This is a genomic window from Corynebacterium sp. HMSC076C10 (assembly GCF_001812455.1).
Classification (GTDB): Bacteria; Actinomycetota; Actinomycetes; order Mycobacteriales; family Mycobacteriaceae; genus Corynebacterium; species Corynebacterium jeikeium_D.
The window spans coordinates 1-57671 of record NZ_KV809097.1 but is presented as its reverse complement, the minus strand read 5'-3'; the positions used below and the strand labels follow the sequence as shown (position 1 = coordinate 57671).

The following is a 57671-nucleotide window of genomic DNA, read 5'->3' as shown; positions in this document are numbered from 1 at the left end:
GGCGAAGGTCTGAGCAATGTGACCCGACCAAATCCAACCGGACGCGCCCTTATTAAAGCCCCACAGACCGTCGAGCATGTACAGGGACGCATCGCCGCCACCAGTAGCCGCCTTAATCTGAACCGGAATATTGCGGTTCATAGCCGGCGAGAAGACCTGGCAGTACTGAACCCACCAGTTGTATGGATCCCACTCACAGCCTGGACGCAGTCGATCACGGTTTGGATCAGCACTCGCATCCTTCGCGGATGCGAGCATGATGCCACCAAACACCATTGCAACAGCCACAAGGGCAGCTACGACCTTCACCGTGAAGTTACGACTCACTGCAGTAAAGCTCATCGTTCTCCTCTTTACTTTCGGACTTACCTCCGCGCCAGACTTTTCGGAGGCAGTCGCTTACGCGAGCTTTCGCTTTTCTGCTTCCAGTTGTGACGCGACAACTGGAGACCCCACAAAAGAATCTCGAGTATGTAACGATACTCAATCGTTTCCCTACATCCAAGTTTAAATCGTAATCATTCCGTAATATTTCTCACATTTCCCCTCAAAACTATCCACCACAAGGAGAAACAATGTTTACCAGCATGGAATTACAAAATTGTAATTCCGCCCCGACTAATCCGTAGGACTGACTGAGAAACCTAAAACACGCCTACAAGAACCCCAAACACAACGTAAGTATTAGCTAGGCACAAAAAAGCCCATGCACCCCTCGGTGCATGGGCTTTCAGCTACCAACCGAACCCGACTAGAACCCGACGAGAACCCGACGGAAATCGCAGTTCGCTTAAAGGGATAAGAACTGGGAACTACCCCAGAGTCGGGACAGCGTAGACAGCGATGGCAATGGACAGCAGCCACAGGACGGCCAGTGCCTGCAGCGGTCGGTCCTTGAGCGCAATCTCATCCGGGCTTCCCGCATCACCACGGTCAACGTCGGCGGCGAAGCGCAGGATGGCCACAGTGAATGGAACCATCGAGATCTCGTACCAAATAGCCGAAGTCGATGAAGTGCCCGGCGCGCGGCCCATCTCAAAGCCCCACAGCGCGTAGCTCAGCACCACGGCGGTCGCAGCGAGGGTCCACACAAAGCGCAGGTAAGTCGCGGTGTAACCCTGCAACGACTTTCGAATCTTCTTACCCGTGCGCTCTGCCAACAGCAGCTCAGCGTAACGCTTACCGGCTGCCATGAACAGCGAACCAAAGGCGGCAACCAGCAAGAACCACTGGGACAGGTTGATGTTGGCAGCAACACCGCCGGCCATTGCACGCAGCATGAAACCCGAGGACACCAGCGCAATATCAATCACCGGCTGGTGCTTCAGGCCAAAGCAGTAACCGAGCTGCAGTGCAATGTATACAGCCACAACAATTGCTAGCCCCGGCCCCTCAGAGGCAAACCAGGACACCGCAATCGAACCAATAATCAGTGCGACCGCCATAATGTACGCCATGCTCACCGGCAGTACGCCAGCGGCAATTGGGCGGAAGCGCTTGGTTGGGTGCGCCCGGTCAGCTTCAACATCGCGGGCATCATTAATCAGGTAAATCGACGATGCGGCCAAACAGAAGGCCACAAACGCCACCAGGATGTCGACGGTCAGCGTACCGATCGAACGTCCCGAGTCCATGATCTCGTTGCCGGCTGCCAGTGGAGCCGCAATGACCAGGACATTCTTCACCCACTGCTTCGGGCGAAGCGCCTTGATCATGCCGTCCAACAGATTCTTCGGCGGATGCCCCTGCGGGTGCGCAGGCTCATCGATACCGGAAGTGTGCGGCTCGGACCCAATCCTTGATTGAGAAGCTTGCCGCTGGTTGGCCGACACATTGGCCAAGTTGTCGTTCTCCGCCTGTGTCACTGTGCATTCCTTTCCGCAATGGAGGGCTGTCCACCCTGGTTATGCTGCGCCTTTTTCGGCTCGATGACCTTATCACCTATCTTGTCCACCGCAAGAGCAGTGGCTGTACCCAGCGCTGCTCCGAGAGCGACATCGGTTGGGTAATGAACTCCCAGCACCAGGCGGGAGAGCATAATCGCCGGCACGCCCACGGCCGGTGCTGCCGGGTAACCCAACTTTGCAATCCCCACCAGCGCCGCCGTCGTCGACGTCGCGTGCGAGGACGGGAAACTCAGCTTGCTTGGCGTACCAACGCCGATTGCTATACGACGGTCATGGGGACGCGGGCGACGGACAATGCGCTTAAGCACCACCGATGCCGCATGCGAGGTAAAGGCGGCCACACCGACCTTTGCCCAGCTAATGCGTCGCTCCTTATCCACCGCCGCCCCGAGGGCAGCGAGCCCCATCCACCCAAGGGCGTGCTCACCGAAATAGCTCATGGCACGCGCGGTGGGCAGCACACCCGGGACGTCGTTAAGCGTGTGCTGAATATTAACGAGAACGTCGGACTCGCCGAACGGATCGCCTTTAATTTTCGAAGACATTCGCCCAGGCCTTCCTACTGGTCAGATCGTCATAGGCTGCGCGGTAGCGTGCCTGCATTTGCTCGAACCGCTCCTCAACCTGCTTTTGCAGCTCCCAGGATTCTTCCAGCAGAGCCTTGGCCTTGTCGCGGTCACGCTGGCGATACACCACGCCACGGCCATCAGCGGTGGTGACCGTTGCGCCATCCAGACGCGACAGGGAGAACCAACGAGCCTCCAGCGGCGCCAGGTTTGCCTGCGGCACCGCATGGTGCTCGGAGTTTTCCGGGCGCACGCTGTGCAGCAGACCCTTGGCCAGCCAACCGACCTTCTTCAGCTTGCCCAGACGACCACCGACATCCTTTGTCGGAACCCCCGGAATACCGGAGGGCTTTGGCAGATCGCCTGCGCTCGGCAGCACAACCGCGTCGGGGAAGCTCTTGCGCAGGGCATTGATGCGCGGCAGCGAGGACTCGAGAATATCGAACAGGTGCTCCGGGCCTGCCAGGAAGTCCTTCATGGCTTCGTTCTGGATGGCAACAGTGGAGTACTCCAGGCACAGAAGGTGCTTGAAAGTGGCCTTGCGCATGGAACGCACGATACCGGCAGCATCGCCCTCGTGCTGAAGAGCCGCGACAATCAAGCGGTTGCGCAGGTGGAAGTACGCCTGCCAATCAATCGCATCGTCTTTGTCCGACCAGGCCATATGCCAAATTGCGACGCCCGGCCACGTGGCCGTCGGAAAGCCTGCCTTACCTGCGCGCAAACCGTATTCGGCATCGTCCCACTTAATAAACAGCGGCAGTGGCTGACCGATTGTCTCAGCGGCGACGCGCGGAATCAGGCACATCCACCAGCCGTTGAACTCAACATCGATGCGACGGTGAAGATCCTTCGAATCGACAACCTCACCGGTTGCGTTAGTGCCGTGCTCCCCGCGATCGCGCAGTGGGTGCGCATAAAAGTCGTGGTCATAGTGGACGTGCGGAGCGGAAGTCCACATGAAGTCATGGCGGCCGATGACTTCACCCATCGAGTGCAAGTGGCTGCGCTCCTGCAGGTTCAGCATCTGACCGCCGACCAGCATCGGGGACTTCGCGAACCGGCCGACAGCGACCGCACGCAGAATGGAATCCGGTTCGATGGCGATGTCGTCATCCATGTAGAGGATGAACGGGCTATCGGTCGCACGCTTCGAATCCGAATCCGGACCGCCCAGGGCCTCATACATAATGCGGGAGTACCCGCCGGAACCCCCGAGATTTCCCTGCGGGAAAATACGCAGGCGGTCACCAAAGTGCTCGGCGACAGCATCAAAGCCCGGCTCGTCTGCCGGGTGCTTGGTGCCCTGGTCAGGCATCAAAACAGCATCGATGATGGCATCGACCTCAGGATCCGAGGACAGCGCCTCAAGAGCAGCAACTGCGTCGGTCGGGCGATTGAACGTCGGGATACCGATAGTGACGCGCCCCTCCGGCGCCGGATGCTCCGTGCCGTCCGGGTACGTCTGGCTCGGCGCCTCGATATCGGAGTACCAACCTGCGGAGTGGATTACCACGTCCGTCTCACAGGTGAGGTCAAACCAAATCCAGCCGCCGTCTTCAAATTGCGTCAGCGGTACTGGGATTTCGCAGACGTGCACATCCTTGCCGTCCACCTTGGCTTCTGCACCTTCAGCCGCCGCACCCAGATCACCGACAACTTCGCCGGTCACGGCGATACGCGCACCGTCAATCTTCGAACGGTAAATGTCCACGCGCGCAGTACCGGACAGTTCCAGGCGCAGGACAACATTGTCCAGATTCGTCCACCGGCGCCAGTAGCTGGCCGGAAAAGCATTGAAGTAGGTTTCAAAACTAACTTCATCACCCGCCGGAATGGTGGCTGACGTGCGCGAATGCGCTTGCACACGACCGGCATTAGTCTCCGGCTCAACCAAGTAGAGCGAGCGGACATCACGGGGCTCACCCAACTTTGGCAGCAAAATCCGCTGCAGGCGTTCAACGGCAAGGCTTGACGACGTTGTCGGGGTATGTGTCCGCTTTTGTTCAGGCTGTGATGCCATGAGACGTATCAACCACTTTCCGAAAGGTCTACCGGGGATGTTGCCGCCGATAAGTTACCGACGTTTCTATCTCATAGCATCCTAGTGCCCGTGGCGGATTGCCTCTTGTTGCCACGCTAGCGACAGCCCAGAATGTGAAAGCCCCTACGCGCTGCGGACTATCTGCTGCGCATAGGGGCTTTTTCGTTCAGGCTCTAGTTTTAAGCTCCGAGGAAACCTTCGATGCGGGCCTTGGAGTTCTGGAGGTTGCGATCCCAGGTTGGCCAATCGTGGATACCGGTCTGCTCGTATTCAAACGTGGCATCCAGACCGGAGGTACGAGCACGCAACTCAAACTCGCGGGTGGACAAGCGGGACAGCGACTCCAGCGCAACGCCACCGGCCTTCGGGACGACACGATAGAGGTTCTTCGGGTCACGAACCTCATCCGGAACACCATTTGCCGAGGTAATAACCAGATCCAGCCCCTTCATCTTCTCGACGTTCAGGTACGGATCATTGCGGACACGCTCCGCTGACATAGGCGCACCCCACATGTCGAACGAGCTGTAGCCAGCCGACAGCTGAGCAGCCTCAATTGCAGTAGTCATACCCGGCGCAGTGGTGTGCAGGTAACCGGAGAAGGCAAGAGCCTGACCGAACTGGTCTCGGTGGTTGTATGCCAGCGACAGTGCAGCAGATGCACCCATGGACAGACCTGCAATGGAGTTACCAGTGCGAGAAATGCCGAACTCACGCTCAAGGTAAACCGGCAATTCCTGAGTCAGGAAAGTCTCCCACATGTTTACAAACGGACCGTGCACACTAACCGACGGACGCTTCCAGTCGGTGTAGAAGCTACCGCCGCCACCACCTGGAATAACCAGGTTGACGTTGGATCCCTCAAAAGTACGTGGGGCGTTACCGTGCTCCACCCAGTCAGAGGCATCAGCCGGGCTACGCAGGCCATCTAGCAGATAGAGAGCCTTGTTACCGCCATTGGCAGAGGCCACAATCTGAACCGGAATATTACGATCCATGGCCGGCGAATAAACCTGGCACTTCTGGGTGAAGTACTGGTACGAATCCCACTCACAACCCGGACGCAGCGAGCCTCGGTCACCCGCCGCGCTCGCGGCCGGCGCCATGGTCAATGCAGACGCAGCCACAGCTACTACGGACGCAACGGCTGCAACCTTTCGGCGCCAACCACGGAAAGTAGAGGTGATTTTCACGTGTGCATTCTCCTCACAATGTGCGATTCCCCACGGCCGGTGGGAACTATCAGGCGTGTTTCCGCTTCAGGGAATTACCTTAAGAAACAGTAAATCTTCGACAAACTTACCCGCATTCACTGTCGTTTTCCAGCAGAACACGTCGAGACCCCACTTTTCGGCGGGTTCTGGTATCCGCATTTTTACTGCGCAAGCCCCCGCAGCTCGCGCGACTCCCGCGCCCCGCGCCAGGTAATAATCGCGCCAGCCGCCGCGATTAGCACGATGCCCAGCGCCATGGACCAAGTCACTCGGTCACCGGAAAACGCCCAGCCCAGGATTGCACCGATGACCGGGTCCAGCGCGAAGAGCGTGCCGACGACCGCCGCTGAGACAATCCCCGCAGCGATGGTGTCCATCATGTAGGGAATAACAGCACCAATGAACCCAGAAACAACGATGGTGACCCACATCGAACCGTCGACAAGCGGTGCAGCGGAAACAGAAAATGGCGCGAGCACGATTGCTGCGACGACCACTGACAGCGCCAGATCCGGCATGCCGCCGCCCTCGGAACTGCCCATTCGGGCGGAGAAGAGCGTGTAAGCGCCGAAGAAGATCGCGCCGATTGCGGCGTAACCAATGCCGATAGGGTCCAGGTCATTGGAGGGCTGGGCAATCAGTGCAACGCCGATGAAAGCGACGATGGCCCACAGGCGGGAACGCCACATTTTCAGTCCCAGGAAAGACACGACGCAGGGGCCGAGGAAGTCGATGGTGACGGCGACACCCTGTGGGAGGCGGGCGATGGCGGCGTATATCATCATGCTCATCATGCCCATGGCGATGCCGTAGACCACGATGTTGATGGCGCGAACGCGGGTCATTCCGGACAGTTTTGGTCGGAACAGAACCACCATAATGATGGCGGCGGCGGTCATGCGCAGGCCTGATATGCCCGGCGCACCGACCGTGGAAAGCATGCCAGTGACCAGCACGGCTGCAGCCTGGGTACCAAGAGAACCGATAAGAACCAGAATGACAGGCGCCACCGGCAGGGTGAGAAACTTGTTCACACGCTGCAGCAATAACCCCTGGTGGGGAACTTCGGTTTGGCTTTTCTCACGCGACACTCGCGCAATACTAGCGCGGGAGCCGCAAGCGGCAAATTAGTGCCCGCGCTCCTGCTCGATTGCTTCGCCGTCGTTGAAGAACGGCGCAATCTTGTTGTCGAACATCGACAGTGCGGAGCCGATGGCCATGTGCATGTCCAGGTACTGGTAGGTGCCCAGACGACCACCGAAGAGAACCTTGTTCTCCTGCGCTTCTGCGGCGGCGAGCTTGCGGTATGCCTCCAGCATCTCGCGGTCTTCCGGGGTGTTGATCGGGTAGTAGACCTCGTCGCCATCGTCGGCGAAGCGGGAGTATTCCTTAACAATTACCGTCTTGTCCTTGACGTAATCGCGCTCCGGGTGGAAGTGGCGGAACTCGTGGATACGGGTGTACGGCACATCCGCGTCGTTGTAATTCATCACTGGAGTGCCCTGGAAGTCGCCGGTGTTGACAACCTCCATCTCGAAGTCCAGCGTGCGCCAACCCAGCTTGCCCTCTGCGTAGTCGAAGTAGCGGTCCAGCGGGCCGGTGTAGACGACCGGGGCGTCTGGGGAGACAGCGCGGAGTTCGTCGCGCACCTCAAACCAGTCGGCATCGACAACGACGTCAATCTTGTCGGAGGTCACCATGTTTTCCAGCCAGGCGGTGTAGCCGTCGACAGGCAGACCTTCGTAGGTGTCGTTGAAGTAGCGGTTATTAAAGGTGTAGCGAACAGGCAGGCGGGTGATGTTGCCGGCCGGCAGGTTCTTCGGGTCGGTCTGCCACTGCTTGGCGGTGTAGTGCTTGACAAATGCCTCGTACAGCGGGCGACCAATCAGGGAGATTGCCTTTTCCTCAAGGTTCTTCGCGTCACGCGGATCCAGACCATCGGTCTGGTCCTTAATCAGCTGGCGCGCCTCGTCCGGGCTGTAGTACTTGCCGAAGAACTGGTTGATCAGCCCCAGCCCCATCGGGAACTGGTATGCGGTGCCCTTGTACATAGCGAACACGCGGTGCTGGTAGTCGGTGAAGTCAGTGAACTGGTTGACGTAGTCCCACACCCTCTTATTAGAGGTATGGAACAGGTGCGCACCGTACTTGTGCACCTCGATGCCAGTCTCCGGCTCTGCCTCCGAGTAGGCGTTGCCGCCGATGTGGTTGCGGCGTTCGACAACGAGCACGCGCTTACCCAGCTCAGTGGCGGTCCGCTCAGCAACGGTCAAACCGAAGAAACCCGAACCGACCACGATGAGGTCGTAGGTGTTGTCCTTGATGTCCTGTAGGGACTTCGGAGCAAATTCATTGGCAGTGGTGTTCTTTTCGCTACTCACGCCTTAAAACCTATTGCATTTCCATCCGGTTTGCGGGTGTACACGCGGGCTTTACGACGTCCACGTGAGCCCAGCCCAACGTTCGTTTGGTCACATTATTTGATAATTTTCCCAAAATTAACGAGGAAACACAGATGTCTCACTAGATTTTTTTAGTCACACTGGTAACATCCTCCTCAGAATTTTCTGTTGCTTTGCAACTTTCCTTCCTTTCGACCCCGGGTAGACCTCGGGTCGATAACCCTGTACCCCATTTTTTTGGAGCTTTTACCGTGCCAACTCGCCGTCGCATCAATGCCCCGTCGATGGGCCGTCGCACCTTCCTCTATGGACTGGCAGCTACTACTGCCGCAGCTCCGCTAGCAACATGGGGTATTCGCCAGGCCCCTACCCTGGTTGAAAGCCCAGGCGTAGGCCCCATCGCGGCCAAGATCTCGACATCGCCGCTGGTTGACGCTGTCACGATGATGATTGACGACGCAGCCGTCGGCACGCATGCCATTACCGATGCCCTGCACCCGCTTCGCGGATTCGTAAAGGACATCACCCGCGACGAACCGTTCTCCCAGTTCGCCCTGACCTGGCCGGGCGATGACAATCTGCAGCTCTACGTTCGCGCCGAGCGCGAAGACGGCAGCTTTGGCCCGTGGTTCCACGCTGATTCACACGGTCCGATGAATAACTCCGGGCAGTCCGGCACCGAGCTGCTGTTCGTTGAGCCCACCCGTCGCGTGCAGGTGTCGACTGTCGGCCTGAACCTCCTCGAAGGCCTGGATCCCCGCAACATCATTGGTATCGACAACCTTGACCCCGCCACTATCGGCGGTTCCCTGCAGGACCTCGTCAGCGCTACGGCCGCGTTGTCCCTCAACGCCGTCCAGGCAGTTTTCATCGACGGCGTAGAGCAGGCCGGCGAGGTTATTCAGCCAGTTGCATACGAGTCGTCGATTTCCGGTGCGCCAAATGTAATCAGCCGTGCAGCGTGGGGCGCAGATGAGTCCATCCGCAGCGGTTCGAGCTCCTACAGCACTTTCAAGGGCGCGTGCATCCACCACACCGCGGGTTCCAATAACTACTCAGAGTCCCAGGGGCCAGCCATTGTCCGTGGCATTTATGCTTACCACGCAAATACGCTGGGCTGGGGCGATATTGGCTACAACGCGTTGGTCGATAAGTACGGCAACATCTACGAGGGCCGCTACGGCGGCCTGGACAAGAACATCGAGGGCGCACACGCAGGTGGCTTCAACAACGGCACCTTCGGTATCTCGGTGATGGGCAATCACGACCAGCTGGAGATTCCGGATGCGGCCGTCACCGCACTCGGCGAGATGGTCGGCTGGCGCATGAAGGTCGGCGGCGTCGATCCGATGTCCACCGCCGCACTGACCAGCGCCGGCTACTCGAAGGCACGCTACAGCTCCGGCCAGACCGTGAACCTCCCGGCCATCTTCGGTCACCGCGACACCGGCTACACCTCCTGCCCGGGCAACTTCGGCTACCAGCAGATGGATGCCATCCGCGCTGCAGCCAAAGCCAAGTTTGATGGTGCCGGTGGAGCGGATATTGCCGACCGCTCGACGGATCCGAACAACCAGGACGGAGAGGCCGCCAGCATTCCGCCGATTCCGGGCGCCGGCGAGTCGGGCGACAACGGCGGTTCCCTCGGAAACGTGGAAACGCCCACGCCAGGCGAGGTTGTTGGTGAGTTTCTAACTGAATCCCTGCCAACCAACCCTGCCGAAGCTACGCAGGCCTGGTTCGCACCTCAGAACTAAGTCCCCCGCTTATCCAATCCAGGCATAACCACATCACATTTGTGGTGTAACACCAGATTTTCGTAATCACCCAGGAGTTATTACCGTGTTTAGTCGCCGCCGCATCAATCGCCGCGCAGGTGCCAAGCAATCCTTGGTACTCGCTGCCGTGGCGACCCTTGCCCTGACACCCGTTGCCGTTGTCGGCGCAGGTGCCGCTTATGACCTCATCGAGGAAAACGGCGCCGGCCCCATCGACCCGGTTGTCCAGAGCAAGTCGCTTGCAGACAGCGTCTCCGTTCTCGTCGAAGATGCAGCAATCGCAACGCAGTCGCTTGCCGACGAAGCTCATCCCAACCGCGGTGTCGTCAAGGAAATTACCTCCGATACTGAGTTTTCCCAGTTTGCGCTGACGTGGGCCGGTGACCCTGATATCGCCAGCTTCGTCCGCGCCGAGCGAGCAGACGGCTCCTGGTCCGACTGGTTCAGCGTTGACCCGGACTACCCCGCTGAAGGCAATGGCAACGGCCTGAACGGAACGGAGCTCATCTACATCGAGCCAACCAAGCGCGTTCAGGTTTCCACCCACGGACTTAACATCTTCGGTCCGGGTTCCGGCGTGGATCTGAAGGACATCAAGGGCGCTGAGAAGCTGGATCTATCCAAGCTCAACCTCGACGAGATTAATGCCGAGGGCGCCAAGAAGGCCGTGGAGGATGCAAAGGATTCCGCTACGGATGCGGCCAAGGATGTCGCCGAGGCCGCTTCCGACTACCAGCAGACTCCGGATGCAGCTCCTGGGGACGCACTCGATGACCCGACTGCTCCGAGCGCTAACGACGCTGCAGATCTGGACTCGCCGAACCTCCCAGTGAAGTGGACGGACATCGAACCGGTCGCCGATGAACTGCCGATCGACCAGGTCGACGCAGTGCTAATCGACGGCCAGGCTGCTGCATCCGGCATCGACCCAATTGTCGATGCCAAGAATGTCACGGGCATGCCGAAGGTCATTACCCGTGCCGGCTGGGGAGCCAACGAAAATAGCCGCTGTAAGGGCGCGGACTACGACAGCAAGCTTGTCGGTGCCACCGTGCACCACACTGCCGGTTCAAACAACTACACCGAGGGCCAGTCCGCTGGTATCGTCCGCGGCATTTACCAGTACCACGCACAGACTCTGGGCTGGTGCGACATCGGATACAACGCCCTTGTCGACAAGTACGGCAACATCTACGAGGGCCGCTACGGTGGGCTAGATAAGAATGTCCAGGGCGCACACGCAGGTGGCTTCAACACCGGTACTTTCGGCATCTCCATGATGGGTAACTACTCTTCGGTTGCTCCCAGTGAGGCTGCACTGAACTCGGTGGGCAATATGATTGGTTGGCGCCTGAAGGTCGCCGGCATTAAGCCGACCGGCCAGATCCAGATGACCTCGGGTGGCACCAGCTACTCCAAGTACGGATACGGTCAGCAGGTCACTCTGCCGACAATCTTCGCGCACCGCGACGTTGGTAACACCACCTGCCCAGGTGATGCTGGCTACGCCCAGATGAGCAAGATCCGCTCGATTGCCGAGAAGAAGTACAACACACTCACCAGCGGAAAGATTGATAATGAGGGGCCTGACGGCTTGATTGATCTCCTCGTTCCGCAGGATGAAAAGGACGATAAGACCGCCGAGGACACAGACTCGCAGTCGAGCGAATCGACCGAGTCGAGCACGTCGACCTCGACCACTTCGACCACCTCGGCATCCACGGGTACGTCCACGACCTCGTCCTCCGAGAAGTCCTCGAGCGCATCGAGCACCACTTCGTCGACAACGTCGAGCTCCGACTCGACCACCTCGGGTACTTCGAATACCTCGGAGCCAACCGACGCCACGAACACCAGTGACACTGCTACGGCTGACTCCTCCGCACCGTCGGCAAGCGAGCAGAGCAACTCCTCCTCGCCGAGCGCATCCGACGAGCAGCAGAAGGCACAGGCTCTGGAGACAGTCTCGGGTGCACGTTCGATGCTGGCCTCGGCGCTGGGCATGCTCGGCGCACCGGGGCTCGGACAGACCGCCGATGCGATTCTGGGTGCCGTTGGACGCTCCATTGAAAACGGCCCATCGATTGCTGACCTGCCGGTACTGATTGACAAGATCATCACTATCAATGAGCAGAACGACCTGGCTGCCGAATGGCGCCAAGTTTCCGAGGAAATGGGCTCCGTTCTCGGTTACGCAATGTCCGGCATCCAGAGCGGTTCTACCGTAGCGAACAATGCTGGCCAGGCCGATGCCCTGCGCTACGTGAAGTTCTCCAACGGCGTAATCACCGACTCCGACACCACCGGCGCGCACGCTATCTGGGGCAAGATTGCTGATGAGTGGGCCCGCCAGGGCTTCGAGGTCGGCAAGCTGGGTGCCCCGACGAAGACCCAGGTGGTCGATGGAAACATCGAGCGCGCTGAGTTCCAGAACGGTTCAATCACCTTCGACCGCACCACCGGCGAAGTCAAGACCGAGCTGAAGTAAACGCTGTCGAGCGCTGGGTGAGCTAGCTGGCGCGAGGAAACCCTCGAGGCTAGCTAGAACCAGCGCTCCAGCACACGAGCAACACCGTCATCATCATTGGTGGCGGTGATTTCGTCTGCAATCTCCTTGACGTTGTCAGCCGCATTGCCCATGGCCACACCCGTGCCCGCCCACGACAGCATCTCGATATCGTTCGGCATGTCACCGAAGCAGACCACATCTTTCGCGGTCGCTCCGACCAGTTCAGACACGTATTCCAGCCCGGCGCGCTTAGTCACGCCCGGCGCGGACACCTCCAACAGCCCGTCCGGCATGGAGTAGGTCACGTGCGCCAAGCTCGCGTCAATTGCGGGAGTGACCAGCTCATATAGCTGGGCACTGTTCACATCTGAGTTTCGCAGCAAGAGTTTCGTCGCGGGTTCTGACAACACGGCCTCTTCAGCAAGCTCACCGTGCTCATCCGATTCCCACGCATGGTCATAGGACGGCGCCACCACAAAAAGCTCATCGATGGCATCATTCGCCGACGTCCCAGCGCGCTCTGCCGCAATGCCGATTCCACCGATGGATCGCGCCGCTTCGCGCGCATGCTTGACGACGTATCGCAGCGTCTCCGGCTTCAGTGTGTTGGCGGCAACCACTTCATCACGGCCGGAGTCGTAAATCACGGCGCCATTGGCACACACGCACAACGGCTGAACCGGCAGCTGCTCGAGCACTGGTTGCAACCACCGAGCCGGCCTTCCCGTGGCCAGCACCAACGGGGTTCCGCGGCGTAGCATTCGCGTGACGGCCTGTCGCAGGCGGGGAGTTACCCGCTCCCGCGAGTCGATGAACGTCCCGTCAATATCCGAAGCTACGAGTAGTGGATGTAGTCTCTCGGTCACTTCGAACTACTTGCCGTCCTCACTGTTGTCATCTTCACCGTCATCGCAGAACCGGTCGTGCAACAACTGCAGCGTTGCGGCTACTCCCCCATGCTCGACCGTGTCGATTACCCAATCCGCGTTCTTCAGCAGGGACCAGTCCGCATCGGCCATAACTACCGGCATGCCGACACGCTGTGTGGCTTCCTCAAAGTTCGAGCGACCGGCAAAAAGAATCGCGGTTTCTTCCTTGCGAGCCTGCTTGCGCAGCGTGCTAACCACCGCATTTGTGACGTCCAGTTTGCTGGCGCCCTCCGGGAGTTCCACGACCTGCAGGTCAACCGACTCCAAAGCCGATAGATTCGGCTTATCTCCCGGTTCGTGCAGAACAACGATTGTGGCTCCGGCATCGCCGAGCTGCTGCAAGGCCTTCATGTTTTCTTCGCTGATATTGCCCGCGTCGTCGGCAAGCGATGCGGGGTAATCGAAGATAAACGTCTCCGGCTGAGCGGTGATGAGCCTGTTCAAGCGCTGCGGAAGCTTGTCGCGAATCATCATCGACTGGCCGATAAGACGGTAAACGGTCTGCTGCGTCTGCTCGACACCGGAGGCGGAGGCCTTCTCTAGCTGCACGTACGCTTCGCGGAACGTCACGCGCATCGAATCCGTGGCCGTACGCACGGACTCCTTGCTCTCCTTAGCACCGGCGACAACATCATCAGCCATCTGTTCCACAGACTGACGGAACTGCGCCAACAAGGCGGTCGTCTGTTCCCTTCGGCGAGCAGACTCCGCGCTCATCGTTTGCGAGGCATCGAGGAACTGCTGCCTGGTCTGATCGCCGAACTCACGCGCACTATCGCCGAACTCACGTGCCGACTCGGCTAGCTTTTCCTTGAATGCGGCCAGATCACCGCGCAAATGACGGATACGCTGACGCTCTTCTTCGACTTTCAGGTCCTCTGCCTGGGCCTCTTCGAAAGTCGGTGCGCCGCCGCCAAGGCGAGCCGGTACCCAGTAGGCGCCCTTCGGCAGGGGACCTTCTTCAGCTGCGTACTCGTCCCAGAGCTGACGGACACCCTGATCCATGATTTCGTGTAGCTTTTCGGTGGCTTCTGCCGGATCGCCCTCCGGGGTCCACGGCGGCAAAACCGTAATATGAATCGGAGTATTGCTGCGGCCGAGATGCTTGGGGTGCCCCTTCGTCCACACGCGCTGGGATCCCACAATCAGCACTGGGATGATGGGCTTGCCGGTGCGCTGCGCCATACGCACCGCACCGGACTTCAGATTCTTGACTTCAAAGCTGCGAGAGATAGTCGACTCCGGGAAGATGCCTACCAACTCGTCGTTTTCCAGCTTTGCGCAGGCCTCTTCGAAAGACTTGGAGCCGTCGGTGCGATCGACCGGAATGTGTTTACAAGCACGCATGATTGGTCCTGCGATCGAATGGTCGAAGACTTCCTTCTTCGCCATAAAACGGACAAAACGGCGGTGCTTGCGGAATGGAAGACCGACATAGGTGAAGTCCATGTATCCGGTGTGGTTAGTAACGAGAACGGCGCCAGAGTCTTTCGGCACGTTTTCCCAGCCCTTAACGGTGAACTTCAAACCTTGGGCAAAGAAGACGGTGCGCGCCAATCCGATAATCGTTAAGTACACAGGATCCTTGAACATGGCCTTTACTCTACAATCTTTCGCACCCCTTAGCGGGGCGATATGTACTGGTATCTGAGACCCATGAATAAATGTCGTTACAGGCCCATGTCTTTGTGTAAAACCAGGTACATCCCCCTTGCACGTACTGCGCACCTGTCATACAGTCCCGGTACACCCCATAGTCGCTTTTACCACCCCCGTTATGAGGTGGGCTCCGCTGGTGGGTATTCATTCTAAAAGTAGTAAACCTCTATTAACATACCTATCTACCTGCGGAAAACCAGACAACATTTTGGGGCGGGTTTCCTTGGCTTTTTGACCCATTGTTTATATCTACGTAACCGTAAGTTACCGCTTACAAGTAAGCCGAGTTTTGGTAACCTGAGCCGTGAGCCGAGAAATTCTCTTCGACGAAAAATCAACGCCCCCACCGGGAAGGATTGGAAAATGTCGTCCTCTTCATCTCTCGCCCCATCTGCAGTTCTAAATAAGGAACAGCATGAAAAGACCTGGGAGAAATTCGGTACCGAGCAATACGACGTCGTCATTATCGGCGGCGGTTCTGTAGGCGCTGGCGCTGCACTCGATGCCGCAACCCGTGGTTTGAAGACTGCGGTCATTGAAACTCGTGACTTCGCAGGCGGTACCTCCAGCCGCTCCTCCAAGATGTTCCACGGCGGTCTGCGCTACCTGCAGATGTTGGACTTCCGCCTGGTAGCTGAATCCCTGCGCGAGCGCGAACTGTCCATGTCGCACCTGGCACCGCACCTGGTTAAGCCACTGCGCTTCGTCTTCCCGCTGACCCACCGCGTGTGGGAGCGCCCGTTCATGGCATCGGGCTTCTTCCTTTACGACGTCATGGGTGGCGCCAAGCAGGTTCCAATGCAGAAGCACTACTCCCGCAAGGGAACCCTGAAGCAGGCTCCGGGCCTGAAGGAAGATGCCGTGGTCGGCGGCGTTCGCTACTACGACACTCTGGTTGACGATGCCCGTCACACCATGACTGTCCTGCGCACCGCTGCTCACTTCGGCGCTGATGTCCGCACCTCCACTCAGGTTGTCGACTTCGTGAAGGAAGGCGAGCGCATCGTCGGCGCGAAGCTCCTTGACACCGACACCGGCGCCACCACCACCATCCGCGGCAGCGTTTTCGTCAATGCCACCGGTATTTGGTCCGATGAGATTGAGAAGCTGGCTGGCGTCACGGGCAAGTTCCGCGTCCACACCTCCAAGGGTGTCCACATTGTTATTCCGAAGTCCGCTCTTGAGGGCTCGGTGGCAATGACCTTCGTGACCGAGAAATCCGTCCTGTTCGTGATCCCGTGGGGTGAATACTGGATTATCGGTACCACCGACACCGATTGGACCATGAACCTGGCCAACCCGGCAGCTACCCGCGCTGACATCGACTACATCCTCGATCACGTCAACGCCAAGGTTCGCCGTCCAATTACTTACGACGACATCGTCGGCGTCTACTCGGGTCTGCGTCCACTGGTGGAAGGCGACTCCGACTCCACCACCAACCTCTCCCGCAACCACGCTGTTGCCCACGTTGCCCCGGGCATGGTTTCCGTCGCAGGCGGTAAGTACACCACCTACCGCGTCATCGGCGCTGACACCATCGACGCTGCAGTCCAGGACGTCCCCCGCAAGGTACCGGAGTCCGTCACTGCAGATGTCCCGCTGCTCGGCGCTGACGGCTACCACGCACTGAACAACCAGAAGCCAGCACTGGCCAAGCAGTTCGGTATCACCGAGAAGCAGGTCGAGCACCTGCTCAACCGTTACGGCTCCCTCATCTACGAAGTGCTGGCTCCTGCAGCCGAGGATAAGTCTCTGCTCGAGCCGCTAGAGGCTGCCGAACAGTACATGCGCGCTGAGGTTCTCTACGCAGTGACTCACGAAGGCGCAATGCACCTCGACGACATCCTGGAGCGCCGCCTGCGTGTCTCCATGGAGTACGCACACCGCGGTGTCGACAGCGCCCGGGCCACCGCTGAACTGGTTGCCCCAGCTCTGGGTTGGGACAAGGACACGATGGAGAAGGAGATCAAGGTCTTCATCGAGCGTGTCGAAGCAACCCTGGCAGCTGAACGTGAGCTGACTGACAAGGCCGCTAACGAGATTGCTGCTCATGCAGTGGAAACTCGCGCGGATGTCGACGTCAGCCTCGACCGCTAGTTCGCCCCTCCCCTCCGCCGGTGGCCGTACGAGTTAGTGCTCAAATGGCCACCAACGCTGTAGCCACAACGAAATAGGTTTCCCTCTTGGGAAAACGGCTTCGCACTTCAAGGGACTGATGGGGTCGAAATAAAAGTGCCGGCGAAAAATCCGTTCTCGCCGGCATTTCTTATACCCAAAGAATTTACGTTGCAAGATTCATCGTGACCTCGCCCGGTCACGACTCACAGAGAGTTTCTACATCTCATGGAGACAATCACAGGATCCCAGGCATTCCTCTGGGAGTTTTTCGGAACCGCCATTCTAATCCTCCTCGGTAACGGAGTCTGTGCTTCTATCAACCTCCGGACAACCCGCGCTGCAAATGCAGGCTGGTTGGGCATTGCCTTCGGCTGGGGTATGGCTGTTTTCGCTGGTGCATCTATTGCCGACGTATCCGGTGGGCACTTGAACCCTGCGGTAACCGTTGCCCTGGCCATCAAGGGCAGCCTGGGATGGGACCTGGTTCCGTACTATGTTGCAGGTCAGCTGTTGGGCGCATTCGTAGGTGCAATCCTGGCTTGGGCCGCTTTTAAGCAGCTGTTCGACGCCAATGGTGTCGACGAAAACGGCAACCCAACCAATGCGAATGCCGAAACTGGCGGCAACTTCTTCACCGCGCCGGTTCACCCAAATAACTTTTGGAATGCCGTCACCGAGTTCATCGCGACGTTCGTTCTGCTCGCATTCATCCTGTTCGGCCCAGCCGGCGGCGAGCTTGGTCCGCTGACCTACTTCGGTGTCTCGTTCATCATTGTGTCGATTGGACTTTCCCTTGGTTCCCCGACCGGATACGCCATCAACCCTGTCCGTGACCTCGGCCCCCGTTTGGCCTACGCTTTCGTGCTCCCGATTAAGGGCAAGGGCGATGCGAACTGGGCATACGCATGGGTTCCGATTGTCGCACCGATGCTGGCAGCCGTGGCTGCAGGCGCTCTTGCCTTTGCCATCGGATAACGGGAATATGAGAGTTATCGCACAATAAAATATCGCAAGCCTGAACACTCACATTCACACACAATTTCTCTAGGAGTATCCCCATGATGCACAGCAAATACGTCCTCGCCATTGACCAGGGAACTACTTCCACCCGCTGCATCATCTTCAACCATGACGCAGAGATCGTCACTGTTGCGCAGATGGAACACAAGCAGATTTTCCCGGAAGAGGGCTGGGTCGAGCACGACGCCCAGGAGATTTGGGCCAACACCCGTCGAGTAGTCAGCGAAGCTCTCGCCGATGTCGACCTGCCTTCTGAGGATGTTGAAGCAATTGGCATCACCAACCAGCGTGAAACCACTGTCGTCTGGGACAAGAACACTGGTGAACCGGTTTACAACGCCATCGTCTGGCAGGACACCCGCACGAATGAGATCTGCAAGGAACTCATGGGGGATGAAGGCGCTGACCGCTGGCGTGAGACCACGGGCCTACGTATCAACTCCTACCCAGCCGGCCCGAAGGTGCGCTGGATTCTCGACAACGTCGAGGGAGCTCGCGAAAAGGCTGAGGCTGGCGATCTACTCTTCGGCACCATCGATACTTGGCTGCTGTGGAATCTCACCGGTGGCGCAGAGGGCGACAACGGCGAAGATGCAGTTCACGCAACCGACGTCACCAACGCCTCCCGTACTCTCCTGATGGACCTCAAGACCCTCGAGTGGGATGAGGACATTTGCCGTGAAATTGGCATTCCGATGTCGATGCTGCCTGACATCCGACCGTCGGTAGGCGACTTCGGCCATATCCGTGCCCGTGGCTCTCTTGCAGGGCGACCGGTTACTGGCATCCTCGGCGACCAGCAGGCCGCCATGTTCGGCCAGGGCTGCTTCGGCGAGGGTGACACCAAGAACACCTACGGCACTGGGCTGTTCATGCTAATGAATACTGGCGAGAAGCCGAAGTGGTCTGACCACGGACTCATCTCCACCGTCTGCTACCAGGTCGAGGGAGAGAAGCCGGTCTACGCTCTCGAGGGCTCCGTCTCCATGGGCGGTGCACTTGTTCAGTGGCTGCGTGACGAGCTGCAGATGATTCCGAATGCGGCATCCATTGAGAACAAGGCAAAGAGCGTCAAGGATAACGGCGGCGTGTACATCGTGCCGGCCTTCTCCGGTCTTTTTGCACCTCGTTGGCAGCCGGACGCTCGTGGCGTCATCGTCGGTTTGACCCGTTTCGTCAACCGACACCACATTGCCCGTGCTGTGCTGGAGGCTGCTGCGTACCAGACCCGCGAGGTCCTCGACGCCATGGTCGCAGAATCCGACACGGACATCACAACGCTGAGCGTTGATGGTGGCATGACCATGAACGAGTTCCTCATGCAGTTCCAGTCCGACATCCTGAATGTCGCTGTCACACGCCCGAACAACATTGAAACCACGGCTCTTGGTGCGGCATACGCTGCGGGCCTTGGCATTGGCTTCTGGTCGAACCTGGATGAGGTCAAGGCTCACATCACGATTGACAAGAAGTGGCATCCGAAGATGGAGGCCGAAGAGCGCGATCGCCTGTTCCACCAGTGGAACCGTGCCGTTGAACGCACCTACGGTTGGATCGAGGATACGGATGCTGAGGAGGCACCGAAGCCTGAATAAGTCCTCGTAAGAGCCGAAAAATAGCCCGGAAAACCTATTCGGTTTTCCGGGCTATTTTTATTATAAATTCAGGGCTTGTTTGTTATAATAAAATTATTATAACTATCATCCACTCCTCGATTGAAAACAGAAACGAGCAATCATGCGTCGCGCATCAATTTTCACTGCGAGTGTGACCACCGCCCTGACTTTGGCCCTGGCCACCCCGGCAGCATCAGCAGCCCCAACGGACTTCATCAAGAACCCGCTGGAACCAACTCCCGACCCGCAGTCCACTGCAATGGTCGAGCTGCCCACCACCCCGGCACCAACCACTACGGTTGACGGACGCCACGTTACGGTCACCGACGGCTACATGACCTCACAGGATGGCAAGGGCACCCAGATTTACTGGAAGTCCAACACCATCCCGAATGCCAAAGCCACTGTCGTCGTCGTGCATGGCGCTGCAGAACACCTGGGTCGCTACGAGTGGGTAACCGGCAAGCTGCTGAACGCCGGCTACAACGTTTACCGCATTGACCACCGTGGGCACGGCCACTCGGGCCAGGTCGAAGGAACCCCAGTTGCCCGTGGCCATATTGATGATTTCCACTCGCTTGTCGATGACCTGCACATGCTCGTCGAAAAGGCCAAGGCGGAGAACCCGAGCACGAAGACCTTCCTGCTCGGCCACTCCATGGGCGGCCTTGCCGTGGACTTCCACGGCATCAAGTACCCGGGCAGTGTCGATGGCATTGTCGCCAACGGTGGTGGCGCTCTTTTCAACCCCTACGGTGGCACGGACGAGGGCGAAACCATCACCCCAGAGGCCATGACCGATGTCCAGCGCGAGGCGCAGCCGACGATTTACCAGCGCCTGCCATTCCAGGACATGACCACATTCAACACTCGCATGCTCAAGGAAGTGCCGAACCGCACCGAGATGCGCGTGCCATCACTACCCGGCAGCGACTTGATTCAGCTTGGCAACCCGCTGGGTTCGAAGACCTCTTCTTCGCAGGCAGTGCGTGATGAGTACGAAACTGATCCGTACAACAACTCCAAGCTCTCGCTCGGCATGGCTCAGCAGATGGCTTTTGCCGCCACCTACAACGGCACCAACTCCGTCGACTTTGTTGAGCCGACCCTGGTCATGATGGGTGGCCAGGATGAGATTGTGCCGCCGTTCTTCTCGCGCGACTGGTACAACGGCATCTCGTCCACCGACAAGCAGCTGATCGAGTTCGAAGGCCAGTTCCACGAGACCTTCAACGAGCCGGCACAGCACGAGGCCATTGCGACGGCTATTGCCTGGCTTGATGCGCGCATCTAAATGAACGCCAAATAGGAACCGAACCGCTTCCTAGCAGTTACGAGTTCTCCATAGAGCTAACCCGGTGGAATGAGGGGCGATTGTCTTCTGACAATTGCCCCTCATTTTCTTTGCCCTGCCCTCTCCGCGCCGTATAAAGCATGCAGTACTTGGCAATACAAACTACTGTGCGTATAGTTGGTATTACAAGGTACTAGGTATGAAAAGTATTCTGCCTGGCAGATTCCTCCATGCCGCCGGAAAGAAAGCACCACGCAATGCCCAAACGTCCACAGACACAACTGAAGAAAGGGGTACTTGAGCTCGCCATTCTCAAGCTGATTTCTCGCGAAGAGCTCTATGGCGCGGCACTCGTCGCAAAGCTCAACGCCTACCCCCACCTCAGCGCGCCCGCGGGAACCGTCTACCCCCTACTCTCGCGGCTGACCACCAACGGCCTGATCAGCAATCGCTGGGAGGAATCCCCCAAGGGACCGCCTCGCAAGTACTACTCACTGACAGCCAAAGGAAAACAAACACTCACGCAACTACATCAGGACTTCATCGATCTATCCGCCGACATGACCGCACTATTTTCCGAGGAGCCCCAATGAACACCTACCTCACTGCCATTGACCACAAACTGCGCGAAATCGGCATATCGCACGCACAACGCAAGGCGATCATCGCCGAGCAGGAGAGTCTTCTGCAAGAGCTTAACGACGTCCACGCGGACCTGGCCGAAGAGCTGGGAACGGCAACCGACTACGCGAATTGCGTAGCCGAACAAGTTGGTGAACCAAGCACCTTGCGCAGGTACCTCTCCAACCCGCTTCGAGTATTTACCAAAAGCGGTCGCGTTTCCCTGTGGAACATGGATGACCCGCGGATCCTCCAGCCTCACCTGTTGGGTTTTGGCTGGTCTATCAATTGGGCTGCAGTAGCGACCAAGCTGGGGATTGTCCGACCGGACGATATTGACGGTGAGGTTATCTCTGAAATTCCAGCTCGCGCACTGCAGGCGACCGCTTTTCTCCCCGCGGCCGTGACGGTTGCGCACGGAGTCGCGCTGGCTATGTCCTGGAAGCAGTTGCCTGCAGAAGTCCACACGAAATGGAAGCTAAACGGCAAGGCAGTTCAGAAGACAGCACCGAAGGAAACTCTGCTTCTTCCCTTCGTGGTTTCTACGGTCGGAGCTGGATTCTCAGCTGCTTCGCTGCTCAAGACAGATGACCGCGAAGATACTCTGCGCGTTGCGTCTCTAGGCGCGCTCGCAAGCACAATTGCGCCATCTCAGCTGATCGGCGTCCTCTCGGAAGAAAACTCCAAGACCAATCCGGCATTAGTCCAAGCTGGTGTTGCCGTGGCATCGGTCGCGGCTTCGGCCGCATGCCTTGCCCTACCTCTCTTCGCCGGGCTGAAGGCTACGTGGAAGAAAGCTGGGGTGGCTTAAATCACGGTGCAGGAGACATCAGCAGGTGAAAGACTCATCAGAAAGATTGTTGTAATCCGAATGTTGTAAACAACCTCTACCACCTCGAGTGAGGCTATCCCCCTGGTTCAGGTGTGTTTTCGGTTGTGTTTTCGGTTGTGTTTCTACACTCAACCTTCCTGGTGTTTTTACCTTCTCAATCCCCCAATTAATTTTTTAGAGCAATTACACGACTCACGCCCGAAAAAGCCACTTCACGACACCTATGTCACCTCGTGCCAGCTGTGGAGGTGGCATGAGGTGACATAGGTGTCGTGAAGTCGCGGATGAACTGGGGTGGGGCCACACCTGCTTAACCGGCTCGCTTAACCGGCTCGCTTAACCGGCTCGAGAACTTCCTTGCCCATCATGAACGGACGCAGCGCCTCCGGAATCACCACAGAACCATCGGCCTGCTGGTGGTTTTCCAGAATGGCGACCAGCCAACGCGTCGTGGCCAGCGTGCCATTTAGGGTGGCGCAGTACTGAGACTTGCCATCGGCATCGCGGTAGCGGGTCTTCAAACGACGAGCCTGGAAAGTCGTGCAGTTCGAAGTCGAGGTCAACTCGCGGTAGGTGTTCTGCGTCGGCACCCATGCCTCGGTATCGAACTTGCGGGCAGCCGATGCACCCAGGTCACCACCAGCAACATCGATGATGCGGTACGGAACATCGACCGCGGCCAGCATCTCGCGCTCCATGTTCAGCAGCTTCTGGTGCTCTGCCTCCGCCTGCTCCGGCGGACAGTAGGAGAACATCTCCAGCTTGTCGAACTGGTGTACGCGCAGGATACCGCGGGTGTCCTTGCCGTAAGAGCCCGCTTCACGACGGAAACAGGAAGACCAACCAGCGTAGCGACGCGGCCCCTCCGACAGGTCAATAATCTCGTTGGAGTGGTAGCCGGCCAGCGCGACTTCCGAGGTACCGACCAGGTAGAGGTCATCTTCCTGCAGGTAGTAGATCTCATCGGAGTGCGCACCGAGGAAGCCAGTACCCGACATGGTCTCCGGACGAACCAGCACCGGCGGCACCATCAGCTGGAAGCCATTCTGAGTTGCCTTCTGAGCAGCCAGGTTCATCATGGCCAACTGCAGCATGGCACCGTAACCGGTCAGGAAGTAGAAGCGGGAACCGGAGACCTTGACGCCACGCTCCATATCAATAAGACCCAGCGACTCACCGAGGTCCAGGTGATCTTTGGGCTCAAAGTCGAACTGTGGAATCTCACCGATTTCCTCCAGCACGACAAAGTCATCTTCGCCGCCGGCGGGCGCACCCGTAACGATGTTGCCAATCAGGTACTGCAGGCGCTCGACCTCAGCCTCGGCTTCCTTCTGCTCCGCTTCGGCTGCCTTCACGGCGTCGGAAAGCTCCTTGGCCTTCTCCAGCATGGCCGGGCGCTCTTCCTTCGACGCCTGACCAATCTTCTTGCCGAAGCCCTTCTGCTCTGAACGCAGCGCGTCGGTGGAGGCAATAACCTCACGGCGCTTAGCGTCAGCTTCCAGCAGCTGATCGACCAATGCCGGGTCCTCACCACGGGTGCGCTGGGACTCGCGGGCTACTTCAGGGTTTTCGCGGAGAAATTTGAGATCAATCACGTCCCCTAGAGTACCTGGTTTACGTCGGCAAGCAGGCACAAGGCTTGCTAGAGTGCCGCTTCCGCTCCTGAGGCGACCAGCAGCGCGCCGAGGACGAGGAAGATCACGCCGGCGACAGTGTCAATCCACGGCCCTGCCAGCACCATTCGCTTGACGACGGCATCCGTCGACACCACGATTGCGATAAATAGGAAGAAAGCGATTTGGGAGACGATTAGCACCAACGTACAAAGCACAAGCGTCCCCACGGATGCGCCTGCGGGAATGAACTGTGAAAGCACTGCCGCGAGGAAGAGAACAATCTTCGGGTTCGACATGTTTGTGAAAAAACCCTGGCGGAACGTCGCCTTCGGTGACCGGAGCGCCTCACTTCCCAAGGCTGGTGCGGCACCGGCGCGCAGTTCGCGGAGGGTATTGATGCCTGCCTTGGCCATACTGATACCCATGTAAATGAGATAACAGCCACCAACGAGCTGGATTACGCCCATCAGCAAAGGATTGGCGGTGATGACAGCTGCGAACCCAAAAACTGTGAGGGTCATCCAGATAGTGGCGCCAGTACTGATACCCGCAACCGCTGCGATCGCGTGCTTTCGGGATTTGGTGGCAAGGCGCAGGATTAAGAAGACGTCAGGCCCTGGTGAGGCCATACCAATAATGTGGACGCCCAGCAGGCTGAGTAGTGCAGTCCAGGTCAAGACTCGTGTCCTCGGGTAGCGAACGAATACCGGACTATTGTAGTGCTTAAAGCTCTTGAGCAAATTTGGACCGCAAACTCGGGCAGAGCGTCGATGACTGAGCTCCCTGCAACGGCATCAACGCTCATGGCAGCGTTGTCGCTTTTAGCGTTACCTTGTCCACAGGCTCATTGGCGGTGCACAATGGGGTCACTATGGCTGATGACAATATGAACCAGGATCGCGAGCACGCTGCCGCCACAGACACTGACTCCGGTGCAGGTACTGGCGCAGATGCCAGCGCTGGTGCATCCTCCGCAGCCAGCAACGATGCCAACGCTTCCCGTAACTCGCGTGGAAGCTGGGGAATGCGCGCTTTGTCGACGGCAATGCTGGTCGGCGCCGCGGGAATGGCATTCGCGCTGCAAGCGGGAGTCATCGAGCCACCGAGTGGGCCACTTGGGGGCAAGGGCTCGTCGGCAAGCGCGTCATCGTCGACAACGACGACCATCGTTGACAAGGAGACGACGGCGTTCACCAGCGCAACCGCGGGCAACTGTCTGGACTGGAATCTGGCAGAAGATTTGAATGTTTCTGACTTCCGCGTCGTGCCCTGTGAGCAGCCACACGCTTATGAGGTCGCCAAGAAACTGAACCTCGCCGACTACGAGGAACATCCGGGGCAATACGCAAAAACTGCCAACTACCCGACAGCGGACAATTTGGTGGCTCTGCAAAATGGCGTGTGTCGCAACACCGTGACTGAATACCTGGGCGGCCAGTACGATCCGGACGGTCGATTTATCACGGCGCCAATCATTCCTTCGCCTAGCCAGTGGGAAAAGGGTGATCGAACCTTCCTGTGCGGTATCCAGGTCGTCGATGAAGACGGCAACACGGCGCACATGTCCGGTCCTGCGGCCGGGCAGGACCAGTCCCGCGTGTTCGAGGGCGGCCGCTGCGTGACGTTGGACGAAAGCGGCGCCATCCGCCAGGTGCCTTGCGTGGAAGATCACCTGATGGAGTCGACGGGAATTGTCAATCTCCGCGACCATTTCGGTGACAACGTCCCCACTGACCAGGAGCAGAATGATGTGCTCGCGGAACAGTGTGTGACTCTCGCGCAGAATTACCTCGGCGGTGACGACCCGCTGTATAACTCAACGCTGTTGCCATTTTGGACGTCCCTGTCGCAGGAGTCGCTCAATGCTGGCTCGCGCAGTGTGAACTGCTGGTTGATTAAAGACAATGGCCAGGGCGGGTTCTCCACTCTCAATGGCCACGCTAACGAGTCCTTCACTATCGACGGCCAGCCGCCCGTGGCTCCGCCGCCGCGCAATCCGCTGCGGGAGGAGCAGGGTGACGCTGGCGCTGGCGCTGGCACAGGTGACGTCGGTGCGGTCGGTGCCGACGGTACTGGTGCTGAAGCAGGCACTGTGGATAACGCAGTCGCTCCCGCAGGACAGTAGAACAACAGGACATTGCGAGGCAGCACCATAAATGGTTGACGTTAGCCCGGAGCGGTTCGATGCGCTTGTCGATGAGGCCATCGACCGCATCCCCACGCAGTTTCTCGACCAGCTCGATCAGGTCATCATCCAGGTCCACCCGTATAACCTCGACGAGCCCACACTGCTGGGACTCTACGAGGGCATTCCTCTGACCGAGCGTTCTAACAACCACTGGGGTCCGCCTGACCAAATCAGCCTGTACCGCGACATGCTCTGCCGTATCAGTCACACCGAAGAGGAGCTGGTGGAGCAGATTCGGGTCACTCTCCTGCATGAAATCGGGCATTATTTCGGCCTCGAGGAGGAGGATCTGGACCGACTCGGCTACGGATAAGTTCGGCTCTCCTGCACGGCCTCGCCCCTCTCGACTTCTTCACGGCAGCTTTCTTCCCTGTAGCCTTGGCAACTATGAGCGACAACTCGAGCGAGAAGCCAGAAATCAGGGTCGGCGATAGGGAGCGCAACGCTGCCATGGAGCGTCTCGGCAATCATTTCGCTGACGGCTACTTGGATGTCGATGAATTCTCCAAGCGCGCCGAAGCTGCCGCAGTCGCTAAAACCCGCTCCCAACTACAAACACTCTTCGCAGACCTGCCCGCTGAGACTTCTCCCGAGAGTTCACAGGGCACCCCGGCTAAACCGCAGCACCAAAGTGTCGATCAAGAGCTGCAGACTCTGATGAAAAAGGGCCGCCAGCTCAACATTGTTGACTCTGCTGCAGGCATCATCGTCGCTGTCTCTATCGTTCTGATGATTTTCACCGATATCGACAACGCGTGGTTCGGCTTCGTCGCCGCTGCGGCTGTTGCCCTCATCGGGCGCGCCGCACTGAACATCAATGATGACGAAGAAAAACTCCTCAACGAAATCAACGAAGAGGAATCCAAGCGTCGCACGGAACGCCTACGCCTGGCAGCTCAGAAGCGCCGCGAGATTCAGGAAGGCCAGCAATAACGGCCAGCGGTGACAGTCGCCGCCCAGCTGCCTGTCTAAGGCAACTCGCTGTCGCCCCAGCGGCGCACATCCCACGTGCCCGGCTCAATGCCGGCACGCTTGCCGACGTCCACAGCGCTCGGAACCAGCTCGATTCGCTCAGTATTGGCAATGCGGTGCCGCAGTGCGTATTCCGGATTCACCCCGGTCAGATACTGCCCAATCAGACGAATAGCCGCGCCATGGCTGACAATGACGACATCCTTGTTGCCGCCCTCCTTCGACTCCTTGGATTCACCACCTGTCGCTCCTGCCTGCTCCAGCAGCTGCTGTATCGTCGGCAGGTAGCGATTCAGCACGTCAGCACCGGATTCACCGCCGGGAAGGCGGTACTCCAGCTCCCCATTGAGCCACTGGTAGAAGGCGCGCATGTACTCCATGTGCGCATCGCGATCATTGCGCCCCTCCAGGTCACCGGCCTGAATCTCGTGGAGGCCACCCTCATGGCGGATGCGAACAGATGTCTCTCCCAGGTGGTGCAAACTCGCGACCGCGCCTGCGCCAGTCTGGCGGGCACGCAGGGCATGGGATGTGACGATGTCACCGATTCTGTGCACGTCGGGAAGCAAAAGACGTCCCAGACTGCGCGCCTGCCTCACACCGAGGTCGGTGAGCGGTGCGCCCGGCAATGCGGTATCCAGACGGCGGTTGATGTTGCCGGTGGTCTGCCCGTGGCGGATGAAAATGATGCGCTGGGAATCAACCGGCATGACAGATTCAGGGCGGTCTGGGCGGTCATCGAGGAAAGGCAGCTGTCCAACTGGATTTTCGGGCGCGGCGGGTGTCATGTTTTACCTTCGTCCTTCCTTAAGCGCGTCGACCCACTCAATTGACTGGGAAATATCCGGTGGCGGGGTCATAATGCTGCGCCGACCGCCCTCAGCGACTGGCCAAGACCCCAGATAGCGCAAATCTTCGGCGTATTCGTGCAGTGCCGCGAGAGCCGCGGCAACCTGTGCATCATCAACGTGGCCGTTGCAGTCGATGTAGAAGCGGTAGAGGCCGAAAAGCTCGCGTGTCGGCCGTGACTCGATGCGGGTGAGGTTGACCTGTCGCACTGCGAACTCATTCATGGCGCGCATCAATGTGCCGGGCTGGTTCGGCAGCGTGAAGGAGACCGAGGTGCGGTCGGCGCCGGTGCGCGGCGTCGGCACGCCGGGGCGCCCCACCAGCAGGAAACGGGTGCGGGCACCGCGCACGTCGGCGACCTCAGTAGCCAGCGCCTCCAACCCGAGCAGTTCACCCGCGCGGGCCGGGGCAGCGCAAGCGTCGCGGGTGCCCTCGGCGACCTGGTGGGCCGCCGCCGCATTGGAGCTGGCCTGGTGAACTTCCACGCCCGGAAGGTTGGCGTCCACCCACTGTTTGACCTGCGGATACGCTACGGGATGTGTCGTAAAAGTACGCACCTGTTCCACCGTCGTACCGGGACGGACCAGGATAGAGAACACCACCCCGACCTCGGTTTCGCGGAAAACCTGCAGCTCTGGCCCAGCGGCGAGGGCATCAAAAGTTGGTGTAACGGGACCGTCCACGCTGCTCTCGATAGCCACGCAGGCAAAGTCCGCTTCCCCTCGGCGCACGGCTCCAAGCGCAGCCGCGGGGCTATCCACCGGCACCGCATTGACCGCGGATTCCCCTGCCGGATCAATCTCGCCAGCACGCGCCATGTCCCACAGCGCCTGCTCGGTGAATGTGCCCGCAGGACCCAAATAAGTAACCGTCGTCATAAGCTCAGATTAGAGGGCTTCTACACTTATTGCATGACCTCTTCTTCCGAGATGCCCGCCCGCGCCCTCACTGAAGCCGTGCGCAGTGGCGCAATCTCGGTATCGGAAATCGTTTCGGAATTCGCCACGCTTGCCGACGACGCCGCGACCAATCCCGCCCGTTTCGGTATTGCCACGTCCTTGGCCGAGCACGCTGTCGATCGCGCGCGCAGCCTCACTGCCGGATCCGAACCCGCCCGGCGCGCTAGCCACGGACTCCCGCGTGACCTCCTAGGTCTGCCAGTGGCAATCAAGGACCTATTCACCATCGCTGGGGTCGAATGCACGATGGGCTCGACCAACTTGGCTTTCACCGCCACCGAAACCTCTGAACCCGTGGCGAAACTGCTGGCTCGTGGCGCGGTCCTCACGGCGACGACGCACACCTCCGAGGTCGGGATGACGGCCTACACCGAGCCGATTGGTTACACGGCCCCGGAAAACCCCTACTTCGCCACGCCCAATCAGCTGTCCAATCAGCCGGATACCACGCCACGCACTCCCGGCGGTTCCTCGGGCGGCAGCGCGGTTGCTGTCGCAACTGGTGTCGTTCCCGCAGCTCTGGGCTCTGACGGCGGCGGTTCTATCCGTGTGCCCGCCGCCTGCTGTGGCCTCGTTGGGTTGAAGCCAGCACACGATATTGCGGGTGGAAATCTCTCCACGCCCGCCTTCCTCACTCGCACAGTTGATGACGCAGCACTGCTGGCCGGGGTGCCACTTTCCGCAACCCCGCATGCTTTCCGACGGCCCCAGCGTCCCCTTCGCATCGGTGTCACTGTCAGCCCTTTTCATGCTGAGGTGGACGTCGATAAGCGCTGGGCAAACGGTGCGTGGGCGGCGGCTGACCGTCTTGCCGACGCCGGGTACGACGTGGTGGAAGTGCCCAGCCCCTACGATCCGGCAGGTCCGGACGTGTTCGAGATTTTTCGACGGACCATCACGCGAATGGCCACGAAATTGCCGCGCGCGGACTACTCCGAGATTGTGCAGTGGATTCGAGCCTGTGGCCAGGAGATTTCCACAGCAGAGGCGGCGGCGACACATCAGCAGCGGATGGCTCTGCCCGGCGCGATTCGGTCGCGTTGGGAAGTCGATGCGGTGATTACGCCAACGCTGGCGTTTGATCCTCCGCGTATTGGGCATTTCTCTGCGTTGGCGCCGTGGGAGGACTTTGACGAGCAAACCCGGTGGACACCGTGGTTGTCGCTGTGGAATCTGACTGGGTGGGCAAGCGTGTCCGTGCCCATTGCTGTGCCGGACACTAGCGGCAGCACGCCCAATGCGAAGCTCCCCGCCACCAGCGTCAACATCGGTGCGGTGCGCTGCGGCGAGGCAGAGCTACTGGAGATGGCTAGCGTGCTGGAGGCTGCTAACGCCAACTAGCGCACGTACTTCGCCGCCATTGCCGCCGCCTGTCCGGCGTATCCGCCACCAAATAGCACCGCGTGCATGAGCACGGCGTAGAGCTGATGGAGTTCGCAGCTCTCGGCGAAATCCGGCAGCGGATGTACGGATTCGTAGCCACGCAAGATCTCGTCGAAATGCGTTGCCCCGAATAGCGCCAGCAGTGCCAGATCTTCCTCGCGGGCTCCGCCGTGCGCCGCGGGGTCAATCAAGATCGCGCCGTCTGCATCCCACATGAGGTTTCCCCACCACAGGTCACCGTGGACACGCGCAGCATCTGGCTCGTTGTCGAAATCTCCAGCCAAGAGTCGCTCAATGAGCTGTTCAAAGATATCTAGCTGACGGTTATTGTAGGAGCTTTCCAACTTTCCCAGCGCGGGCAGTAGACGTCCTCTCGCCCAGTATTCACCGAAGCTCTCCCGTGGAGTCAGGTCCATCTGCAGGGGCTGATCCAGTGGACCGAAGTAGCCGTGCCCCTCCCATCCATCGGGGCCGGCACCCCAGCCAGCGGCGCCCAGATTGTGGGTAATGGCCAACGATTTTCCGAAATCGTACGCCGCCTGTGGAGTCGGCACCGTCGACTCAATTCGACGCAATTTCAGCGCATGCCCGCTCACGCCCAGCACCTCCACTACGCGCGCACCGCCGTCAGCTTCACCCTCGCGCAGCCAACCCAGCCCCGCCGCCTCACAGGCGAAGAAGTCCCGCGGGACACCATGTCGGCTCTTGACATAAACATCCGACTCGTTGACTGCACGTTCGTTGTTCTGATTCATTGCGGACATATTTCCAGCATATTCTTCTTCGTTCCCAACCCCTTTCAGCACGTCGCATGCAGGGTAACGCCAGCGCTACCAAGACTTGTATTGCTGTCTCGGTTCTCTTAGTCCACTGTCGTTGCCTATTCTTTATTGGTATGGAAGGCAACTTCGACGACTCGCGCATTGCCCGCGACCGATACGGTAGGCCGCTTAAAGATCGCTATGGCCGCCCCATCTACCGCCGTGTGGACGAGGCGTCGCCGAAGCATGCCGGCCCCCGTGAGGCCGATTCGCGTGGCGCTTCACGACGCCCCATCCCGCCCCGTTCCGACCGCCCATCTAGGGCAGGGGCAGCCCGCCCAGCGCCTATGCCTCCGCGCAGGTCTAGGCCGCAACCGGAACGTCGGCAGGCGCCACTGAACGAAACGCGCATTGAGTCCCGTCCACCAATGAACCGGGCCGGTAGCGGACGCGCTGGCAGCGATCCGCGGTTTCCCCCACCCGGATATAATCCGGATGCGGATTTCCAATCTTCCTCGCGCGGCTCGTCACAGGACTACTACAGTGCCCCACAAGCAGCGAGTTCTGGCCGTGGTGGACGCCGTGGCAGTCGTGACGGCGCCGGCGTCAGGTCTGGGTTCCGCATGCCACGCTTGCGACTGCCACGCTTGCGCTTTAAATCCATCATCCTGCTTCTCGTCATCTTCCTTGTCGTCACGATGGCACTTGTCGACATCCGCCTGACCAGGGTCGATGCGTTCTCAGATCTGGCAGACCGCCCTGCCAATACGATGTCCTCCAACTGGTTGCTCGTCGGTTCAGACTCTCGTACGGGCCTGTCAGAGGAAGATGCTGCCAAGCTGTCGACGGGCAGTGGTGATTTCGGCCAGCGCACCGACACCATCATGATTGCCCACATTCCGGTGCTCGGTAAGCCGAAGTTGGTCAGTATCCCGCGTGACTCCTTCGTGGATATCCCGGGCAATGACAAGAACAAGATCAATGCGGCATTCGCATTTGGTGGCCCCCAGTTGCTCATCGATACCGTAGAGAAAAACACTGGAATCCACATCGACCACTACGCCGAAATTGGCTTTGGCGGTTTCGCCGGTGTCGTCGATGCTGTCGGCGGTATCGAGATGTGCCCTGAAGAAGCCATCGACGATCCGCTGGCGGGCCTGAATATCCAGGCCGGTTGCCAGAAATTCGACGGCGCGGGCGCCCTGGGTTACGTGCGCACGCGTGCTACCGCCCAGGGAGACTTGGACCGCGTAGAGCGGCAGCGTGAGTTCATGAGCGCGCTGATGGGACGGCTGAAATCACCTGCGGTATGGCTCAACCCCTACCGCTGGATTCGCCTGGCCAATGCTGGCACTAAGGCCGTGTTCGTCGGCGATGGTGACCATGTCTGGCACCTGACCTGGCTGATGTTGCGCATGCTCTTCGGTTCCGATTCTCTTACCGTGCCCACCTCAGGCGCCATGGACACCGGTTATGCGGGCAATGTGCTGCTCTGGGACGAAGTCGAAGCGCCAGCACTTTTTGCGGAGCTGAGATAGCCAAGAGGGCAGCTAAAACAGCTTCGGATAGCTTTCGAGACAACTAACGCGTGTGACTTAGCATTTTGCTGAGCCACACGCGTTAGTTCTTAAACCAGCTACGCCTAGTTCCGAATGGTCACCTGACGGGACACGATGGTCTCACGGGACTTGCGCTCTTCGGCGGTCAGCGGTTCTTCGCTGGCCAGCGCCTCAGCGATACGCTTGTCGGCCTCTTCCACGGCGGCAATCCAGTGGTCGTGCGGCTTGGTGTTATCCAGGTCCCAGACCGGCACCAGCAGACCATCGGTGCGGAAGACACCAGCGAACTTGGTGCCCTCTCCCAGCGAAAGGTTGTCCGCAGCGTGCACGCGTGCCAGGGCGTCCAGCAGTGGCCTTTCATCTTCGCGGCGCACCCAGCGGATGTGGGCGCGCTCGCCCGGATCAATCCACCACACAGCACCAGCGACCTTCGCATCCAGGCGGTATGACGGGAGAATCGCGTCGTTAGCCACGGCCAGGTTCTGCTCGATCATCGGGGTGCGTTCAATGCCCTTGGGAATCCACCACTCGAAGTCCTGGTGGACCTCCAGGTTGTCGAGATCCACGGCGGTCAGGACGTCGGTAAGCGGTGCGGCCTCGCCGTCAGTGGCGGCGGAGAGCTGCTGGCCCGGCTCTGCGTCACGGGCCCATGCCAGCGCACGGGAGAGATCCGCAGCGCCATCATTGGTCCGAGCCTGCGTCTGCAGCGCGACGAAAGCCTCATTGCCCTGGTCAGCGGCACGCGTCAGGGCAGCAACGCCACCTGGCAGCACGGTGCAGAGCTTGATGTCACGCTCGGCGTCAGCGACCGTGACCGGAATGACCACAGCCGGAGCGAACTCGCGGACAGCCACGATGTCAGCCTCTTCGTCGAAGTCCTTGAACGGACGCGGATTGCCCAGCAGCGCTGCACGCTCAGCAGCGCGGGCTGCCAGCTTCGCCTGACGACGGCTCATGCCCTCCGGGGCCTGATTATTCTTCTTACGAGATTTCTTTCCCACAAGGCCACAGAATACCTATTCGCTCTCCGTAATTCGCGACTGCCTGGGCTACTTATAAAAATCGTCGACGAATTCGCTCGCCGTTCCTTCGAAAAGCTGCTTGTCGACGGCCATTGCGCCCGTCTCCCCTTGTTCATCGGTAGCTTCGCTGGGGATGAAGCCCTTGGACCAGAAACCGGGCTGGGTGCGTTCGCGACCGGCCCCAACGGGGATGTTGCGATGCACTTCCTCGGGAGCCAATATGTAGCCGAGTAGCCGCGCAGTAAGGGCAGTCGTCACACAAGCTAGAACGGTGATGATTCCGGCCTGGAAGTACGTCCGGGACACGTCGGCTGCGATAAACCACCCCACTGCAAGTGGCCACAAAACGCAGGCCAGGTACCAGATAAAGCGACCTGGCCCCATTACGGCAGTGACTCCTGTTTCAGCCAACGCGACCACGGGCCCCGTGATGTTGCGCACTGGCCACATGTGCATCGTGCGCACATCCGTTGCCGTGCGCGACAGCAGTGGGCGAGCATACGTTGCGCGGTCACGCAGCACCTGGAGGGTCTTGTAGACCGAAAAACCCAGCCCAATGAGGGAAACCATTCCGCAAAGACCGAAAGCCCATGCTCCAAATTCGCCGAGGAGGGAAACCACCAGGTCCTGACCGGGGCTCAGGATGCTCATCCAGACGAAAACGGTAAATGCGGCGAATACTCCGGCGCCGCCCATCGCCCATCGAAAGACGCTGTCCGCGCGCTTGCGAACAATCTCATCGGCCTTCCAGCGCGGCGTCGCACCCGTGATGGTCGAATCCGAGGTATTCGGCTGCCAGCTCTGCTGCGGTGGCAGCACCACCTGAGGTGGGGACTGCTGCGGCTGCTGCTTTGGAGACTGCGGCGGCACAGCCCACCCCGCGTTTTCTGCCTGTTCATTAGACATTTTCCGCAGGGCTCCTCTCTCGCGTCTCTCTCGCGCGGCTGGCTTCTTCCGCAGTCTTTTCTCCAACGGCGTTTTTTGGGTGCGCTCCCCTAACCTACCTAAACTAGCCCGGCCACTAACCCCGCCACTAGTCCGACCAGCTGCGAATCTTCCGCAGCATGATGCGGCTCTTACGCTGCGAACGGCCCATCTTCCGGGCCAGGTTGTTCAAAATCGCGATGGCCTCGGTGATGTGCGGCCCCTTGTTCAGCATCACGCACTCGGCACGCAGGGCGAAAGCCGCATCGGTAATCTCCGCGCGGGACGGCAGGCCAGCCTTGGCCATGTTCTCCAGCACCTGAGTACCCAGAATGGTCGGCACTCCGGCTGCCTGCGCCAGCGTCAGAATCTGGCCTGGAACCTCACCCATTCGGTCGAAGCCCAGTTCCACAGCCAGGTCACCACGAGCAATCATCAGGCCGGACTTGGCGCGCTTCATGCTGGCGATGATGATTCCCGGCAGATTCTGGAATGCCGGAATAGTCTCAATCTTCAGCACAACACCTAGGTCCCGAGCCCGCGATGCCAGATCCTCGCGGCCTGCAGCCTCATGTTCTGTCGCAATCTCATCGAGCACCTTGTAGACGTACTCAGCATCCTCCTGCGTGCGAATAAAGCTCACCGCAGCAATATCCGCGTGCTCCACTACAAAGCGCAGATGCTCAATGTCTTCGTCGGTAAGCGAATTGAGCGGCAGGTCGGTGTTCGGCAGGTTGATGCCTTTATGCGCCGCCAACGGCTGTCCGTTCGGCTTGGTGCGCTGGACACGCAAGCGGGCATCGACGTGGCTATCCTCGCTTGACGACGTCTCGGAGACCTCAACCACCTCAGCGCCGAGTGCACCGTCGTCGAAAAGCACCGGGTCGCCCGGCTTCAGAGCCGCCACGGCAGACGGCAGCGAGCAGGAGACTCGTGGAATTTCATCCTCGGTGCGTGGAATGGTGGTGATTTCCTCGCGGCTGGTGAGAATGAACTCATCCCCAGTGTGGAAACGCAGCTTTTGCACGGTCGGTGGCACGCCGCCAGCACGTGTGACCTCGTAGTTGCTGCGCAGGTGTGTGCCCTCGGCGATCCAGGCGTTCTTCTCACCCTCGGCGAGCACCGCCTCGACCTCGCCCTCGACGTCGGTGTCGATGCGCACAACGGTGAAGTGACGCTTCGCTGAGCGGGAGTCATGCAGCGTAATGACATCGTCAAGCTGCAGCTGTTCCAACCATCCCTGATCTGCTTCCAGTGGCAAAGCAGGACGCCCCGGCAAATCGTTCGGAGCTGGCTTGGGGTGCCCATCCAGACGTGGAGTCAGCCAAATCTTGGACTTGGAGATGACCGTGCCGGCGTCGTCACGCACAACGCGGGCGCGACCCACGCGCGGCCCCGGTTCGATATCGCCTGTGCGCAGCTTCGGGCCAGCCAGATCCATGGACACAAAGATGCGGCGGCCGGCCTTCTCAGCTGCAGCATTGACGTTGTCAATCATGCGGCGCCACTGCTCAGGGCCGTCGTGGGCGCAGTTGATGCGAGCGAGATCCATGCCGGCAGCAGCGAAGCTCTCCACCAACTCTGCGTCGTCGGCGGCCTCGGCGGGCAGGGTCACCATAATGTGCGAAGTGACATCCGCGCGCTCCTGACCGAACAGCTCGGTGGCGTTGTTATCCAGGGCAATATCCGCGCGCTCATCATCGGCAATAATGCGGGCGACATCGATATCTGAGGTGCGCCCCGCCAGGGCCAACAGCGCGTTGAGGGCAAGTTCAAGGCGCCCCCGGGTGAAAGTCTCCACCGTGGTCAGACTGGTCACGCCGAGGTCGTGCAAACTGTTTTGCAGCTCACGGATGTCAATTGTGCGCAGGTGCGCGTAGTGCAGTAGGTTTTCCGCGTGCCGACGGCGCTCTTCCGGCACCTCTGCGAGCAGTGCAGATGCCTCCACCGAGACGTCGTCCAACTCTGTAATCAAATCAGTGACCTTGCTGATGAGGTCATCCAGACGCGGTACGGCCGCGCCGCTTTCAGTGTTGTCAGTTGCTGTGTCTTGAGGGCTCTGCGCTGCCATAGAGAAGGCACTCCTGTGGTTTAAGACGAAGCGTTGGCCAGAGTCGGCCACGCGGGCCAATAGAAGGTGGGCATTCTCATTCTCAAATGAGACGGCCGAAAGCGCATGTCGAGAAGACATGCGCTTTCGCTACCAGCAGTTACTTCCAGAATGGATCCTGCACATCTCGGAGCGTCTGAACGGACTTGTCCAACTGCTTCTTTTCGTATTCGTCCAGCTCAAGCTCGATAACGCGGCGAATTCCTCGGCGGTTCACAATGGCTGGTGTTCCGATGAACACGTCCTCATGGCCATATTCACCTTGCAAGTATGCGGAGACCGGCAGAGCTACCTCTTGGTTTTGGAAAATGGCGCGCGTGATGCGGGCCAGCCCCATACCGATTCCGTAGGAAGTGGAGCCCTTGGCATCGATGATCTCGTAGGCGGCATCACGGGTTCGGATGAAGATGTCCTCCAGCTCGTCGTGAAGCGCTGGGTCGGCGGCGAGACGCTTGGACAGACCGACACCTGCAACGTTGGCGCTGGACAACACCGGCAGCTCGGAGTCGCCATGTTCACCAATGATGTATGCGTGCACGCTCATCGGGGAAACGTCGTAGTATTCACCCAGCATGTAGCGGAAACGTGCGGTGTCCAGGATGGTGCCGGAGCCGAAGACACGGTTGTGTGGCAGCCCGGAGTACTTCCACGCGGCGTATGTGAGTACGTCGACGGGGTTGGAAGCAATCAGTAGGAGCCCATCAAAACCGCTGTCCATAACGGAATCGACGATGGACTTCATGATTTTCATGTTCTTGTCCACCAGCTGCAGGCGAGTCTCGCCCGGCTTTTGTGCCGCACCTGCACAGATAACCACCAGCGCGGCATCGTCACAGTCGGCGTACGTGCCCTGGGTGACTTTGGTGCGCGACGACGCCCACACCACGCCATGGTTTAAGTCCATGACGTTGCCCATCGTCTTCTTCTCGTCGATGTCAATGATTGCCAAGTGGTCGACAGTGCCCTGGTTGACCAGCGAGTACGCGTATGCCACGCCGACGTCGCCAGCGCCGATCAGCACGACCTTATTTCCTGTGGATAGCTTCATAGCCCTCGGATCCTTCTCAACCGATTCGGAAACGTTGCGACACCCCACAGGCTACGCTTTGTGCGGAAAACTGGCGCGGGATGAATAACCCCCGTGGAAAAAATTTTGTCATGATGGGAGTCATGGGATTCCTGCGTCGCGCATTTACTTCGATTGCGCCCTCGATTGCGTCTACGGGCGACACACCTGTAGCTCAGCCAATCGAAACCGCCAGGACAGTGCGAGCTGCACGAGCAGCGCGAACAGGAATTACAGGAGTCGCTGGCACAGCTGGCATGGCCAAAGCGCTGGGCGCAGTCGGCACCGGCAGCCTGATGGCCGCGAAAGTCTTTCGCGAACGCCTCCTAGGTACCGGCCCTGGCACTATCCGCAGCGCACTGCGGGCGGGCATCCCCTCCAACCCTGGTCTAATTGGTGCAGAAATTGCGTCATGGGCTGCCTTTAGCCCCTCGCTGATGCCGCGCACTCGGACCGCCACCGTTACTGTGACCTTCCTGGCACAGCTGGCGGGCCATGTTACCGGGGTGGCCATCGGCTATGGCTACAACACGACGATGCGGCGTCTGGCCAGCACTTCGCTCAGCCGCTTTGCGCTGGCACCTCGTCACGAACGCGCACTGGCCGTGACCTGGCACGTGGCCACCACGGCCACCACCGCGGCGCTGTGGCTGCGCTCCATTTCCCAGCAGCGCGAAATTGGTCGCCTGGTGGGCAAGGATGAGCAGGAATCCGCACGCAGCCAGTTCGCCTCCACAATGATTGCCAGTGGTCTTTACCTGACCACTCGGGGGCTCTCCGCGCTGGCCAACCGCGGCTATGACCTGCTGCGGGACAACCTCCGCCCCTGGCTTCCTCGCGGTCTCGCCCCGGTTCTCAGTGGTGCCATCGTCGGTGGTGCTGTGGCCGCCAGCATTGACCGACTGCTTATCCGTCGGACTTTGGAGTCCATCGCCAAGAAGTCCCGCTACCTGAATACCCTGGTCGTTCCAGGTCGCATGCAGCCGTGGGAGCCGGAACGTTCTGGAAGCCCATGGTCTCTGGAGCCGTGGTACGCACTCGGTGCCGAGGGTCGCGTCTTCGTCGCCGAAGGCCCCCGTGCCCGAGATTTGGCAGTGGTTACTGGCAAGCCGCTCTCCGAACTGCAGGAACCCATCCGCATTTATGCGGGCAAGGTGCAAGGCCGTTCTCTGCGGGAACAGGCGGAGCTCATCATCCGCGAGATGCACCGCACCGGCGCGTTCCGGCGCGATCACCTGGTTGTCTTCACCACCACCGGCACAGGTTGGGTGCCACCGTGGTCGGCACAGGCTGCAGAGTTCTTGACCCTTGGCAACTGCGCCACTGTCGCTCTGCAGTACTCTGACCTGCCCTCCCCTGTGGCGTGGCTAACGGACCACGAAACCCCAATCGCAGCTGGCCACACTCTTATCCATCGGGTGTTGCAGGAAGTCGACAAAATGCCGGAAAACGACCGGCCAAAGGTCTACGTCGCCGGTGAATCCCTCGGCGGGTTTGGCGGTCTCGGCGCGTTCGAGAATTCCGCCGACATGCTCGCACGCGTCGACGGTGCTGTCTGGACTGGCACACCGCAGTTCTCCGCAATGTGGAAAGAGCTGACGCACCGCCGGACAAAGGGATCCCCGGAAATCGCTCCGATCATCGACGAGGGGCGAAACATCCGCTTCGCTACGCGCCCCGATGAGCTGTACCACTCCTTCTATGGCACCAAGTTCGGGCCGTGGGAATTCCCGCGCGTCGCGTTCCTGCAGCATGCCTCTGACCCCATCGTCTGGTGGGATTACCCGCTGGCCTGGCGCCGCCCCGACTGGCTTGCAGAGCGCGTCGGCCGCGACGTTCTCCCCTCCATGCGCTGGCACCCGTTCGTCACCTTCTGGCAGGTGCTTATCGACGGCCTCGCCTCCGTCACCGTCCCCGGTGGTCACGGCCACCGGTACGAGGAAGAAATGCTGCCAACGTGGGCTTCCATCCTCGACATTCCGCTTGACGACGACCTGGGTGGCGCGGCCGGAATGCGCTTCAAGCGCGTGAGTAAATGGATTCGCCGCACTCAGCCGCCGCGTTCATAAACTTGTGACAGACACCTCTGAACAGCATTTTTTACGAATTTCGCATTAATTGTATTGCTTAAATGGTTGCGCATCCGCTCATCTTGAGTACCATCGACGGCACAACCTAAAAACGTGTTGAGGAGGAATTTTTCTAATGACTAAGTACGAACTTCCTGAGCTGGATTACGCTTACGACGCTCTGGAGCCGCACATCTCCGGCGAGATTATGGAGCTGCACCACAGCAAGCACCACGCTAATTACGTCAACGGTGCCAACGCTGCACTGGAGAAGCTCGCCGCTGCTCGCGAGTCCGGCGACTTCGCAGCTGTTACCGGCCTGTCCAAGGACCTGGCCTTTAACCTGGGTGGCCACACCAACCACTCCCTGTTCTGGAAGCTGCTGTCCCCGAACGGTGGCGGCCAGCCGACCGGCGAGCTGGCTGAGGCTATCGAGCGCGACTTCGGTTCTTTCGAGAAGTTCCAGGCTCACTTCAACGCTGCTGCTCTGGGTCTGCAGGGCTCCGGCTGGGCTGTTCTGGGTTACGACACCATTGCAGAGCGCCTGGTTATTGAGCAGATGACTGATCAGCAGGGCAACCTGTCCATCAACCTGAAGCCGGTTCTGCTGCTGGATATGTGGGAGCACGCTTTCTACCTGCAGTACAAGAACGTCAAGGCTGACTACGTCAAGGCTGTCTGGAACGTCTTCAACTGGGATTACGCTGCAGAGTTGTTCGCAGCTGCCAAGTAATCTCGGCTAACAGCGCGCGACTTTTTACGCGTCCCTGCCGCGCGCTAAAGATGGCTTACCGGCTCGCTGACGGGGCTTACTCTCAGCGGGTCGGTTTTTTATGTCTTGTTTGAGACCACTTTTGGTATTTCCCGGGCGGCACACGTAGCCGTCGTTTAGCGTTAGTGCCCATGAGCACCAGCAACAATGTCAACGTCACCTATGAACACCTCGCCGTAGCTGATTCAGAGGCGGCGAAAATCGCTGTCGTCAGTTTGGACCGCGGAGACAAACTCAACGGTCTAACACTTGAGATGCTGACCGAGCTGTCCGCCGTCGCCCGAAAACTGGCAACTGACCGTGATCTGCGCGGCGTGATTCTACGTGGCGAGGGCAAATCGTTTTGCGCTGGGCTCGATTTCGCCTCGGCATTTAAGAAGCCCTCGCGCATTCTGCGCTCATTTGTTCCCGATATCCACGGCACGAACCTGTTCCAGCGCGCCTGCTGGGACTGGCGAGGCCTGCCGGTGCCGGTCATTGCGGCGGTGCATGGGCACTGCTACGGCGGTGGTCTACAGATTGCACTAGGTGCTGATTTCCGCATTACTACGAGCGATGCCAAGTGGTCAATCCTCGAAGCGAAGTGGGGACTGATTCCGGATATGTCCGGTATGCGAACCATCCTCGATGAGGTCAGCGCCGATACTGCACGTTGGCTGACCATGTCTGGCGAAGAACTCAACGGCAAGGAAGCAACTGAGATCGGTCTGGCGACGTGGGCCGTGGACACGGAGGACGCTGCACTCAAGCTGTCCAAGGAGAAGTTGGCACAGCTGGCGACACGCTCGCCGGATCAGCTGGCGGCGACGAAGCGGCTTTTCCGCGATGTGCACCGATCGCCTCGCTCAACATTCCGTGCCGAGCGCACACAACAGTTGCTGCTGTTAGCCCGCAAGAACACGGCCATCATTCGCAATGCTGCGATGAAGAAGGTCTCACCTAAGTTCGCCCGGCGCGGCACGTGGACGCGTGGTTAGCGCGCTAAGGAACCGGCAGGTCATCCCCATGCGGCAGATCCGCGGCCGCACGCTGTGAATCCAGCCAGTCGCGGACGTGGGCTACCGATCGGCAGTCATCGCCGTTGTAGCGCAGTAGCATAGCGCGCGCCTCGGCTTGCGTGAGCTTTTCAAAGGACTGTTCCGCGACAAAGTCGAGGTCAGTGGCCGTCGCAATGCGATACAGATCCAGCGATGCCTCGCCGTCAACATCGGCGTCGCGCCAGTGGAAGCCCGACCACGGGGCCACGATTTTCAGCCCCATGCCGACGGTGGAGAGGATCTGGCGACGGGCAACCTTCAGCATGTCCACCCAGTCCTCCGAGGCAATGAACTTGTCCACTTCTTCGCGGGTCGGCACCCGCACAATCTTTGTCGGGCCAGCTGCCTCGAAACCGGAACCAGCCACATCACCTGTGGCCAAATCCGCCGAATCTGCGGGCACCACATATTCCTGGCCGCCGAACCGGGTAGCGCTCTGACGTAGCCAATAGTTCTCGCCCTCTGCCGCCCAGCAATAGGCGCGGAAGGTCTTGCCTTGTTCATGCGCCGCATTTCGACGCCGCATCAGGTAATCCCAGAAAATCGCAAAATTCCTGGCCTCCGCCGTGCCGCCGAGCCCCTCTGGCCCCGGTGGCTCCCAGGTGATGAAGCCACGGTAGTCCTCCCCGGGCACCCAGGTTCCCCACAGGTAGGCGCCATCGTTGGGATACGCCTCCATATCGATGTCCATCTCGACATCGCCACGCGGGGCCGATGTCTTAGCGGCTACCCGGAGCGCGTCGACGTCGGCAAGCCGCGCCCTCGCCATCCACACCTGCTCCTTGCTGACGTGCGGAGTGTTGGTACTGGCCTGCGCCAGTGCCGTGACTGTGTCGATGCCCACACTGCGCAACCGCATGGACTTATCGCCAGGTAGGAGGAGGGAAATATCGTCACTTGCGGTCAGCTCATCCAAGCAAAGGTCGTGGTGACGGCAGGTTCGGCACTCCCGGATGCGCCGTGGCGCCAGCGGCCAGGTCCCTGGCGTAAACCGTGACGGTCGCCCCTGAGTGGCAGCGACGGCATCACGCGCGTCGCGCAACGCCATCCGGTACGAGGCCACGCGCGAACCCTCATCAGCAATGACGATATGCCGTGTATCCAGATTCATTCCGGTGGCACTAATCGCCCCCACCAGGCCACAGGACACGCCCAGCCGGTGCAGCATCGCCGCCGCCTGCCCCAGCTTCACAGCATCAGGTCCGTAATGCCGTAGCTTCCACTCATCCGTGACAACCATCGCCTGACGCAGGGTCCGCCCCATCACACCATCACGCCCGAGCCGGTCAACGCCCAGCAGTCGTACCTGCATCGCCGCCGCACGCGCCGCATTGCTTGACGACGGCTTACGCCGCCGGCCCTGTTTGCGCGCAGAGAGCAGATGCCGTGTGACAACCAGGACCGGCATGTACGTCGGTGAGGTCGTCTGCGGTGAATCATCGACCTTGACCAACAGATCAGGGTGGCAAATCTCGTCGATTCCCGAGTACACCCCGCCGGGAATCGGGCGCTCATGCATGAGCACGCCACCGGCGATGACGCTTTCTCCACGGGCGATGGCCTCAAGGGTATCCAGGTGAGCGTCCGGCCCCGAGGCCACTGTGTACAGGTCGGGGATGGACGCGATGGACGTCGGCAAGCGGTGCTCTTGGTGAGAAGCAGGTTCGACTAGCCGCCCCTCGCGCAGGTCGAGGCTCAGCCGGTAGCGGCAGCCGATGAGGTCGCTCGCGTGGAGAAGCGGGCGCGAAACGGATGAATCAGTCACAATGAGAATTAGCGTATCGCCACTCGGTAGGAAGTTTCACGTTAAGCTTGGATAGCAAGAATCGTGATGCAGCCACTGCATCTGGCAAGCGCACTCCGGCGCGGTGGGGTTTAAGGGTTTTCCGCCCCGCTTTTCCGGAGGGACTATCTGCGAGCAACTAGGCGAAGGAAAAAATGAGCTTCTTGGGTGACATCCGTGAGCGTCGGCGCGAAACCGCCAAGCAGGTGAAGGCTGCCAAGGCGAAGGCCAAGGAAGAGGCTCGCCACGCAGCTCGACTTAATCGCAAGGCACACAAGGCTGAGGTCAAGGCCGCTAAGCGCGACCAGAAGCACCAGCACAAGCTGGAGCTGAAGGAGGCCGCTGGCCGCGTTCGTTCTGAGGAAAAGCTCGGTAAGAAGGAACTCAAGCTGGAAAACCGTGCTCTGAAGCGCGCGGAGAAGATCCGCAAGGCAAGTGCCAAGGACGAGAAGAAGGCGCTGGCTGCCAAGCAGCGTCACCAGACCAAGATGGCCGAGAAGATCCTGGCACAGCAGCGCAGCCAGGGCTTCAACAAGGACAAGGCAAAGTCGTGGATCGGTGGCGCGCGCCTGCTGGTACCGGTGCTGGTTCCGCTGGCCTACCGCGCTATCACTGCCATTCAGCGCCGTGAACACTCGTCGGCCGCGCAGAAGTTCGGTGTTTCCGCTAATGATGCCGCTCGTTACCAGGGGCACGGTGCACCGCTGCTGGCCCGCATTGAGGCTACTCGCGGTTCGCTGACGGAGCTGCGTAAGTCGGGCGCCAAGGGCACCGATGGTTTTATCAAGGACGCCAACTCGCGTCTGGATGTCATGACTGATGCTATTAATACTGCCGAGAAGATGACCCCGGAGCAGCGTCGTCGCGCGCACCACTCCATTACCGCAGAGCTGGATTCGCTGGACCGCCAGATTATTTCGGAGCTGGGCGCGTAAACCCGGCCGCTTCAGGTTGAGGCCACTCGCCGAGATTCATCGAATTGAGCGCGACTGTTGTTGAACAGCAACAGTCGCGCTTTTGCTCTTATTACCCCCGTATCGGGCTATTTTTTCCCACCAATGGCGCTACGGACTGAGAACTACTGTAATGAGGGCTATGCCATCTTCAGATAAATCTCAGACTGCAGCCTCGAATCTGAACGGTGCGGTCTCGTACAGCGACGCAACAGCCCAAAAGTCATTCACCCCTTCTCGTCGTGCCGTACTGCGTGCCGGCGCTACCGGTGCTGCTGCCGGAGCCATCGGCCTGGCAACCGCTACCAGTGCGGGGGCCAATCCTGAGTCACAGTCCCCAGCTAATGCTGGCGGTTCCGGTGGTTTTCAGGTATTCCAACACGGCGTGGCCTCTGGCGACCCACTGCCGGACTCGGTTCTTATCTGGACTCGTGTGACCTCACACCCAGGCGATACCGCAGGTGCAAACCAGGGCCGTCCTGTTGCACTGAAGTGGGAAGTCGCTTCTGATGAGGGCTTCGGCAACATCGTTGCCTCTGGTGCCCTGAACACCGACCCGGATGCTGACAACACTGTCAAGATCGATGTCAAGGGTCTCTCCGCTGATTCCTACTACTTCTACCGCTTTACCGTCACCGCTGGTGATCACGCGGGCCAGGTTTCCCCGATTGGCCAGACTCGCACTGCGCCGCCGGTGAACTCCTCGCCAGATCACCTGGGCATCGCGCTGACTTCCTGCGCTAACTGGGAAAGTGGCTTCTTCTCCGCTTACCGCGACATGGCGGAAAATGACCGCATCGACATCATTATGTGTGTCGGTGACTACATCTACGAGTACGAGGCCGGTGGCTACTCCGGCAAGGGCCCGGTTCGTGACCACAAGCCGGCTCACGAGATCATTTCTCTCGCTGACTACCGCCTGCGCTACGCCACCTACCGTACCGATGCGGACCTGCAGGAAGCTCACCGCGCAAAGCCGTGGATTGTGACCTGGGACGACCACGAGGTCGCCAACGATGATTGGCACAGTGGCGCTGAGAATCACGACCCGGAGACCGAAGGCGACTACATTGCCCGCCGCGACGCCGCTATCCAGGCTTACCTGGAGTGGCTGCCGGTTCGCGCGGTCCCGTTCTCCCAGGGCGGAAAGCTCTACCGCAGCTTCCGTTTCGGCGATCTCGCCGACCTGACCATGCTGGACCTGCGCACCTACCGCGACCAGCAGCTGAAGTTCATCCGCGCTGGCGAGACCGATGATGAGAACCGCTCCATGCTCGGCTCTGAGCAGTTCAATTACCTGCTCGGCCAGTGGCGTTCCTCGAGCGCAAAGTGGCGTGTCGTGGGCAACTCCGTCATGTTCACTCCGGTGCTGGTGCCGCCGCTGGATCCGGAGGCCACCCGCGCTGTCACCGAGCTGCTGAGCTTGCCTCAGGACGGCATGCCGTACAACTTGGATCAGTGGGATGGCTACGCTGCTGAGCGTCGTAAGCTGATCGACATTATGGGCAAGGAAGGCTACGACAACGTTGTCTTCCTCACCGGCGATATTCACTCCTCTTGGAACTGCAACGTACCGAAGGTTCCGGGCGAGTACCCGAGTGCCGGCATTGCCGCTATTGAGATTGTCTGTACTTCCGTCAGCGCCCCGAATATCGATGACATTGTGAAGCTGCCTCAGGACAACCCGATTTCCTTGGCTGCTACCGCTGGACTCAAGGCTGCGAACCCGTACGTCAACTACCTCGAGTTCGACCGCCACGGCTACACTGCCGTCTACTTCGGCCGCGAGGACGTTACCTCTGAGTACCGCCTTGTCGAGGTCAAGGAAGAACCGGACCAGCCGCTTTTCGTCGCCGCTACCTACCGCGGCAAGCCGGGTCAGGGCATGACCCAGGCTTAAGCGCCTTCTCGTCCTTTCGCTTTACGACGACTACCGAGTGCGCACCCCGCATTGCGCCCTCAGTGACGTAGTTGCTGTTCACGACGGCCCTGCACAACATGCAGGGCCGTCTTTTTATTACCCCAAGTTCTTGTGCACAATTAATCGAATTATTAACAAACCATGTATTCAATATAAGTTGCACAATCAAGCTAAATTATCGTCAATAGACATTAAATTTCTTTGCACTTATACTGTGGGGGAAAGAAAATAGGGCTTGATATTAATTTGAAATTTCACCGTATTGAAGTTTCACCGTAAGCCTTCTTCATTATTACAAGTTCAGCACCAAGCTTAGGCAGGGATTCTATGGCACGCCGCGAACTAATTCAGTACATCGACGACCTCGATGGGACTCCACTTGATTCCGCAGACCACCAAGTCGTTCGTTTCTCTTTCCGCGGTAAGAACTACATTCTCGACCTCTCTCAGGAAAATGCAGAGAAGTTCGAGCAGGTATTAGAACCGTATATTGCGAAAGCTTCCATTGATCACAGCACGGTTGTAGCTCCGCGTAAGCGCTCTTCCGCTAATCCCAATGCCGCTGAGGCCCGTGATCGCAATCGCAAGATTCGCCAGTGGGCACGAGAGAATGGCATGGATGTTGCAGACCGTGGTGCGCTGCCAAAGCACATTATTGAAAAGTACGAGAGCGCTAACTAGTTCTCACCCAGCTCCATTTGCCTTCCACTGGGTTTCACCCAGGTTTACTATCTTTAAAACAGGGTCCCGCCACAGCGGGGCCCTGTTTTAAAGTTGGGGCAGGTAATTCGAGTCGCTAGGATAGCGGCTGGAATTGGCACACCGGCCTCATCCGGTTGTCTTACTTTTCTTATCCTTGACATGGAGGAGTCGGCCCGTGGTCATTTTGGAACCATTTGTTTGGCTGGTCTCGTTTGTCCTTAAGGCGTGGCACCTTTTACTGGCCTCAGTATTTCACCTGCCGTCTTCTCTGTCCTGGACGCTTTCTCTCTTCCTGCTGGTGTTTACGGTGCGTGGCGCTTTAGCGTTTCTCGCGTTCCAGCAATTTATCTCGGCGCGCAAGACAGCCAACCTACGGCCGCAGCTTTTTATGCTCAAGGAGCGCTACCGCAGGAGCATCGAGCCGAACTCGCCACAATACGTAAACTTTGCCAGCAAGGAAATGCGCAAAGCAGAGGGAATTAAGACCTCCGTAATGCTGGCGCCCCTCTTCGTCCAGATTCCCGTGATTATGGGCCTTGTTCGCATGCTGAGGCACATGCTGCGGGCGTCTGAGGGGCCTGGGCTGCCTGCGTCTCATAATGTCGGATTCATCTCTAAGGATGAGATCTCCGACTTTCTGAGCGCGACATTCTTGGGACAGCCTCTACCCGCATATCTGCGCATGGACCCGGCGCAACTGCAAATCCTCGGGGGCAATCATGATTCGCTGTTAACTTTCTGCATTATCGGCATCGTGGCAGCGGCCTTTTTCACCGGTTTTAACTTGGTCATTTCCTACCGCCGGTTGCAGCGCACTCTCGACTATTCCAATAGCGTCAGTGTATTCCTCAGCAAGTTCATGCGCGTAATGCTTATCTACGCACCGCTGATGATCCTCTTCGCGGGGTTCTTTGGCCCAACACCTGTGGCTCTAATTGTCTACTGGGTCACCAATAACTTCTGGACACTGACCCAAAATATTATTCTCACCCGCTATGTGGAAAAAACCTACCCGCTCACAGACGATTTCCGAACTCTTCAAAACCACCAAAAGGGTGAATACGAATCGGAGCGGGAGGAAAAGAAGAAGTTAAAGCAGGCCAAACGTCACTTTTATATCAAATCCGCATTCGCTCCGTGGAAGATAAAGCAGTTTAAGAGCGAATATGCCGCTATTGAGAAGGAATCGCGGGACCGTCGTAAAGCAAAGCAGGACGAAGAATATGCCCAGGCTTTGAAAATTGCGAAGGTTCGCTACATGGTGACCCAGATGCGGCCTGGTGCTCAGGACAATTTGCCGTCCCTGACGCAGGATATGAAAATTTCCTCGGGTATAGTTCCGCCGCTTCCCGGCCTGGCTAAAGTGCGGGACGACATGAAACGACAAGCCGAGAAGGCTCAAAAAGCACAGAAACGGCCGAAGCCAATTCTGATTGCAAAGAACCTGGGAATGCTACTCGGCCAGAATACGAAGAATATGGTTAAGAAAGCCACCGGCTCAAAGGAGTCGGACTGGAAACGCTTCCGAGATTAGCCCGTGAGTAAAAAGGCGAGAACTACGACGCGTTAAAAAAGGGAATTAAGTATTTACGTGACCAGGTCACGGGCCAGGTCGCGCGCCATCTGCAGCGGGTTCAGGTCTTTGGACATCTTGGCACCCGCGAGGCCGCCGTCGAGGTAGAGCAACAGCATATTTGCGTGAGCGGACGGCATACTAGATTCATTTTCAGTCAGCAGCGTATGTAGCTGTTGCCACACCCAGGAACGGTGATCGGCTGCGGCCTGACGGATGTCCTGCTCCGACTCCGTTTCCGGCCGCGGATATTCACTAGCCGCATTCTGGAAGTGTGAACCACGGAAGTCGATTGCCGGCTGCTCCGCAATACACTGATCAAAGAAAGCGAGAATCTTCTCCGCCGGGGTATCCAAAGAGGCCACTCGCTGCTCCCAAGCCTCCCGCCATTTGGCGTCAAGGTCTTGCAGATATGCGATGACTAGCTTGTCCTTGGATCCAAACAACGAGTACAGGCTAGCTTTGGCCACATCAGCTTCCCGCAGGATGCGGTCAATGCCGACAACGCGGATGCCCTCCGTTGTAAACAGAGCTGTCGCTGATGCCAGGAGGCGCTCCCGCGGACTGGGGCGGTTACGACGGCGAGAGGAAGCGCGGCCGCCTTTTGCGCCCTTGCCCGTTGTCGCTTCTGCCACGGCAGTACCTCTCGTCCTTCCAAAGTCACACCTCGTTCTAACAGCTGCTTACTCGCAAATACCGGCGTTTGCGCCATTGCTTTCAGAGTACTGAACAGGGCGTTCATAGTCTGTGATATTCCATTGTAGGCGTATCTGCGACTGTGCTTTTGTAAAAGAACAAACTAGTCAGTCTTTCAGCCTCTAGTCCTACTTTAGCGTGCGATGATTGCCGCCCCCAACAGATGTCGCGACAATCGCAGAACGCCAACGTCACGACAACCGCACAACAAAAAAAGGGCATCTCAGTGTTGATGAGATGCCCCGCGCTCTAGCTCACTATCCAATAGATAGCAGCGTTACGACGCTTCGTGCATAGTCGCGCTGTTTTGCTTGGCTTACTTGCGCTTTTGAACCAGGCCAACAATCCACAACAGGATCACGGCGCCGAGCAGACAGGTGAGGAAGCTGAAGAACTTTCCGCCACCGGCGACATCAACGCCGAACAGGGTGAGCAGCCAACCGCCCAAGAAACCACCGACGATACCAACGACGATATTCAGGACGACGCCCATCTGTTCATCGGTGTTCATGATCTTAGAGCCGATCCAGCCGGCAAGACCACCGATGATAATCCAGCTGATGAAGCCCATCGTGGGACTAAAGGAGGCAGCAAGAAGAATCTCGTTCATGATAGATATTCCTTTCCCGAAATCGTTCTGACTCAACTATAAGTCTTTCCGAAAACTCTTGCATACACTGCAAGCACTATCAGGCCATTTCGGCCACTGAGAAACTAGCGAGATAACAGTCGGATAGCCACAGGAAAACTCTTATAAAATCTGCACTTTCTGCATGAAAACAGGGTTTATGCAGACGAGAGGCCTCATTTAGATAAACCGAAGCCGGCCCCGACACCTGTCGGAAACCGGCTAGGTTCTACTTATAAATATTCGGTAACGGTTTCTACTCTCGGCGCTAACCGCGCCTCGACGACCGCCGCCGGCGTCTTTTCTCAGCCCCCTCGAAGGGCGCTTTAGGCGTCAGTCTCCGGGCGGACGACCATCATCGGGCAAGCAGCCGCCTGCAGGAGTGCACGCGAAGTGGAGCCGAGCAGCATGCCCTTGAAACCTCCGCGGCCGTGGCTGCCGACGACCAGCAGCTGCGAGCCTTCCGAGGCATCAGCCAGAGCACGAACCGGGCGGTCGCGGGTAACAACCTTCTTGATGGCCACTTCCGGGTACTTCTTAGCGTACTTCTCCAGACGGTGGCCGAGCAGAGCCTTCTGCTCCTCTTCCACAACCTGCCACTGGCTCTGAGCTGCAGAAAGGCCAGCCAGGGAAGCCTGTACCTGCATATCCATCCAGGTATGAACTGCAATCAGCTCGGCACCACGGGCATCGGCCTCACGGAATGCGTACTCCGTTGCCTTTTCGGAAATATCGGAGCCATCGACACCGACAACGACAGGACCGTACTTGGTCTCATCGGTTACCAGGTTGTCCTCGCGGACAACAACAACCGGGCACGATGCGTGGGAAACAACAGCGGCGGAAACCGAACCCATGACCATGCCAGAGAGCCCACCCAGACCGCGAGAGCCCATAACCACCATGGTTGCCTGCTCAGACAGGTCGAGCAGCATGTCAATCGGGCTGCCCTCTTCAATCTGGTGGCTGACATCTACTGACGGTGCGAAGTCGAGGGCAATCTTCTTGGCCTCGTTAATCTTCTCCAGGGTCTCGGCCTCAAGATCGTCGTAAAGCTCCTGCGGCGGAACCATGCCCTCTGCGTAGAGGAACTGCGGCATGGAGTAGCTGCTGACCAGACGGAGCGGCTCACCGCGCTTCACTGCGGTGTTAGCGGCCCACTTGACGGCGGTCTTGGATGCCTCCGAGCCATCGACCGCGCACACAATGATGTTCTGCCTTGGCATTGATTGCCTCCTTATTATGCGATCCATAAAAATTGGCTCTCCGCGGCCCGACCGCAACGCAGCTACACCTATCGCACCTGCTTGGACGCCATTTTAATGGACAAGCTTTGCTATTTAGTCAACTCTTCCGAGCCAACCCTTTTATTACTTTCACCTCCACCCTACCCCCATTATATTGCGACCGACAGGGCAGAATGTTGTCCACCTACGCCATTAGGGGCGATACCACCACCGCCCTGCGCCAGCAGCTCCGCTTACCCGCCGGGTGAATCCGGGGCACCTGTTAAAGTCAGCCGTATGCGTCGCATGCCACTGCCCATTCGCGATGGGCTCAACCCATCCCGCATCGCCGCTCCCGGGCGTCGTGGCGATGCCCCCACCCGTGCGTGGGATCTGCTCACAGGCGCTATCGCAGGTCAAACCCACCGCCACCCAGACGATGATGAAGCGGCTGTGGCCAAGCGTTTTGCAGATGGGCTCGTCGTTCGCGCCAACTCAGTGCCCTACAGTCCAGATGACATGGTGAAGCCCGGCGCGGAAATGTGGTTTTACCGCACCCCGGCACCGGAGCGCACAATCGCGGGGCCGATGCCGATTGTCTTTCAAGATGACAACCTTGTGGTCGTCGACAAGCCGTCGTTTTTGGCAACGATGCCGCGCGGCCGACATATTACGGAAACTGCTGTGGTTCGTCTGCGGCGGGAGCTGGGTAATCCGGAGTTGGTTCCCGCGCATCGCCTCGACAGGCTGACGTCGGGGTTGCTCATCTTTACCGCCCGGCGCGAGGTTCGCGGCGCCTACCAGGGGCTTTTCGCATCGGGGGAAGTCACTAAGCGCTATCACGCACTGACGTCGCCTACACCCATCGCTGACGCGGCCAGCGAAGCCCTGCCCGAGACCCCACTGGAATTGCGCACACGACAGCACAAAATTGCTGGCCAGATGCAGGCTTATACTCTCGAGGGCGAGCCAAACGCCCACACCGTCATCGAGCGCATTTCGCTTGTCGACGTGCCTTCGGACGCCGACGGCCTCGCTGCCGACAGTGGTCGCGTTGCGCTGTGGCAATTGAAGCCCATCACCGGACGCACTCATCAGCTGCGGCTGCACTTGAGTGAACTGGGCTTTCCCATCCTGGGTGACCAGTACTACCCGGAGATTCTGCCGCTGGAGGCCGAGAATGCCTCGGAGCCCCTGCACCTGGTCTGTGTAGAAATGAGTTTCGCTGACCCCGTGACTGGTGAACAACGAACGTTCCACTCCCGCCGCAGCGTTTTCAATCCGCTTTCGCTGCCGGATATTAATTCGCCGTTGATCAAATCTAATTAGAAGAGAGCCCCTCCCCCCATGTCTGCCAAGCATGCAAAACGCCCCACCAAATCATCCGCTGAGTCTTCTTTGAAGCATTCCGCCCCACCAGCGGCGGCCTACGCTGAGGGGCTCACCAAGAAGTACGGTGTCGGCAATGCCGCTGTTACTGCACTGGACCATGTCGATATCTCTTTTGCCGCTGGTGAGTTCACCGCGATTATGGGGCCGTCCGGGTCGGGTAAGTCGACATTGATGCACTGCATGGCCGGCTTGGACTCCGCGACGTCGGGAAGCGCGTACATCGGCACGACGGAACTGTCGAAGCTGTCGGACAAGGAGATTACGGCGCTGCGGCGTGACCGCCTGGGCTTTGTGTTCCAGTCCTTCAACCTGGTGCCGACGTTGACAGCGGCGGAGAACATCACCCTGCCTATCAATATCGCTGGTCGTAAGGTGGATAAGCAGTGGTTCGAGGAAATCACCACGCGCCTCGGGCTTAAAGAACGGCTTACGCACCGCCCCTCGGAACTGTCCGGTGGCCAGCAGCAGCGTGTCGCCTGTGCGCGTGCCATTGTCAGCCGGCCGGAGATCATCTTTGGAGATGAGCCGACGGGCAACTTGGACTCGAACTCATCCCGTGAGGTGTTGACGATTCTCCGCGATGCGGTTGATGACATCGGCCAGACCGTTGTCATTGTGACGCATGATGCCACCGCCGCGTCCTACGCAGACCGTGTTGTGTTCCTCGCGGATGGCCGCGTGGTTGACGAGCTTCGCAACCCCACGCCCGCCGATATTTTGGCGCGCATGGCAGATATTGAGAATCTTTAGGAAGGCAGGTCATCTCTCCCCATGGCATCATCGTCTTCCACGCTAAGCCGCGTCGCCTGGCGTAATATCACCTCGCACAAGTTGCGCCTCGTGCTCACAATTATTTCGGTCGTGCTGGGCACAGCCTTCATCACCGGCGCATTTGTGTTCACATCATCGCTGGACAAGGCCTTTAAGGGCGCAATGAGTACCGCTTATGACGGTGTCGACGTGGTGGTGACGGCCCCAGCTGACAATCCCGGTGCTCTCACCGAAGAAACCGCGCAGAAAATCGAAAGCTTCCCCGGGGTCCGAGCCCTCAACATTGGCGATCCCAACAACAGCATTACGGCCACGGGAGCCGACGGCAAGCCGATTCAAACCAATGGTTCGCCATCGATGGGTCTTCCCTACTATCCAGCGGCCGAAGCGGTGGGCAACAAGGTCACGGTTACCGAGGGGCACGCGCCGGAAACACCAGGTGAGGTGGTCGTCAACTCCACTACCGCCGAACTCGGCAACCTCCACGTCGGCACTGAAATCAAGGTGGCCACCCGTCTCGAGCGGGCGACGGTGAAGGTCGTCGGCATCGCCGATACCTCCATCGACGAAACCGGCTACCTCGCGGTCTTTTTCACCCAGAATCAGTGGCGAGAGCTCTACGGCGCGGACAGCCATATGGACATGTTCACCCTCGCCGCCGATTCCACCACTGACGCTGCCACGCTTACCCGTGATGTCGCAGAAGCATTCCCCGAGCTCAAGGTAGAGGCAGGCTCTAAGCTCGCCGACGAGGCCTCCGAACGTGTCTCCTCTGCCTTAAGCTTTGTCAACTACTTCCTCATCGCTTTCGGGCTCATCGGGCTGCTGGTCGGGATCTTCATCATTTCCAATACTTTCACCATGCTGGTCACTCAGCGCATGAAGGAATTCGCTCTCCTCCGCGCCCTCGGTGCTTCACGACGACAGCTCACTGCGTCCGTCCTCTTGGAGGCATTCATTGTTGGCCTCATCGGTTCCGCACTAGGTGTCATCACGGGATTTGGGCTGAGCCAGGGGCTATTCATGCTTCTCGATGCCATGAGTATCTCCATGCCCGGCGATGGCCTGACATTCGAACCGGTGGCAGTCATCGTTCCTCTCCTTGTCGGCGTGGCCATCACCATGATCGCCGCCTGGACGCCGGCCGCCCGCGCTGGCGCGGTCCCTCCTGTAGAAGCCATGCGCTCTGGGGATCAAACAACCAGCAATAGCCTCAGTGCTAGGACGTGGACCGGTACTGTGCTGGCGTCCGCCGCGATCGCAATCATTGCCTGGGCATTGCAGTGGAACGACGCAGAAACCAAGATTCGTGCCGTCTTCGTTGGTGTCGGTGCAGTGATGGCCGTAGCCTCCGTCTGGCTTGTCGGCCCCGCGCTGTCCATGCCTCTGATCGGAGGACTGGGGCGCGTCGTAGGTGCGCCTTTTGGAACCGTCGGCAAGCTTGCGGCGACGAACTCCCACCGCAATCCGCGCAGAACGGGAACCACATCGTTTGCACTGACGCTCGGGCTTGCGCTGGTGACTGTGATTGGCATGTTCGGTGTGTCCATGAAGGAGGCGGTCAATGAGTGGTCAGAGACCAATCTGACGGCTGACTTCGTGCTCTCGCCACCTCTGACCGCACATTCGGCCCTGCCGCTTGGGGTCGAGGATGCGGTGAAGGATATCGATGGTGTCGACGACACCGCAACCTTGTCGATTGGCGCGCTGCTGGTGATCCCGCCTGAAGAAGCCGGCACGATGATAGCTTCCGACGGCGAACAAACTGAAGTCGGACCGGAATCTAGTAATGCGTCAGTTTTCAACTCCAACGTCGGCAAATGGTACGGCACTCGCGCCATACAGGGCTCCCTCGATCTGGCCAAGCCGGATGCGGGAATTGTCATCAGCGAATCAACAGCGAAAAAGAATGGTTGGAACGTTGGCACTGAGCTCGCAGTGGTTTCCAAAGGCGGCATAACACGGCTCCCCGTCACCGGCATTTTTGCTGACACGAATGATCCAGGCCAGTCGATTATGGTCTCCGACGAAGCCGCCCATAAATATGTCAAAAGCAGCCACCTGTTGCCTTTCCAGACCTACGTCGATATTTCTGATTCCATCGCGGCAGACAGCGGCTCCATGGATGAAATGAAGCAAAAGCTTAGCGACGCAGTTGCGGACTACCTCGTAGTACAGGTGATGACTGCTAAGGAGTTTGCGGGTCTGGCTAATGCCTCTATCGATGTCATGCTGGGAATCGTCTACGCGCTGCTGGCCCTGGCGGTCATCATTTCGATTCTGGGAATTATCAATACTGTCGCGCTCTCGGTTGTCGAGCGCCGCCAGGAGATTGGCATGCTTCGGGCCGTCGGCCTGCAACGCTCGGGGATTCGCCGGATGATTCGCCTGGAATCTGTGGAAATCTCCATTTTCGGCGCGGTTGTAGGTATTGTCCTCGGCTTGTTCCTCGGCTGGTCACTTCTAACCGTGCTGAAGGATGAGGGCCTGAATACTATCGCGGTACCGTGGCTGCAGATCGTTCTCATGCTGCTTGGGTCTGCGCTTGTGGGCATTATTGCTGCTCTCGGCCCTGGTCAGAAGGCCGCGAAGACACCGCCCCTGGCCGCTATCGCAAACGAATAGTCGCCGTTATATGAAACCGCCCCGTGCAGATATTGTTTCTGCACGGGGTTTCTATTTCGCCTTATCGCCTACGCTGAATCAGCTATCCGGCTCACGCATTTCCGCTGGCAATTTATACGGTCGCGTTGGCCTTGCGAACCTCGCGTTCTCGATTCTTCAGCGCCTTATTGAGAAGCATAAAGAACCACACAAAGCCGACCGTCAGGATAATGTGGCCGAGCCCTGCAATTCCCGAGTACATCGCACCCCAGGCCTCCGGGCCTGAAACAACGTGCACGATACCGTTAGCCACCATCATGCCAATCGTCCAAACAATGCCGACATTCTGAACGATGAACCAGCGATCAAAGCCCTTGACAGCTGAAATATTGAATTGCCCATCCAATGCCAGCGCAACCAAGAAGAAAATCATGCCAAGAACAAGGAAATGCGTGTGCAGCGTATTGAGCTGCGTTTTATCCCCAAAATCCATCGCACGGGTAAATTCACGATAGAAAACGCCAGAAAACAGACCAAGACCAAGATAGACCGAAGCAGCTGTGAATAACTTACGCATACTTCGTAGCCTACTCAGATAACGCTGGCTTCTAAACGGACCAAACCCAAGGGGTTAAACGAAAGTTTGATTCCGCGAATCTAGACGGCCTCAAACTAACCGCGCGAATCGAGCCAGCATGCGTGTCGGCACAGCCTTAAAAAGGATCATCACCAGGCCATATAGGCCGGGCGCTACCTCCGCCCGACCCCTTTCCGCTGCACGTAACGTGCGCACCACTAGATAATTGAGATTCTGCTCCGGCATAAGACGCAACTTCACCGACTTCGCCTGCTTCACGACGTCCCGGAGAGCGGTGGTCTTAACCTTTCCCGGGTAGCAAATAGTGACAGTTACACCATTAGGTTTTAATTCCTCCCTAAGGCTAATCCCCCAATGCCGAATAAACGCTTTCGATGCTGTGTACACCGCTAGTCCTGGAGTTGGTGCTACAGCTGAGATCGATGAAACGAGAATGATGTGGCCGTTCTTTTCGAATAGATCGTTTAGCGAGTAAACCGCTGCGACCGTACCGCGAATATTCGTCTGTATCATTTGATCAGCCTGCGAAAAGTCCTGGGTTTTAACATCGCCATAATTCGCATACGCGGCATTGAGGATTAAGTAAACTATCGTCGCGTGATGGCGCTCGACATAATTCCGGATTTTATCGCCAAAATCATCATCGGACTGGTCTAGACGAAGATGGCGAAGACGAGGACCTTGGCTCCTAGAGCGCTCAGAGTCCTCGCTGGAAGAATCATCGTTGTAGCTACGAGAAACACACCAAATTTCATCTAGGTCCGGACGTAGCTGCCCGAGTTTATCGGCGAAGACGGCGCCTATGCCCCGAGATGCTCCAGTCACGATTCCCACTCGCATGAATTCCAAGATACAGCTGACTGGGTCGAGCAATTAAAACGGCGACGACGTAGCGTGCCGCATAGGAATAAGCGTAGGAACAGCAAAAAGCAGCACTAAAACGCTAGTTAATTCCGTTTACCTGTGGGTAAAACAAAAGTGAGCCGCAGCACCCAACCCCACACGGGAACTGGCTACCACGACCC

47 protein-coding genes (1 of these 47 running past the window's edge) are annotated in these 57671 nt (G+C 58.8%); 23 read left to right on the top strand and 24 right to left on the bottom strand.

Annotated features, from left to right (window positions below; all coding sequences use genetic code 11):
* The 7 genes from HMPREF2857_RS02645 to glf all read right to left on the bottom strand — a co-directional run.
* Positions 1-342: the beginning of an alpha/beta hydrolase gene (locus HMPREF2857_RS02645; RefSeq protein ID WP_049193152.1), read on the bottom strand. 702 nt of this gene lie to the left of the window's left edge; 342 of the gene's 1044 nt are visible here — the first part of the coding sequence; its start codon is at positions 340-342; its stop codon lies off the left edge, out of view.
* Between the two features lie 470 nt (positions 343-812).
* The gene (locus HMPREF2857_RS02640) at positions 813-1832 is read right to left on the bottom strand and encodes a decaprenyl-phosphate phosphoribosyltransferase (protein WP_049193199.1); all 1020 of its coding nucleotides are present in this window, start codon (positions 1830-1832) and stop codon (positions 813-815) included.
* Between the two features lie 29 nt (positions 1833-1861).
* Positions 1862-2452, bottom strand: coding sequence for a phosphatase PAP2 family protein (locus HMPREF2857_RS02635; RefSeq protein ID WP_049190962.1), 591 nt, complete (start codon positions 2450-2452; stop codon positions 1862-1864).
* Positions 2436-4496, bottom strand: coding sequence for a glycosyltransferase (locus HMPREF2857_RS02630; RefSeq protein WP_070642618.1), 2061 nt, complete (start codon positions 4494-4496; stop codon positions 2436-2438). The genes HMPREF2857_RS02635 and HMPREF2857_RS02630 overlap by 17 nt, the downstream gene beginning before the upstream one ends.
* A gap of 200 nt (positions 4497-4696) precedes the next feature.
* Positions 4697-5710 (bottom strand): alpha/beta hydrolase, encoded by a 1014-nt coding sequence (locus tag HMPREF2857_RS02625; RefSeq protein WP_049193148.1) that lies wholly within the window; start codon positions 5708-5710, stop codon positions 4697-4699.
* 182 nt (positions 5711-5892) lie between these two features.
* Positions 5893-6765 (bottom strand): EamA family transporter, encoded by an 873-nt coding sequence (locus HMPREF2857_RS02620; RefSeq protein ID WP_049193198.1) that lies wholly within the window; start codon positions 6763-6765, stop codon positions 5893-5895.
* Positions 6766-6858: 93 nt separating this feature from the next.
* Complete coding sequence (gene glf / locus HMPREF2857_RS02615; protein WP_042388989.1) at positions 6859-8055, bottom strand: UDP-galactopyranose mutase; 1197 nt, start codon at positions 8053-8055, stop codon at positions 6859-6861.
* Positions 8056-8384: 329 nt separating this feature from the next.
* On the opposite strand from glf, the gene HMPREF2857_RS02610 reads away from it, so the two are divergent.
* Both HMPREF2857_RS02610 and HMPREF2857_RS02605 read left to right on the top strand, forming a co-directional pair.
* Positions 8385-9890: an N-acetylmuramoyl-L-alanine amidase gene (locus HMPREF2857_RS02610; RefSeq protein ID WP_070642615.1), complete on the top strand. Its 1506-nt coding sequence runs from the start codon at positions 8385-8387 to the stop codon at positions 9888-9890.
* Positions 9891-9975: 85 nt separating this feature from the next.
* Complete coding sequence (locus HMPREF2857_RS02605) at positions 9976-12399, top strand: N-acetylmuramoyl-L-alanine amidase (protein ID WP_070642613.1); 2424 nt, start codon at positions 9976-9978, stop codon at positions 12397-12399.
* A 53-nt stretch (positions 12400-12452) separates the two neighbouring features.
* On the opposite strand, the gene HMPREF2857_RS02600 is transcribed toward HMPREF2857_RS02605, so the two are convergent.
* On the bottom strand, positions 12453-13286 hold the full coding sequence (locus HMPREF2857_RS02600; RefSeq protein ID WP_016421653.1) for a Cof-type HAD-IIB family hydrolase: 834 nt from the start codon (positions 13284-13286) through the stop codon (positions 12453-12455).
* Positions 13287-13292: 6 nt separating this feature from the next.
* Positions 13293-14942, bottom strand: a complete 1650-nt coding sequence (locus HMPREF2857_RS02595; protein ID WP_049171833.1) for a 1-acyl-sn-glycerol-3-phosphate acyltransferase — start codon at positions 14940-14942, stop codon at positions 13293-13295.
* 429 nt (positions 14943-15371) lie between these two features.
* Between HMPREF2857_RS02595 and HMPREF2857_RS02590 the strand changes: the two genes are divergently transcribed.
* The 6 genes from HMPREF2857_RS02590 to HMPREF2857_RS02565 all read left to right on the top strand — a co-directional run bounded on the left by HMPREF2857_RS02590 (position 15372) and on the right by HMPREF2857_RS02565 (position 22491).
* Positions 15372-17108, top strand: a complete 1737-nt coding sequence (locus HMPREF2857_RS02590) for a glycerol-3-phosphate dehydrogenase/oxidase (RefSeq protein ID WP_049190947.1) — start codon at positions 15372-15374, stop codon at positions 17106-17108.
* A 246-nt stretch (positions 17109-17354) separates the two neighbouring features.
* Positions 17355-18104: an MIP/aquaporin family protein gene (locus tag HMPREF2857_RS02585; protein WP_187401458.1), complete on the top strand. Its 750-nt coding sequence runs from the start codon at positions 17355-17357 to the stop codon at positions 18102-18104.
* Between the two features lie 83 nt (positions 18105-18187).
* Positions 18188-19744, top strand: coding sequence for a glycerol kinase GlpK (glpK, locus tag HMPREF2857_RS02580; protein WP_016421657.1), 1557 nt, complete (start codon positions 18188-18190; stop codon positions 19742-19744).
* A 142-nt stretch (positions 19745-19886) separates the two neighbouring features.
* A complete protein-coding gene (locus HMPREF2857_RS02575) occupies positions 19887-21059 on the top strand; it encodes an alpha/beta hydrolase (protein ID WP_048732793.1) in 1173 nt (390 codons plus the stop codon).
* Between the two features lie 257 nt (positions 21060-21316).
* Positions 21317-21652 carry a PadR family transcriptional regulator gene (locus HMPREF2857_RS02570; RefSeq protein WP_049190945.1) on the top strand — a complete coding sequence of 112 codons (336 nt, stop codon included), beginning with the start codon at positions 21317-21319 and terminating at the stop codon, positions 21650-21652.
* Positions 21649-22491, top strand: coding sequence for a DUF5808 domain-containing protein (locus tag HMPREF2857_RS02565; RefSeq protein ID WP_070642610.1), 843 nt, complete (start codon positions 21649-21651; stop codon positions 22489-22491). The genes HMPREF2857_RS02570 and HMPREF2857_RS02565 overlap by 4 nt, the downstream gene beginning before the upstream one ends.
* 344 nt (positions 22492-22835) lie before the next feature.
* On the opposite strand, the gene serS is transcribed toward HMPREF2857_RS02565, so the two are convergent.
* Positions 22836-24107, bottom strand: coding sequence for a serine--tRNA ligase (gene serS, locus HMPREF2857_RS02560; protein ID WP_048731242.1), 1272 nt, complete (start codon positions 24105-24107; stop codon positions 22836-22838).
* Positions 24108-24154: 47 nt separating this feature from the next.
* Positions 24155-24805 carry a LysE family translocator gene (locus tag HMPREF2857_RS02555; protein WP_016421665.1) on the bottom strand — a complete coding sequence of 217 codons (651 nt, stop codon included), beginning with the start codon at positions 24803-24805 and terminating at the stop codon, positions 24155-24157.
* Positions 24806-24999: 194 nt separating this feature from the next.
* Here HMPREF2857_RS02555 and HMPREF2857_RS02550 point away from each other — a divergent pair, with 194 nt between their 5' ends.
* From HMPREF2857_RS02550 to HMPREF2857_RS02540, 3 genes are all read left to right on the top strand, one after another.
* The gene (locus tag HMPREF2857_RS02550) at positions 25000-26253 is read left to right on the top strand and encodes a septum formation family protein (protein ID WP_246819582.1); all 1254 of its coding nucleotides are present in this window, start codon (positions 25000-25002) and stop codon (positions 26251-26253) included.
* 31 nt (positions 26254-26284) lie between these two features.
* A complete protein-coding gene (locus HMPREF2857_RS02545; RefSeq protein ID WP_016421667.1) occupies positions 26285-26629 on the top strand; it encodes a metallopeptidase family protein in 345 nt (114 codons plus the stop codon).
* A 74-nt stretch (positions 26630-26703) separates the two neighbouring features.
* Positions 26704-27249, top strand: a complete 546-nt coding sequence (locus tag HMPREF2857_RS02540) for a DUF1707 SHOCT-like domain-containing protein (RefSeq protein ID WP_083296870.1) — start codon at positions 26704-26706, stop codon at positions 27247-27249.
* Between the two features lie 35 nt (positions 27250-27284).
* Here the strand turns inward: HMPREF2857_RS02540 and HMPREF2857_RS02535 are convergent, their stop codons facing one another.
* Complete coding sequence (locus tag HMPREF2857_RS02535) at positions 27285-28076, bottom strand: histidine phosphatase family protein (RefSeq protein ID WP_070642605.1); 792 nt, start codon at positions 28074-28076, stop codon at positions 27285-27287.
* Between the two features lie 3 nt (positions 28077-28079).
* On the bottom strand, positions 28080-29015 hold the full coding sequence (gene pheA / locus HMPREF2857_RS02530) for a prephenate dehydratase (protein ID WP_049190938.1): 936 nt from the start codon (positions 29013-29015) through the stop codon (positions 28080-28082).
* A gap of 33 nt (positions 29016-29048) precedes the next feature.
* Between pheA and HMPREF2857_RS02525 the strand changes: the two genes are divergently transcribed.
* Positions 29049-30437 carry an amidase gene (locus HMPREF2857_RS02525; RefSeq protein WP_070642603.1) on the top strand — a complete coding sequence of 463 codons (1389 nt, stop codon included), beginning with the start codon at positions 29049-29051 and terminating at the stop codon, positions 30435-30437.
* Here the strand turns inward: HMPREF2857_RS02525 and HMPREF2857_RS02520 are convergent.
* Positions 30434-31243 (bottom strand): fructosamine kinase family protein, encoded by an 810-nt coding sequence (locus HMPREF2857_RS02520; protein ID WP_070642600.1) that lies wholly within the window; start codon positions 31241-31243, stop codon positions 30434-30436. The two genes, HMPREF2857_RS02525 and HMPREF2857_RS02520, sit on opposite strands and share 4 nt — an antisense overlap.
* Positions 31244-31863: 620 nt before the next feature.
* Between HMPREF2857_RS02520 and HMPREF2857_RS11280 the strand changes: the two genes are divergently transcribed.
* On the top strand, positions 31864-32778 hold the full coding sequence (locus HMPREF2857_RS11280) for an LCP family protein (RefSeq protein ID WP_246819580.1): 915 nt from the start codon (positions 31864-31866) through the stop codon (positions 32776-32778).
* Positions 32779-32882: 104 nt separating this feature from the next.
* On the opposite strand, the gene HMPREF2857_RS02510 is transcribed toward HMPREF2857_RS11280, so the two are convergent.
* The 4 genes from HMPREF2857_RS02510 to HMPREF2857_RS02495 all read right to left on the bottom strand — a co-directional run bounded on the left by HMPREF2857_RS02510 (position 32883) and on the right by HMPREF2857_RS02495 (position 37903).
* A complete protein-coding gene (locus HMPREF2857_RS02510; protein WP_070642595.1) occupies positions 32883-33800 on the bottom strand; it encodes a DUF5926 family protein in 918 nt (305 codons plus the stop codon).
* 48 nt (positions 33801-33848) lie between these two features.
* Positions 33849-34727 carry a hypothetical protein gene (locus HMPREF2857_RS02505; protein ID WP_070642593.1) on the bottom strand — a complete coding sequence of 293 codons (879 nt, stop codon included), beginning with the start codon at positions 34725-34727 and terminating at the stop codon, positions 33849-33851.
* Positions 34728-34854: 127 nt separating this feature from the next.
* Entirely contained in the window at positions 34855-36816 is a 1962-nt protein-coding gene (locus tag HMPREF2857_RS02500) for a pyruvate kinase (protein WP_083310486.1), read from the bottom strand.
* Positions 36817-36955: 139 nt separating this feature from the next.
* Positions 36956-37903, bottom strand: a complete 948-nt coding sequence (locus HMPREF2857_RS02495; protein ID WP_070628400.1) for an L-lactate dehydrogenase — start codon at positions 37901-37903, stop codon at positions 36956-36958.
* Between the two features lie 110 nt (positions 37904-38013).
* Between HMPREF2857_RS02495 and HMPREF2857_RS02490 the strand changes: the two genes are divergently transcribed.
* The 3 genes from HMPREF2857_RS02490 to HMPREF2857_RS02480 all read left to right on the top strand — a co-directional run bounded on the left by HMPREF2857_RS02490 (position 38014) and on the right by HMPREF2857_RS02480 (position 41739).
* Positions 38014-39990 (top strand): alpha/beta-hydrolase family protein, encoded by a 1977-nt coding sequence (locus HMPREF2857_RS02490; protein ID WP_070642697.1) that lies wholly within the window; start codon positions 38014-38016, stop codon positions 39988-39990.
* A gap of 136 nt (positions 39991-40126) precedes the next feature.
* Entirely contained in the window at positions 40127-40723 is a 597-nt protein-coding gene (locus tag HMPREF2857_RS02485) for a superoxide dismutase (protein WP_005510435.1), read from the top strand.
* Between the two features lie 170 nt (positions 40724-40893).
* Complete coding sequence (locus tag HMPREF2857_RS02480; protein WP_070642590.1) at positions 40894-41739, top strand: crotonase/enoyl-CoA hydratase family protein; 846 nt, start codon at positions 40894-40896, stop codon at positions 41737-41739.
* A gap of 4 nt (positions 41740-41743) precedes the next feature.
* Here the strand turns inward: HMPREF2857_RS02480 and HMPREF2857_RS02475 are convergent, their stop codons facing one another.
* Positions 41744-43564: a ribonuclease H-like domain-containing protein gene (locus HMPREF2857_RS02475; RefSeq protein WP_070642587.1), complete on the bottom strand. Its 1821-nt coding sequence runs from the start codon at positions 43562-43564 to the stop codon at positions 41744-41746.
* Between the two features lie 173 nt (positions 43565-43737).
* Here HMPREF2857_RS02475 and HMPREF2857_RS02470 point away from each other — a divergent pair, with 173 nt between their 5' ends.
* From HMPREF2857_RS02470 to yidC, 4 genes are all read left to right on the top strand, one after another.
* Positions 43738-44517: a DUF6474 family protein gene (locus HMPREF2857_RS02470; protein ID WP_049190917.1), complete on the top strand. Its 780-nt coding sequence runs from the start codon at positions 43738-43740 to the stop codon at positions 44515-44517.
* Between the two features lie 160 nt (positions 44518-44677).
* Entirely contained in the window at positions 44678-46435 is a 1758-nt protein-coding gene (locus HMPREF2857_RS02465) for an alkaline phosphatase D family protein (protein ID WP_246819579.1), read from the top strand.
* Between the two features lie 348 nt (positions 46436-46783).
* Positions 46784-47137 carry a histone-like nucleoid-structuring protein Lsr2 gene (locus tag HMPREF2857_RS02460; RefSeq protein WP_069359719.1) on the top strand — a complete coding sequence of 118 codons (354 nt, stop codon included), beginning with the start codon at positions 46784-46786 and terminating at the stop codon, positions 47135-47137.
* 196 nt (positions 47138-47333) lie between these two features.
* Positions 47334-48692, top strand: coding sequence for a membrane protein insertase YidC (yidC, locus tag HMPREF2857_RS02455; RefSeq protein WP_070642585.1), 1359 nt, complete (start codon positions 47334-47336; stop codon positions 48690-48692).
* A gap of 53 nt (positions 48693-48745) precedes the next feature.
* Here yidC and HMPREF2857_RS02450 read toward each other — a convergent pair whose 3' ends face one another.
* The 3 genes from HMPREF2857_RS02450 to HMPREF2857_RS02440 form a co-directional block, all read right to left on the bottom strand.
* A complete protein-coding gene (locus HMPREF2857_RS02450; RefSeq protein WP_070642582.1) occupies positions 48746-49366 on the bottom strand; it encodes a TetR/AcrR family transcriptional regulator in 621 nt (206 codons plus the stop codon).
* A gap of 377 nt (positions 49367-49743) precedes the next feature.
* Positions 49744-50037: a GlsB/YeaQ/YmgE family stress response membrane protein gene (locus HMPREF2857_RS02445; RefSeq protein WP_049171710.1), complete on the bottom strand. Its 294-nt coding sequence runs from the start codon at positions 50035-50037 to the stop codon at positions 49744-49746.
* A 344-nt stretch (positions 50038-50381) separates the two neighbouring features.
* Positions 50382-51281: a universal stress protein gene (locus HMPREF2857_RS02440; protein WP_005510554.1), complete on the bottom strand. Its 900-nt coding sequence runs from the start codon at positions 51279-51281 to the stop codon at positions 50382-50384.
* Between the two features lie 297 nt (positions 51282-51578).
* Here HMPREF2857_RS02440 and HMPREF2857_RS02435 point away from each other — a divergent pair, with 297 nt between their 5' ends.
* The 3 genes from HMPREF2857_RS02435 to HMPREF2857_RS02425 are packed head-to-tail and all read left to right on the top strand — an operon-like array spanning position 51579 to position 56069.
* A complete protein-coding gene (locus HMPREF2857_RS02435; RefSeq protein WP_070642579.1) occupies positions 51579-52610 on the top strand; it encodes a pseudouridine synthase in 1032 nt (343 codons plus the stop codon).
* Between the two features lie 18 nt (positions 52611-52628).
* Positions 52629-53423: an ABC transporter ATP-binding protein gene (locus HMPREF2857_RS02430; RefSeq protein WP_172954627.1), complete on the top strand. Its 795-nt coding sequence runs from the start codon at positions 52629-52631 to the stop codon at positions 53421-53423.
* 21 nt (positions 53424-53444) lie between these two features.
* Positions 53445-56069: an ABC transporter permease gene (locus tag HMPREF2857_RS02425; protein WP_070642577.1), complete on the top strand. Its 2625-nt coding sequence runs from the start codon at positions 53445-53447 to the stop codon at positions 56067-56069.
* Between the two features lie 112 nt (positions 56070-56181).
* Here the strand turns inward: HMPREF2857_RS02425 and HMPREF2857_RS02420 are convergent, their stop codons facing one another.
* Both HMPREF2857_RS02420 and HMPREF2857_RS02415 read right to left on the bottom strand, forming a co-directional pair.
* Positions 56182-56625, bottom strand: a complete 444-nt coding sequence (locus tag HMPREF2857_RS02420; RefSeq protein WP_070642574.1) for a DUF2871 domain-containing protein — start codon at positions 56623-56625, stop codon at positions 56182-56184.
* A gap of 90 nt (positions 56626-56715) precedes the next feature.
* Positions 56716-57471, bottom strand: coding sequence for an SDR family NAD(P)-dependent oxidoreductase (locus HMPREF2857_RS02415; RefSeq protein WP_168165021.1), 756 nt, complete (start codon positions 57469-57471; stop codon positions 56716-56718).
* Between the last annotated feature and the right edge of the window lie 200 nt (positions 57472-57671).

Excerpts from the sequence above, each read along its gene's own strand:
- HMPREF2857_RS02420 (WP_070642574.1), bottom strand. The coding sequence starts at position 56,625 with ATGCGTAAGTTATTCACAGCTGCTTCGGTCTATCTTGGTCTTGGTCTG.
- HMPREF2857_RS02575 (WP_048732793.1), top strand. The coding sequence starts at position 19,887 with ATGCGTCGCGCATCAATTTTCACTGCGAGTGTGACCACCGCCCTGACT.
- HMPREF2857_RS02550 (WP_246819582.1), top strand. The coding sequence starts at position 25,000 with ATGGCTGATGACAATATGAACCAGGATCGCGAGCACGCTGCCGCCACA.
- HMPREF2857_RS02630 (WP_070642618.1), bottom strand. The coding sequence starts at position 4,496 with ATGGCATCACAGCCTGAACAAAAGCGGACACATACCCCGACAACGTCG.
- HMPREF2857_RS02565 (WP_070642610.1), top strand. The coding sequence starts at position 21,649 with ATGAACACCTACCTCACTGCCATTGACCACAAACTGCGCGAAATCGGC.
- HMPREF2857_RS02525 (WP_070642603.1), top strand. The coding sequence starts at position 29,049 with ATGACCTCTTCTTCCGAGATGCCCGCCCGCGCCCTCACTGAAGCCGTG.
- HMPREF2857_RS02520 (WP_070642600.1), bottom strand. The coding sequence starts at position 31,243 with ATGTCCGCAATGAATCAGAACAACGAACGTGCAGTCAACGAGTCGGAT.
- HMPREF2857_RS02465 (WP_246819579.1), top strand. The coding sequence starts at position 44,678 with ATGCCATCTTCAGATAAATCTCAGACTGCAGCCTCGAATCTGAACGGT.
- HMPREF2857_RS02545 (WP_016421667.1), top strand. The coding sequence starts at position 26,285 with ATGGTTGACGTTAGCCCGGAGCGGTTCGATGCGCTTGTCGATGAGGCC.
- glpK (WP_016421657.1), top strand. The coding sequence starts at position 18,188 with ATGATGCACAGCAAATACGTCCTCGCCATTGACCAGGGAACTACTTCC.
- HMPREF2857_RS11280 (WP_246819580.1), top strand. The coding sequence starts at position 31,864 with ATGCCACGCTTGCGACTGCCACGCTTGCGCTTTAAATCCATCATCCTG.
- HMPREF2857_RS02440 (WP_005510554.1), bottom strand. The coding sequence starts at position 51,281 with ATGCCAAGGCAGAACATCATTGTGTGCGCGGTCGATGGCTCGGAGGCA.
- HMPREF2857_RS02505 (WP_070642593.1), bottom strand. The coding sequence starts at position 34,727 with ATGTCTAATGAACAGGCAGAAAACGCGGGGTGGGCTGTGCCGCCGCAG.
- HMPREF2857_RS02425 (WP_070642577.1), top strand. The coding sequence starts at position 53,445 with ATGGCATCATCGTCTTCCACGCTAAGCCGCGTCGCCTGGCGTAATATC.
- HMPREF2857_RS02535 (WP_070642605.1), bottom strand. The coding sequence starts at position 28,076 with ATGACACCCGCCGCGCCCGAAAATCCAGTTGGACAGCTGCCTTTCCTC.
- HMPREF2857_RS02460 (WP_069359719.1), top strand. The coding sequence starts at position 46,784 with ATGGCACGCCGCGAACTAATTCAGTACATCGACGACCTCGATGGGACT.
- HMPREF2857_RS02585 (WP_187401458.1), top strand. The coding sequence starts at position 17,355 with ATGGAGACAATCACAGGATCCCAGGCATTCCTCTGGGAGTTTTTCGGA.
- HMPREF2857_RS02435 (WP_070642579.1), top strand. The coding sequence starts at position 51,579 with ATGCGTCGCATGCCACTGCCCATTCGCGATGGGCTCAACCCATCCCGC.
- pheA (WP_049190938.1), bottom strand. The coding sequence starts at position 29,015 with ATGACGACGGTTACTTATTTGGGTCCTGCGGGCACATTCACCGAGCAG.
- HMPREF2857_RS02470 (WP_049190917.1), top strand. The coding sequence starts at position 43,738 with ATGAGCTTCTTGGGTGACATCCGTGAGCGTCGGCGCGAAACCGCCAAG.
- HMPREF2857_RS02590 (WP_049190947.1), top strand. The coding sequence starts at position 15,372 with ATGTCGTCCTCTTCATCTCTCGCCCCATCTGCAGTTCTAAATAAGGAA.
- HMPREF2857_RS02490 (WP_070642697.1), top strand. The coding sequence starts at position 38,014 with ATGATGGGAGTCATGGGATTCCTGCGTCGCGCATTTACTTCGATTGCG.
- HMPREF2857_RS02635 (WP_049190962.1), bottom strand. The coding sequence starts at position 2,452 with ATGTCTTCGAAAATTAAAGGCGATCCGTTCGGCGAGTCCGACGTTCTC.
- HMPREF2857_RS02500 (WP_083310486.1), bottom strand. The coding sequence starts at position 36,816 with ATGGCAGCGCAGAGCCCTCAAGACACAGCAACTGACAACACTGAAAGC.
- HMPREF2857_RS02480 (WP_070642590.1), top strand. The coding sequence starts at position 40,894 with ATGAGCACCAGCAACAATGTCAACGTCACCTATGAACACCTCGCCGTA.
- HMPREF2857_RS02430 (WP_172954627.1), top strand. The coding sequence starts at position 52,629 with ATGTCTGCCAAGCATGCAAAACGCCCCACCAAATCATCCGCTGAGTCT.
- HMPREF2857_RS02595 (WP_049171833.1), bottom strand. The coding sequence starts at position 14,942 with ATGTTCAAGGATCCTGTGTACTTAACGATTATCGGATTGGCGCGCACC.
- HMPREF2857_RS02485 (WP_005510435.1), top strand. The coding sequence starts at position 40,127 with ATGACTAAGTACGAACTTCCTGAGCTGGATTACGCTTACGACGCTCTG.
- HMPREF2857_RS02540 (WP_083296870.1), top strand. The coding sequence starts at position 26,704 with ATGAGCGACAACTCGAGCGAGAAGCCAGAAATCAGGGTCGGCGATAGG.
- HMPREF2857_RS02445 (WP_049171710.1), bottom strand. The coding sequence starts at position 50,037 with ATGAACGAGATTCTTCTTGCTGCCTCCTTTAGTCCCACGATGGGCTTC.
- HMPREF2857_RS02495 (WP_070628400.1), bottom strand. The coding sequence starts at position 37,903 with ATGAAGCTATCCACAGGAAATAAGGTCGTGCTGATCGGCGCTGGCGAC.
- HMPREF2857_RS02570 (WP_049190945.1), top strand. The coding sequence starts at position 21,317 with ATGCCCAAACGTCCACAGACACAACTGAAGAAAGGGGTACTTGAGCTC.